The following is a 56335-nucleotide window of genomic DNA, read 5'->3' as shown; positions in this document are numbered from 1 at the left end:
TGCCGGTGCGCGAATTGACCACCACCTTGGCCGGTGCGCTGCCCGGGGTCAGTTCCAGGTTTTCAATGCGGGCCAGCAGACCGATGCGGGCACCGGGATCGGTGGGCGCACGCACGGCCACGGTCACGCCGTCCACCGCACGCGCGGCGCCTTCGCCGAAGGCATTGTTCAGCGCGCCAACCATGCGCGAGACGGTGGTGAAATCGTTGTTGTGCAGGTTCAGGGTGATCTCGCCGTTGGCACCGAACACATCGGGCAGCGCACGTTCAACGGTGGCACCGCCGGGAATGCGGCCCACGCTGGGCACGTTCACCGACACGCGCGAACCATCCTTGCCCTGCGCACCGAAGCCGCCCACGATCAGGTTGCCCTGGGCAATCGCATAGATCTGGCCGTCGGCACCGCGCAGCGGCGCCATCAGCAGCGAACCGCCGCGCAGCGACACGGCGTTGCCGATGGAAGACACGGTGATGTCGATCGGCTGGCCCGGCTTGGCGAACGGCGGCAGTTCGGCGTGGATCGCCACGGCGGCCACGTTCTTCAGCTGCGGATTGACGTTCGGCGGCACGTTCACGCCCAGCTCGCCAAGCAGGTTTTTCAGGCTCTGCACTGTAAAGGGTGCCTGGCTGGTACGGTCGCCGCTGCCATCCAGGCCGACCACCAGGCCATAGCCCACCAGCGCATTGCCGCGCACGCCGCCGACCTGGGCCAGGTCCTTGATGCGCTCGGCGCTGGCAGGCGCAGCCATTGCCAGCAGAAGGAAGAATGATCCGTAGAGCGACGCCATGCGTCGCTGCCACGTAGAAGAGAAGAGAGCTTTCATGGCCATACTCAGAACGGCGTCAGGCCGGAATTGAAGAAGCGGCTCAGCCAGCCCATCGCGTTGGACTGCGCGACCGGGCCGCGGCCGCCGTAGACGATGCGGGCCTCGGCCACGCGGCTGGAAGGGATGGTGTTGTCCTGGCTGATGTCGCCCGGGCGCACGATGCCCTGCACCTGCACCAGTTCATCACCCTGGTTCAGCCGCAGGTTTTTCTGCCCCTGCACCACCAGGTTGCCGTTGGGCAGCCGCTGGATCACCGTGACCGTGACGCTGCCCTGCAGGCGGTTGCTCTGCGCGCTGTTGCCCTTGCCGGTGAACTCGCGTTCGCCATTGGCGCTGGCGCTCAGAATGTCCTTGCCGCCCAGGGTGACCGGCGCGCCGAACAGCGAGGGTGAGCCGATGGTCAGGCCCGATTCCTTGCTGGTTGCAGTGTTGGCACTGGTCTGCGCGGTGGTGTTTTCCAGCAGGGTGATGGTCAGCAGATCACCGACATCGCGGGCGCGGCGGTCGGCATACAGGTTCAGCGTCGGGCCGGCGGCATAGATGGCGCCGGCGGTGGGCGCGGCCTGCATCGGCACGATCGGCTGCACCGGGGCCATGGCCGGGTAGGGGCGCACGTCGCCGGCAATCACGCAGCCGCCCAGCAGGGCGGTCACGGCGCAGCACAGCGCGGTGCGGGCGAGGGTAGAGAAGGGCGACATGGCGGTATCCCGGTGGTTGCGGTCAGACGTTCTGGTTCAGGTAGCCGAGCATGGCGTCGGTGGTGGAAATGGCCTTGGCGTTCATTTCGTAGGCGCGCTGGGTTTCGATCATCGACACCAGCTCTTCCACCACGTTCACGTTGCTGCCTTCCAGCGCACCCTGCACCACGGTGCCCAGACCGTTCAGGCCGGGGTTGCCGTTCTGTGCGGGGCCCGATGCCGTGGTTTCCAGGAACAGGTTTTCACCGCGGGCCTGCAGGCCGGCCGGGTTCACGAAATCGGTCAGGGTCAGTGCGCCCACCTCCACCGAAGCGGCGTCGTCGGCCATCTTTACGCTGATGGTGCCGTCGCTGCCGATGGTGACCGACTGCGCGCCTTCGGGAATCTGGATGCCCGGCTGCACCGGATAGCCGGTGTTGGTCACCAGCTCGCTGTCCTGGTTGATCTTGAACGAGCCATCACGGGTGTACGCGGAACTGCCGTCGGGCAGCTGCACTTCGAAGAAGCCGCGGCCGTTGACCATCACGTCCAGCGCGCGGCCGGTCTGCTGCTGGCTGCCCTGTTCGAAGTTCTTCGAGGTGGCCACCACGCGCACGCCGGTACCCAGCTGCAGGCCGGTCGGCAGCTGCGTCTGTGCCGAACTGGCGCCGCCGGGCTGGCGCACCTGTTGGTACAGCAGGTCTTCGAAGCTGGCGCGGTCCTGCTTGAAACCGGTGGTGTTGGTATTGGCGAGGTTGTTGGAAACCACCGACATGCGCGTCTGCTGCGCATCCAGTCCGGTTTTTGCGATCCACAATGCCTGGTTCATCTTCGGAATCCTGTCTGGCTGAAGCGGGCCGCGCGGTGCGGCCGTTGGTGAAGGCTGTGCAAGCGGTGTGCCAACGCCGGCCCGTGCCGGCGCCGGAATTCCGTCAGCCGCCCAGGCGCAGCAGGCTGTTGGCGCTGCGCGCGTTCTCGTCGCCGTGCTTGATTACCTGCACCTGCATTTCGTACTGGCGCTGCAGCTGGATCATCTGCACCAGCGCGCCGGCGGCGTCCACGTTGCTGCCTTCCAGCTGGCCGCTGTGCACGGTGGCGCCCTGCGCCTGGGCGAAGGGCTGCTGCGGGTCGGTGTTGCGGAACAGGCCGTCCAGGCCGCGCTCCAGGCGCTCGTCCGGCGCCTGCACGATCTTGATGCGGCCGATCATCGCCATGGTCTGCGGGCCTTCGCCCTGCGGAATGATCGAGATCGTGCCGTCGTTGCCCACTTCCATCGCCTGGTAGGGCGGAATGGCGATCGGGTTGTTGTTGTCATCCAGCACCGCACGGCCGCTGGAGGTCACCAGCTGGCCGTTGGGGGTGACCGACAGCGCGGCCCCCCGGGTGTAGGCTTCGCTGCCATCGGTGGCCTGCACGGCCAGCCAGGTGCCGGTCTGCAACGACAGGTCCAGCGGCTTGCCGGTGATGTGCTGCGCGCCGGCGCTGCGGTTGAAACCGGCGTCGACGTGCAGCGCATCCACCCGCGAGGCATAGCCCTGCCCACGGATCGGGAAGGCCTCGGTGTTGGCCAGCGCTTCCTTGAAGCCGGGGGTGTCGGAGTTGGCGAGGTTGTGGCTGAGCGTACCCTGCGCCTGCAGGGAGGCGCGGGCACCGGTCATCGCCACGTAAAGGGCTTTATCCATGCGGGGAGTTCCGTGACAGGGTCAGCAGCTCATCAACGGATGTTGATGACGGTCTGGGTGATCTGGTCCTGCGTGGTGATCATCTGCGCGTTGGCCTGGAAGTTGCGCTGGGCCACGATCATGTTCACCAGCTGCTCGGTCAGGTCCACGGTGGACGATTCCAGCGCGCCGGCCTGGATCTTGCCCAGGTTCGAGGTGTCCGGAGAGCCGGTGCGCGGGGTGCCCGAATCGAAGGTTTCCACCCACAGGTTGTTGCCCTTGGCTTCCAGGCCCTGCGGATTGTTGAAGGTGGTCAGCGCCACCTGGCCCAGCGCCTTGTCATCGCCGTTGGAGTAGCGGGCAAACACCACGCCGCTTTCCGAAACGGTGATTTCATTGAGCTTGCCGGCCGCGTAGCCATCCTGCTGGGTGTTGCGCAGGGCGAACTTCTCGCCGTACTGGGTCGAGCCGGTCACATCCAGGGTCATGTTCAGCACGCCCGCGCCGGTGGTCGGGGTGAACGTGCCCAGGCTGATCTTGCCGTCGGCCGGGTCGATCAGGGTGCCGGCGTTGTCGAATTCCAGGTCGGTGGGCGTGCCCGCGGCCTGGCCGTCAACGTAGTTGTGCACGCGCCACTGGTTCACGCCCGGCAGCTTTTCGAAGTACGAGACCTGGGTGTGGCTGACGCCCAGCGAGTCGTACACGGTGATGCCGCCGCTGGAGAAGTTGTAGCTGTTCGAATCGGTCGGGTCGAAGGTGCCCACGGTCGGTACGCTGGCGTTGGCCGGCAGGGTGAAGCCCACCTTCACTTCGCTGGTCTGCTTGGGCGGGCTGTCGGTGGTCAGCAGCTGCAGGTCGACCAGGCGGCCGGCGTCGAAGTTGGTGCCATCGGCGTTCGGCGCGAACACCTGCAGGCGTGCGCCCTGCGGGTTGATCACGTAGCCGGCCGAATCGGTCTGGAAGTTGCCGGCACGGGTGTAGACGCGCGCACCGTTCATGTTCATGGTGAAGAAGCCCTCACCGGAAACGGCCATGTCCAGGCTGCGCCCGGTCTGCTCGTTGTTGCCCTGCAGGAACTGCTGGGCCACGTTGGAAACGCGCACGCCCGAACCGATCGAGTTCTTCGACAGGCCATAGCTGGTGGCCGAGAACAGGTCGGCGAATTCGGCGCGCGATTCCTTGAAGCCGGTGGTGTTGACGTTGGCGACGTTGTTGGCGGTGACGCTCAGGTCGGAGTTGGCGGCATTGATGCCGGACAGTGAAATGTTGAAGCCCATGGGATGCTCCTGGTAGATGCGGGATGTGCGGCTCAGCTGACGCGGAGCACGTAGTCGATCGGGGCCGTGCCCAGGCCCTTCAGGTTCAGGTACAGGCCGTCCGAGCCGACGGTCACGCTTTCCACTGGCGCCTGCACATAGGTGGACAGCTTGGTTTCCGCGCCAGCGGTGTCGGTGTGGGTGGCGGCAATGGTGTAATCGCCGGCAGCCACGCGGTTGCCGTTGGCATCCTTGCCGTCCCACTCGAAGGCGGTTTCGCCGGCGGCGGTAGCTTCAACACTCAGCTGGGTGACCGTGTTGCCGTTGGCATCGGTCACCGTCACGTTCACGATGCCGGCGCCCGGTGCGGCAACCACGCCGCTGGCACCGCCTTCATCGCCCAGCACCATCTTGGTGGAAGGCACCAGCACTTCGTGGCCGACCAGTGCCGCGCCGCGCAGCACCTGGTCGCTGGCCATCGATTCCTGAAAGCCCTGCACCGTGGTGTTCAGATCGGTAATGCCCTGCACGGTGGACATCTGCGCCATCTGCGCGACCATCTGCGTGTTGTCCATCGGCTTCAGCGGGTCCTGGTGCTGCAGCTGTTCGGTCATCAGGCGCAGGAAATCGGCCTGATCCAGCGTGCTCTTGCGCGTGCTGGCGTTGCTGTTGGGGGCAGTCAGGCCCAGGGCGCTGTACACGTCCTGGCTGGTCTGGGTAGAGACGGTGGTCATCGGGTAATCCTCAAGGGTCCGCCTCAGCGGCCCATGGTCAGGGTGGCCAGGGCCAGTTCCTTGGCGGTGGTCAGCATCTCCACGCCGGCCTGGTAATTGCGCGAGGTCGAGATCAGGTTGACCATCTGCGCCACCGGATCGACGTCGGGCTGGTAGATGTAGCCATCGGCGTCTGCCAGCGGGTGGCCCGGCTCGTAGCGCTTGATCGGCGCCGCCTCGCTCTGGGTGATCTCCTTCACCTTCACCGAGGTGATGTTGGGATCGTTCTTGCTGGTGACGGCCTGGAAGATCGGCTCCAGCGGCTTGTACACGGCGTCGGCAGAACCGGCGATGGTGTCGGCATTGGAGAGGTTGGAGGCGATGGTGCTCATGCGCACCGACTGCGCCTGCAGCGCGGAGCCGGCGATATCGAAGATCGGCAGGTTGCTCATGGCTTATTGCCCCGTGATCGCGGTCAGCATGGAACGCACCTTGCTCTCGACGAAGCTGAGCGAGGCGCGGTACTCGAGCGCGGCTCGGCCATAGGCGGCACGCTCGGCATCGGGATCGACGGTGTTGCCGTCCAGGCTGGGCTGCACGCCCTCGCGCGCGATCTGGAACGGGTTCAGGCCACTACTGATTTCGTAGTGCTGCTCATGGGTGGTGGCCATCAGGCCGTTGGCATCCTGCCCCTGGGCATGGCGCAGGGCAGCATCGAAGTCCAGGTCCTGGGCCTTGTAGCCGGGCGTGTCGGCATTGCCGAGGTTGCTGGCGATCAGCTTCATCCGCTGTTCGCGCAACGGCATGGCCTGGGCGTGGACGCCCAGGTAGTCGGTAATCAGGTTGCGCACGGTGCACTCCCACGGGAACGTTGCCCGGGAAGCTGCAAGGGGTGTGCCAAATTCGAGAGGGTTGTGCCGGCCGCGGGCCGGCTCCCCGATGGATCTGCGGTTGCCGGCCAGCGGCCGGCACTACCGGATCAGTGGCCGTCAGGCCGCCATCGCCACCTTGCGCAGGCGGTCCAGCACGAAGTCAGCCAGCTCGTGCGGCGAGTACTTGGCGACGAAGGCGTTGGCGCCGACACGCTCGACCATGGCGTTGTTGAAGACACCCGACAGCGAGGTGTGCAGCAGCACGTAGAGGCCGGCCAGGCCCGGATGGCGCCGGATTTCCGTCGTCAGCGTGTACCCGTCCATGGCCGGCATCTCGATGTCGGAGATGACCATGGCATAGCGTTCGGCGGGGTTTTCGCCCGAGGCTTGGATCTGCAAGAGGTGGTCGAGAGCCTGCTTGCCATCGGAAAGCAGGGTGGCACCCACGCCCAACTGATCCAGCACGCTGCGGATCTGCTGGCGGGCCACGCGCGAGTCGTCCACCACCAGCACCTGCAGCTGGGGGCCATCGGCGGGCATTGCCATCGCCGGATCGAGTACGGCGTCACCGCGGACCTGGGCGATATCGGCCAGCACGCTTTCAACGTCGATCACCTGGATCAGCTCACCCTGGAAGCGGGTTACCGCAGTCAGGTAGCTCGACTCGGCGCCAAGCTCCGGCGGCGGGTGGATGTCTTCCACCGCGATGTTGACGATGCGTTCGACGCCGCTGACCAGGAACCCCTGGATCGAGCGGTTGAATTCGGTGACGACCAGGTAACCCGGCGAGGTATCGGCATCGGGCTCACGTTCGGGGTGGCCGATGGCCAGGCCCAGGTCCAGCACCGGCACCGAGCGGCCGCGCACGTCGGCCACGCCGGCGAACTGGCTGGGCAGGCCGGGTACCTGGAACAGCTCCGGGCGCCGCAGGACTTCCTGCACCTTGAAGACATTGACGCCAAAAAGCTGACGTCCGCCGAGACGGAACAGCAGCAGCGCCAGGCGGTTGTGGCCGGCCAGGCGGGTCCGCTGGTCGATCCGGTTGAGCAGGTCATGGGACATGGCTGCTGTATCGGCGCGTTGGGTGCCAAACTTGAGGGCGCTCTGCCACTGCGCGCTCCACACCGCAATTGTGTTGTCGCGCCATGTTCGACCGAGGCTCTTGTAGCCTCGAGCGATGCTCGGCTGGCTGTTGGGCGCAAAGCGGTCGAGCATGGCCTGACTCTACAAGTGCCCCTCTGGCACACCCCTTGCACGCACCTGGGCCAGCTCTTGCCGATTGAAGGAGGCGCCATGTGCCGGGTCACATCTCTATTCGCCATCGCGCTGGCCGTGGCCTCGCCGTGGGCGGCTGCCGCCGACTGGCAGCCGGTGGCAAGCATCCGCGCGGCGGCCTTGTCGACGCTGCCGGCGGGCAGCGAGGGCGAGGCCCAGGTGGCCGATGCGCTGCGCCTGCCGAAGTGCGGGGGGGCGTTACAGGTGCAGCCCACCGCCAACACCACGGTGGAAGTCAGCTGTCCGGACGCGGGCGGCTGGCGCCTGTTCGTGCCGGTAAAGGTGCGGCGCAACCAGACCGTACTGGTGCTCAACCGCGGAATCGGCACTGGAGAAACCCTCACTGCCGCCGATATCACCACTGCCCAGCGTGACGCTGCCCGGATTGCCGGCGCGGTGCTGTCCGATCCCAATGCAGCGATCGGCCGCGTCGCCCGCCGTCCGTTGCAGGCCGGAGCCCTGCTGTCGAACAACGATCTGGTGGTGCAGCGTCTCATCAAGCGAGGAGACAATGTGGCCCTGGTGTCGCGTCGCGGCTCGGTCGAGGTCCGCATTGCCGGCCGTGCGATGGGTGATGCCGGTGAGAACGAACGGGTCTCGGTCGAGAACCTGTCCTCGCGGCGGATCGTGCAAGGCACGGTCGATGCCGCAGGTGACGTAATCGTGGCGCGTTGAATTACCGCAAAATATCCCTAAAGATCACGGCCCTGCGGCCGTTATCCCTTGTGAACGGCAACTCCAGGACACCCCATGAGCCAGAAAATCGACGGCAACCTGCAGGTCCCCCAGGCACTGCGCAGCGTGACGACCCCGGCCAACAAGCCCGGTGTCAGCACCGATGCGGCGGCGCGCCCGGTCGAGGCGGCCGACAGCCTGCGCCTGACCGGTGAGGCCACCAATCTGCAGGCCATCGAGCGCGAGCTGACCACCGCCCCGGCGATCGACGCCCAGCGCGTGGCCGCCGTGCGCGAGTCGCTGCAGAACGGCACCTACAAGATCAATCCGGACGCGATCGCATCGCGCATGCTCGATCTGGACCAGCAGCTGCACGGATGACTGCGGCGATGAGCGAGCCGCTGCAGCGTCTCGCCCAGGCCCTGGACGTTGAACGCCAGGCCCTGGTCGAGCACGACGTGCACGCCCTGATCCGGGCTACCGGCGCCAAGCTGGAAGCGTTGCGTGCGCTGGAAGGCGCGCCACCGGTGGGCGAGGGCGAACAGCTGCAGGAACTGGCCGAGCGCAACCGGGCCAACGGCGTGCTGCTGTCGCGCCGCCGCCGCGAGGTGAACTGGGCGCTGCGCCAGCTCGGCCGCACCGAAGACGCCTCGGCCTACGATGCCAAGGGCCAGTCGCACACGGTCAGCATCGGCCGGCCCCTCGCCGTCGCCTGAGGCGACGGCGGTCGCATAACCCCTCACGGCGGGCTGAAGCCCGCTGCATGACCGCGTATATTGGGCGCCTGTTCGAACGTCCCGAGTCGCCGTGTCCGCTGCCAACGCCCTGGTTACCGCCCCCCTTCCGCCGCAGCCGGTGCTGCAGGCCCTGCTTGAGCGCCTGCGCGAAGGCCTGCTGCTGTTCACCGATGACGGGCGGGTGGCCCTGGCCAATCCGGCCGCACAGAACCTGCTGGCCAGTGGCGAGGGCGGCGGGTTGCCGCCGCCGCAGCGCCTGCGCGAACTGCTGCCGCCCGATGCGCTGGAACAGGCTCGCCAGCATGGTCACTGGAATGGCAGCCTGCCGCTGGGCGAGGGCGTGGTCATCGCCCATCTGTACCACCATGGTCCGGTCGGCCAGGGGCATTTCCTCGCCCTGTTCCGCCACATCGAAGGGCAGGAAGACTACGAACGCGAGCTGCAGCAGCGCCATGCCGAACTGCGCCAGGCCTACCTGCGCCTCAATGGCACCCAGGAAAAGCTGCTGCAGTCGGAGAAGATGGCGTCGATCGGCCAGCTGGCCGCCGGCGTCGCGCACGAGATCAACAACCCGATCGGTTACGTGCACTCCAACCTGGGCAGCCTGCAGGAATACCTGCGCAGCCTGTTCACCGTGATCGAAGCCTACGAGCGCGCCCTGCGCGCGCCGGACCCGAAAGCGCTGATTCCGGAAATCGATGATATCCGTGACCGTCTGGATATCGATTTCATCAGCCGCGACCTGCCGCAGCTGATGGCGGAATCGCGCGAAGGCATCGAGCGGGTCACCCGCATCGTGCGCGACCTGAAGGATTTCTCGTATTCCGGCCGCGACGAGTCGTGGAAGCTGGTCGACCTGCACGCGGGCCTGGAATCGACCATCAACATCATCTGGAACGAACTCAAGTACAAGGTCACCCTGGTGCGCGAGTTCGGCCAGTTGCCCCTGGTGGAGTGCCTGCCATCGGAGTTGAACCAGGTCTACATGAACCTGCTGCTCAACGCCGGCCATGCCATCGCCGAGCGCGGCACGATCACGGTGCGTACCGGCGTTGATGGCGATCACGTTTGGGTCGAGTTCGAAGATACCGGCGGTGGCATCTCGCCGGAACTGCGCCAGCGCATCTTCGATCCGTTCTTCACCACCAAGCCGGTGGGCAGTGGCACCGGCCTGGGCCTGTCGATCTCCTACAGCATCATCAACAAGCACCACGGCCGCATCGACCTGGACAGCACGCCCGGCGTGGGCTCGCGCTTCCGCGTGGTGCTGCCGGTCAAGCAGCCGCGCTGACCGCTTCTGGCAGTGCCGGCCGCTGGCCGGCAACCTCATTGAACCCGATTTCCAGAGCAGCCGGCCAGCGGCCGGCTCTACCAGAGGGGATGGTTACCGCAATGGGCGCTCCTCGCCGCCATCTCCGCTCTCCACCGGCGCCGGGCCGGCATTGCTGCGGCGCTGTTCCTCGTACGTGCGGAACGCCTGGTGGATGTGCTTGCGCAGCTCGTCGTCGTTCCACGGCTTGGTCAGGAAGCGATAGATCGCGCCGCGGTTGATCGCATCGGTCACCGTGTTCAGATCGGTGTAGCCCGACAGCACCAGGCGGATCGTATCCGGGTACAGCATCTTCACCCGGCCCAGGAACTCGGTGCCGCTCATGTCGCTCATTCGCTGGTCGGACAGGATCACCTGCACGTCGTTGATCGCCAGCAGGTCGAACGCATCGCGCACGTTGCCGGCGGCCAGGATGCGGTAGCCGTCGCGGCGGAACAGGCGCACCAGTGAGCGCAGCACGTTTTCCTCATCATCCAGCAGCAGCAGCGTCCGGTCCGGGCGCGTCTCGGCGAAGGCTTCCGGGCGCAGGTAGCGGCGGCGCAGGGTCATGCCGGCGGCATCGGCCGACATCGGTTCGCCGAACAGGTAGCCCTGGAACACGTCGCAGTCGTTGCGGCGCAGGAAGCCCAGCTGCGCCTGCGATTCCACGCCGTTGGCGATCACGGTCATGCCCAGCTGGTGGCCCATGGCGATGATCGCGCGGGCGATGGCCGCTTCACGATTGCCGGCCGGCGCGCTCTTGATGAAACTGCGGTCGATCTTCAGCTTGTCCACCGGGTAGCGCACCAGCGCGCTGAGGCTGGAGTCGCCGGTACCGAAGTTGTCCAGGCTCAGGCTGATGCCTTCATTGCGCAGGTTGGCCAGCGTTTCGTGGACGAAATTGACGTTGTTGGTCAGCGCACTCTCGTTGATCTCCAGCGTCAGCATGTGCGCCGGTACGCCCGCCGCCTGCAGCAGTGACATCACTTCGGCGAAGAAGTTCGGCCGCAGCAGCTGCAGGGTGGACACGTTCACTGCGATGGTGAAGTCATCGAAGCCCTGGTCGCGCCACAGCCGCGCCTGCTTCAAGGCGCCTTCCAGCACCCAGGTGCCGATCTGCACGATGATCCCCAGGCGTTCGGCGGTGCGCATGAAGCGCTCCGGCACCAGCATGCCCAGGGTCGGCGACTGCCAACGCAGCAGCGCTTCCATGCCCACCACGTGGCCGTCGCGCGCGCTTACCAGTGGCTGGTAGCGCAGCTTCAGCTCGCCATTGGGAATGGCATCGACGATCTGGCGCGCGATGATGCTCTCGCTGTGCGCGCTTGGCGGGGTGTCCACCGCATGGATGCGCACGGCATTGCCGCCTTCGCGGGCGGCCTGGTACAGCGCATCCTCGGCATGGTCGAGCAGGCGCGAGGTGCTGCTGGCATGTTCCGGGCACAGGCTCACGCCCAGCTTGCCGGTCATGAACAACGTGTACGGCAGCACCGACAACGGCAGCTCCATCTGTTGGCGGATCTCCTCGGCGAAATCCTCCGGCAACGGCAGATCGGCGGTGCGCGCCACCGCGATCAGGAACTCGTCGCTGCCATGTCGCCACAACTTGCCGCGCCCGCGCAGGTAGGACTGCAGGCGCTGTGCCACCAGCACCAGCGCCTGGTCGCCCACTTCGGCACTCATGTTTTCATTGACCGATGCGAAATGGTCGATGTCCACGTGCATCAGCATCAGTGCGATGCCGCCTGAGGCTGCCTCGGCAACCATTGCCTGCAGCTCGGGGTTGCCGGCGCCAAGGCGGTCGGGAGCGTCATCGATGCTGACCGGGGGCAGGTTGGGATTCCACATGGTTCAGTATTCCGGTGAATCGACGGCAGCCCTGCTGGCCGCCTGGTAGGGGAGGTGGACATCGACCAGGGTGCCTTCGCCATGCGCGGATTCAATCCGCACGTGGCCACCGACGCTCTGTGCGCGCTCGCGCATCACGATGAGGCCCAGGCCGCGCGGGCCGTCCGGATCGAAGCCTTCGCCGTCATCGCGGATCTGCAGGTGCAGGCCGCGCTGGCCGACATCGCGCAGCTGCAGCAGGACCTGGCTGGCGCGCGCATGGCGCAGCGCATTGGTCAGGCTTTCCTGTGCGATGCGGAAGCAGGCCTGTTCGATGCTGTTGTCGGGGCGATGCGGCAACGGCTCGATCTCGGCCAGCAGCTCCACCGGCGAGGAGCGGAACAGAACCCGCGCCTGCCAGCTGAGTGCTGCCTCCAGGCCCAGTGCATCCAGCTGCGGGGGGCGCAGCAGGGTGGAGATGTCGCGCAGTTTGGCCACGGTGGTGTCGGCCAGGCTGACGATCTGCGCCAGATCCTGCCCACGCCGCTGCGGATCGTCCTCTTCCAGCGCCGCGTGCGCCGACAGCTTGATCGCGGTGATGGCCTGGCCGATGTCATCGTGCAGATCGCGCGAAATCGCACGACGTTCGTCCTCCTGCAGCGAGAACAGCCGCCCGGCCATCGCCTGCAGTTCGCGGTTGCTGGTTTCCAGCGCGCTGCGGATGCGCTCGGAATCACTGAGGTCGCGCACGATCAGCAGCTTGCAGTCGCGGCCACCGTAGCGCACGTCGCCCACCGCCAGGCCGGCATGGAAGCTGCGGCCGTCGCCGCGCTGCATGGCCACCACGCTGCTGTGGCCTGGTCCCAGGTGCGGCTGGCCGGCACGCAGCTGGCTGCGCACCCGCGGCAGGTCTGCGGCAGCGACCAGCGCCGACAAGGGCTCGCCCAGCAGGGTATGGCTGCCGTAGCCGAACAGGCCGGCGGCCCAGGCGTTGGCGTACAACACATGTTCGTCGGAGAGGATCACCACGCCGTCGGGCAGTACCCGCACCAGCTCGCGGAACTGCTCCTCGCGCTCGCGCAGCAGTCGCCGCGACTGCTCGCGTTCGGTCACGTCCTGCAGCGTGCCCAGCACGCGGTTGCGGCCAGCCTCATCGAGACCACTGGCGGCACGCAGGTGCACCATCAGCGCGCGCCCGTCCATCGACAGCAGCGGCAGCAGCACGTCCACCTGTACCGGCTCGCCGGAGCACAGCTCGGCCAGCAGCTGCTCGGTCTGGGTGGCGGTGGCCGGGTCGGCCGGCACCAGCAGTTCGTCGAAGCGGTGCCAGCGGCGGGCTTCGGGCGGGCGGCGGCCGAGCAGGCGATAGACCTGGTTGGAATAGCGGCCCAGCCCGGTGGACGGGTCCAGCTCCCAGGCGCCGATGCGGGCCAGTTCGTGGGCTTCTTCCACCCGTGCCAGCGCCTGGTCGCGACGCAGCTGGGCCAGGTCCTCGGCAGTGCGATCGATGGCGATCAGCAGGCGCGCATTGTGACCGTCGTAACTGATCGCGTTGGAGCGCAGTTCCATCTGCCGCAGCGCGCCATCGCGCAGCTGCAGCTGCGCGCGCAGGATGCACAGCTCGTCGGGCGCCTCGCGGATCGCCTCCAGCTTGGCCTGCAGCGCCTGGCCCTGGCCGGGTGGCCACAAGGCGTCGATGGTCTGTTCCAGCAGCTCATCGCGCTCCCAGCCGAAAGCGGTGCAGGCGGCTGGGTTGGCGTCGAGGATCGCCAATGTGTCCAGGTCATAGACGAGGATCGGGCCGGGGTTGCCCTCGAACATCTGCCGCAGGCGCAGCTCCGAGGCCTGCTGGCGGGCGTGGGTATGCAGCACGTGCTCGGCCAGCGGGCGCAGCAGCAGGTACAGCAGGCCCGCGCTGGCCAGGGCGAAGAACGAGCCCTTCAGGCCCTGCCACAGGGCCGCCTGCTGCGGATCGGGCACCAGCGCCTGCACCACGCTGTCGGTGGAGATCATCCAGGCCAGCGCCATCACCAGGTAGCTCAACACCACCCGTCGCCGGTCACGGCTCAGCGCCTGCGCCATCCGCGGGTCGGGAACTGGGGCGTTGCCGGTCGGTTCTGCGGGCATGGACGGGGAGGGTGAAAGGGGCGCCGGTCATCTTACCCCGCAGCGTGCCGTCACCACTCAATTATCCGCCGCAGGCGCCGTTAACCACTGCGTGCCCCGCTGACGGGCGAGTCATCCGGAGCAAGATCGCGTGGACCAAGGGATCATCGCCAGCCTGCTGCAGCACCCGCTTGCGTCGGCGCTGGTCATCGTCGACCGTACCGGGCGCCCGCTGGCGGCCAATCCGGCCGCGCGCGAGCATGGCCTGCCGGCCACCGTGGCTGCCTATGCGCCAATGCTGGAAGATCTACGCCTGATGGCCGCCGATGGCGGCATCGTGCCCTGCACGCTGCCAGGCGGCCCGCGCGGCCACTACGACGGCCACCTGCGCGCCGTGCATGACGGTGCCGGCAACCTGCTGGCGTTCACCCTGAGCATTCCCGAGCCGGTGCCGGTCGATGGGGGTGGGCGCTGGGAACTGGCACTGGACAGCGCCGGTCATAGCCTGTGGGACTGGGACATCCCCAGTGACCGGGTGGCGCGCACGCCGGCGCTGGGCGACGAGACGGCCACCGAACTGCTGTCGCGCGTGCACAGCGAGGACATCGACCAGGTGCGTGCCGCGCTCGACGAGCACCTGCGCGGGCGCAGTGAGCAGTACAGTGCACAGTTCCGCTTCCGCCAGGCCGATGGCCAGTGGCGTTGGGTGCTGGATCGCGGCCGCGTGGTCGCGCGCACCGCTGATGGCCAGCCGCTGCGCATGGTCGGCACGCATACCGATATCGAGCAGCAGAAGCAGCTCGAATCGCTGCTGCAGGAACAGCAGCTGCACCTGAGCGAGGCCCAGCGCATCGCCAGCATGGGCAGCTGGTCGTTCGACCCCAACAGCGGGCACTTCTGGTGGTCGCCGGAACTGCGATCGCTGCTGGCGCTGGAGCACGGCGCCGTGCCCGGCCAGCGGCGCTGGCTGAAGCAGCTGCATCCGCGCTCGCGTGGCGCGTTGCGTGCGGCATGGCGGCGGCTGTGGCGCGATGGTCGTGCCGCCAATCTCGAGCTGGAGCTGACCCGTGGCCATGAGCCATCACAGCACCTGCGGCTGTGGATGCAGCCGCTGCTGGACATGGACGGGCAGCCCAAGCGCCTGCTCGGCCAGGTGCAGAACATCACCGAACAGCACCAGACCGACGCGTTGATTCGCTGGCGCACCGAACTGCTGAACCGGGTTTCCGCGCTGGGCCGCATCGGCGGCTGCGAGATCGAGGTGCAGACCCGGAGCATGCAATGGACCGAGGAATGCTATCGCATCCACGGCCTGCGCAAGGAGCCGATCACCCTCGATCAGGCGATGGCGCTGTATACCGAAGACTCGCGCGATGCGTTCGAGGCGGCACTGGCCCGCATCGCCAACGGCGGCCTGCCCGAGCAGCTGGACCTGTGCTTCTACCGCCAGTCCGGCCTGCGTGTCTGGGTGCAGGTGCTGATCGAGCTGGATCGTCGTGACGGACTGCCGCCGCGCTTCGTGGTGCTTTTCCGTGATATCACCCGCGAGCGCGAGGCCAACGAGCGCATTGAACTGCTGGCCCACTACGACCTGCTGACCGGCCTGCCCAATCGCGTGCTGCTCGGCGAACAGACCGCCGAGGCCATCGAGGAGGCGCGTGATCGCGGCACCTCGTTGGCGATGCTGTTCATCGACCTGGACGGCTTCAAGACCATCAACGACAGCTTCGGCCACGCCACGGGTGATGCGCTGCTGAAGGCTGCCGCGACCCGCCTGCACCAGAACCTGCGCAACAATGATCTGTTTGGCCGTTTCAGCGGCGACGAGTTCATCGTCGTACTGCGCGACCTGGCTGAGCCCGAGGATGCGGGACATGTCGCCCGCAAGCTGATCGCCTCGCTGGCCGAGCCGCTGCGCCGTGGCGAGACCACGCTGAAGGTCGGTGCCAGTGTCGGCATCGCGATGCTGGGTGATGCGCAGACCGATTTCGATTCACTGCTGCGCGCTGCCGACGCCGCGATGTACGCGGCCAAGGAAGCCGGACGCAACACCTACCAGTATTACAGCCAGGATGCCCTGGCCCGCATCCAGCGCAGGCTGGAGCTCGAGCACGCGCTGCACGGTGCGATCGAGCGCGAGGAGTTCAGCCTGGCCTATCAACCGCTGCTGCATGCCCACCAGGGCGAGCCGCCGGCAATCGAAGCACTGCTGCGCTGGCATCGCCCCGGCATCGGCTATTGCAGCCCGGCCGAGTTCATTCCCATCGCCGAGAAATGCGGCGAGATCGTACGCATCGGCGACTGGGTACTGAACGAAGCCTGCCGTCAGGCAACCGCCTGGGACCGGGCTGGACTGCACTTCGACCGCATCGCGGTCAACGTGTCGGCGGTGCAGCTGCGCGACCGTGGCTTCGCCGAACGTGTGATCGAGATCTGCCATGCCCACGGCTGGCCGCCGCAGCGGCTGGAGCTGGAGCTGACCGAATCGGCGCTGATCCGTGACACCGACATCCTGCGCCACTGCTTCGACGTGCTCGAACGGCACGGCGTGCCGCTGGCGGTGGACGACTTCGGTACCGGCTTCTCCAACCTCAACTACCTCAACCGCTTCCCGGTGGGTCGCCTGAAGATCGACCGTAGTTTCGTGCAGGGCATGCTGCACGATTCGGGCACGGCCGAAGTGACCCAGGCCATCGTGCACCTGGGCCACGCGCTGGGCATGAAGGTGGTGGCCGAGGGCGTGGAGACGCACCAGGAAGAAGACATGCTGCGCCGCCAGGGCTGCGACGAAATCCAGGGTTACCTGTACTCGCGCCCGCTCAGCCCGCGTGACCTGGCGCAGTGGCTGCGTCAGCAGCGTCCGTTACCGATGCGCACCGACGCCAGCAGCGAAGCAGTGCTGGTGCGCTGACCACCCGCCGCTGGTAGGTGCCGACCGTTGGTCGGCACGGTTGCCGCATGGCGTGGATCTACTCAAAGAGCCAGCATCTGGTAGTTGCCGACCTTGGTCGGCGTGCACGCTGGTTCGCCCGTTGATGTGTCCGCCGTCAGCGACGCTGCGCAAGCTCTGCGAGCACATCCAGCGCCTTGCGTTTTACCAGGCTGCCTAGCCGCCAGCCGTGCTCTGACACCGGCTCCTTCGAGCTGTAAATCTCTCCGTCGCCCAGCGGCCCCAACATCTCACGGGCTCGCCAGAACATTGGCTCCCCGTCCTCGGCCAGAACATCCAGTTCGGCAGCATCCAATGCAAGCAGGAAGTCGTGCAGGCGTCTGTCGCGGTCGATGTTGCTTGCTGGAAGAGTCAGTGTTGCTGGCGCGCATAGGTAACCTTCGTGGGGTTCAAGCGTGAGTTCGACTCCGGTTCGCTCGCCACAGATCAGCATCTGGCCGAATGGCGAGATCGCATAGACATGGAAATCATCTTTGCCCCATAGAGGGCTGCCCGCCAGAAGGGCGGCGAGCACCGATTTGTACCCCGCAGGGTTCACCAAAGCCAGTCGATCATCGTGATAGCGCGCAAGACCGTCGCGCTGCCACAGTGCCAGCAATGCGTCCGTGAACCTGCCTTTCCAGAGCGTCAGCATGGTGTCAGCAACAGGCGAGCCTGGAGTACTGGTTTGCAGTTGATCCAGAAGGCTCGTCGTGAAGAGGGCGGAAGTATCGGTATCCACGACTGCCGAGACGTTCTCCGGGTGGTCCCGGTCCTCCGGACCTTCCGGCAGCAGGTTGAGAAATGTCAGCATGCTCTCGGCCCGTGCAAGCTCCAGGTTCGATTCCTCGCCCGGAATGGCGCTTGCCTTGCTTCCGGAGACAAGCAACAAGGCGCCCGTTGGAAGCTCATGCCACGGGGCTTTAAGGATCAGATAACGTCGCGGCGCCTGTTCGGCATCATCGTCAAGGATGATGACTGGCGGGCCGTCTTGCACGCACCCCGCGGACACTTCAACTGCTGCATCGATCACACCCGCTTCAGGATCGTACGCATTGATCGGAGCGGAGTAGGGCTGCTGGAACGCTCCAAACGTCTTCAGCGCCTGCTGAAGCGCCCCAAGGGAATCGGGATCCACGGTCAATGGGACAAGGGGGTGCCGGAAGCTGCAAAGCAACTGAGAGGCAGAGAAGGGCGCTGGTCATCGGGCTGGCTTGATCTGAACCGCAATCGGCCCCTTCACGATGAAGGGCGCATGGTTCACGGTCCATGCAAACAGTCGGAAATGCTGGCATCGCGGGGCATCATCCACGCACGGCGTGGATCTACCTTGGAAACTCCGCCTTCAACTGCATGCGCAGCGCCTCGACAATGGCCGCATAGCGCCGCTTCTGCACCAGATAGCTGGCCAGGAACAGTGGCAGTACCAGCAGCATCGGCGCCACCATCGGGCGCATCGCCACCAGTGGCAACAGCAGCAGCGACAGCATCGCCACGAACCAGCTGCACAGGCCGATCACCCGCACCTCGTGCCGCCGTGCGTTGAGCACGATGCGTCCACGCATCACCGGGAAGTAGCGCAGGCCGAAGCTCGGCGCGAAGCTCTCGCGGAACGCCATGCTGCCATCGGGCAGCGCATGGAAGGCCAGCCGCAGCCACTTGTCCTGCGGCAGGTCACGCTCCAGGCTGCCCAGCGAGAGCCGGGCCTGCATGGCCGGCGGCGCCGCGATGCGTTCGTTGAACAGGGTGATGCCCCAGCTGAAATAGCCGGCCACCCAGGCCATCAGGAGGACGGTCTCCAACAGCACGAGTGCGATCAGGGTGATGGCCATAGGTCTTCCATGGACGGGACCGGGCAATCATGCCATGCGGGATGCCCCACCCACGCAGGGCGTGGATCTACTTCAGGGCTTCGCCATCCAACCCCAGGTCCCACGCCAGCCCCAACAGCTCGTCGTCCGCCGGCGATGGCGCCGGGCGCGCGTCCGCCAGCTGCTGCAGCTCGCAGATTTCCTCGCGGGCGACCTCTTCCAGCTTTTGCAGCTGCTCACGCACGCTCGCGTTGCGCGGGCGCTCGGTGTCGGTGAGGGCGGGCAGGGCGCGGATCAGGGTCATGGCGCGTACAGGATGCATCCAGCGGCGGGTTACAGGCAAAGGCCCCGGACGAACCGGGGCCTTGCGGGCTGCCGGCGAGGGCAGCGGACATCAGGATCAGAACAGCTCTACCGTGCCGGCACCCATGCTCTGCTGGGCAACCGGCTTGTGCGGCGGGCGTTCCCATTCGCTGCGCAGTTCGCGCAGGCGGTTGCCGGTGCGCTGCAGGGCCGTGGCGATCTCTTCGTCGAACACGCCGCCATTGCGGTGCAGCAGTTCCTGCAGGGCCACCGCTTCACGGTTGATCGCGGTCAGGCGGTCCAGGTGGGTGTGCACGCCGCCCAGCGCCTGGGTGGCGATGTCTTCGAACTGCAGGGCGCGCACGGCTTCGGCCACGCTGCCATCGATCGCACGTGCGCACTCGGAGACTTCGCGCATGCCGTCGCCGAGCGAGGCATTGATCTGCGCGACATTGTCGAGCATTGCCGCCGCTTCCTGGCGTGCTTCGCGGGAGCGGTCCATGTCACGCGAGGCCATGTGCGAGACCGTCTCGCGCACCTTGGCGATGGCGTCCTTGGAGCTGTGCGCCAGCTTGCGGATCTGCTCGTTGAAGGTGGTCGAGCGCTCGGACAGGTTGCGCACTTCGTCGGCGACCACCGCGAAGCCTCGGCCGGCTTCACCGGCACGCGCGGCTTCGATGGCGGCGTTCAGCGCCAGCAGGTTGGTCTGGTCGGCGATCGACTTGACGTCTTCCAGCAGCGCGAAGATGCCATCCAGGTGCTGTGCCATCTGGTCGATGTGCTGCACGGTGGTGCTGCTCTGGCCGCTCACCTGTTCCAGCGCTTCCACCAGCTGTTCCATGCGGTGGCTGGCGTGCTGGGCGAAACGGGCAACGTCGAGGCCGGCATTGCCTTCATCGCCGGCGCGGTCGACGATGCGCGACAGCGCCTGGCTCTGCTGGCGCGACTTGCGGTTCATCGCATCGAAGCTGCCGCCCAGGCTGGAAACCGCCTGGCGGATCAGGTCGCGGGCGCGTTCCACTTCACCACGCGAACCGTCGATTTCGTTGCCGACGAAGTTGCGCAGTTCGGTCAGCAGCTGGTCCTGCTCACGCAGGACACGGGCATGTTCCGGGGAACGATGCGCCTGGGCGCGGGTGGTCCACCACGCAAAGCCGAGCCAGCTCAGCGTCATCGTGGTCAGGATCGCCCAGCGCAGGGCGGCCGGCCATTCGAAACCGATGGCGAAGGGGAGCAGCAGGGTCAGAGCCAGGGGGGCGGCCAGACGGATGAAAATGCGTGAGTACATGGACGTTCTCGGGAGGTGCACGGAGGATGTATCGGCCGTACCCCCTTTCTCTTTAACGTCGATGTGCTTGGAAGTGCATTCTGAATGCGCCGGTTTTCCGGCGCTTGGCGGCTTCGGGGTCGGATCCCTTTCCGTGCCGGAAAGGGATCCGACCCCTGGGTAGGCAGCGGCGGGGTCGGATCCCTTTTTATGGAAAAGGGCTCTGACCCCACACCCTTACGCCAGCTGCCGGTCCACGGCCTCGATCATCGCCTTGCGGCCGAACAGGAAGTCCCAGTAGCTGCCGCCCAGCTGGCGCCACAGCACTGCCGAGCGCACCGCGGCCAACAGCAGGGCACGGATCTCGGCCACCACGCCGGCCTGGCCCAGGTAGTGCGGGTTGCCTTGCACCATCACCCGCGGCTTGAGGTGGCTGATGGTGTCCGCGTACAGGCTTCCCAGGCTGGCCAGCACATCCGGGTGGCCGCTGTCGCCCAGTTCGGTGGCCTGGCGCTGGGCACGCTCGATGCCCGAAGCAACCTTGTTCACGGTGGCGCCATCCTGAACGAAGCGGCGCTCCAGCTGCAGCACCGACAGCGCCAGTTTCGGCAGGATCGGATCCTGGCCCTGGTTGCGGAAGTAGTTGTGCAGCAGGCGCAGCCCGGCCTTCAGTGCATGGCGGTCACCGAACACCGCCTGCGGCGAGGACGCATCGACACGGAACACGCTGTCCACGGCGGTGCGCACGGCGGCGGCGTCGGAATGGCCGGTATCGGCGATGCGGCGTACCTGCTGCAGGGCCTGGGCAATGCCGGCCAGGGCCAGGACGCGGTCGTCGACAGTGAAACTCATGCAGCGATTACCTCAAAAGGGGAGGGGGTGGTGCGCAGGCGCTGTTCCAGCGGCGCATCGGTGGCGGCGATCACCGCGCCACCCAGGCACACATCACCGTCATACAGCACCAGCGATTGACCGGGGGTAACGGCACGCTGCGGGCGCGCGAAAGTGACCAGCACGCTGCCATCGTCCAGCACGTCGACCGTACACGGCTCATCGGGCTGGCGGTAGCGGGTCTGGGCGGTGCATTCGAAGCGTCGCGCGGGTGGCGAGCCCGAGATCCAATGCGCCGGCTCCGATCGCAGGCGATCGGACAGCATCCATGGGCTGTCGCGGTCCTGGTCGACGTACAGCACGTTGCTGGCCACATCCTTGCCGACCACGTACCACGGTGCGGCCGGGCGGCCGCGTACGCCGCCGATGTTCAGGCCCTCGCGCTGGCCCAGGGTGAAATAGAACACGCCCGGATGTTCGGCGATCACGCTGCCGTCGGCCGGGTCAAGGATCTGGCCGGGCCTGGCCGGCAGGTAGCGGCCGAGGAAGTCGCGGAAATCCCGCTCGCCGATGAAGCAGATGCCGGTGGAATCCTTCTTGGCGTGGGTCGGCAGGCCGACGTCGCGCGCAATCCGTCGCAGGTCGGTCTTCTCCAGGTCGCCGATCGGGAACAGGGTGGCCGCCAGCTGCTCCTGGCCCAGCTGGTGCAGGAAGTAGCTCTGGTCCTTGGAGCGGTCGGCACCGCGCAGCAGCAGCCACTGGTGGCCGCGCTGGGTCACCCGCGCGTAGTGGCCGGTGGCGATGCGCTCGGCGCCCAGCTCGCGGGCGGCATCCAGGAAATGCTTGAACTTCACCTCGCGGTTGCACAGCACGTCCGGGTTCGGCGTGCGGCCAGCGGCGTATTCGGCCAGGAAGTGCTCGAACACGCCCTGCCAGTACTCGCTGGAAAAGTCCCGGAAGTGGAACGGGATACCGAGCAGGCCGCATACGGCGACCGCATCGCGGCGGTCATCCTCGGCACGGCAGTCACCGCTGCCGTCGTCGGCCCAGTTCTGCATGAACAGGCCGGCCACGGCCTCGCCCTGCTGGACCAGGCGCCAGGCGGCGACCGAAGAGTCGACACCACCCGAGACGCCCACCATCACGCGCGGCGTGCTCATGCGACCTCGCGGACCAGCGAAAGCGGGTGGCGCTGGCCACCCAGGTAATCCGCCACCACCTGCCAGACCAGCGGGCTGCGCTGGCGCTCACCGGCGGCCTGCAGCTCGGCCGGGGTCAGCCACAGCGCGCGGTCGATGCCGGTGTCCAGCGGTTGGGCCGGGTCGTGCGAGACCGGGTGTGCTGCGTAGCAGAAGCGCAGGAAGGCGGTGCCGTCGCCGGCAGTCCACTGGTAGCAGCCGATGAAATGGGTCAGCTGCACGGTCCAGCCGGTTTCCTCCCGGGTCTCGCGCAGGGCTGCCTCGGCCAGGCTTTCGCCTGGCTCGAGGTGGCCGGCCGGCTGGTTCAGCACCTGGCGGCCTTCAATGGTCTCTTCGACCAGCAGCACGCGGCCGCCGTCAACCACTACCGTGGCGACGGTGGCGTGCGGTGCCCAGCGCGGGTCCGGCGTGGCGTTCAACTCAGAACTCGTCCTTCTTGGTCAGCTCCAGCTCCATCGCGTCGGCGGTGCGGATGGCCGCATCGATGGCGTCGCTGAGCTGGTCCGGGGTGGCATCGGCGTCGATCTTGACCACGAACATGGCGGTGGTGTCCTGCTTTACCCAGCCCCCCATCTTGGCGTCCTGCGAATCCTCCAGCAGGCGGTTGGCCACGGCCACCGGGAACTGCTTGGTCTTGGCGTTGTAGGCCGGCGACCAGATCTCACGGATGTTGTGGCTGCCGAAATCCTCCACCGCCGAGCGCACGTAGACCATCTGGGTGCGGTCACCCTCGACGTCGAACACCATGCGGTAGTCGCCATCCTCGTCGACTTCGTAGGTATAGCCCAGCTTGTCCAGATGGCGGGCCACGGACTTGTCGGCGCTGGTTGCGGCAGTGGCAGAGCCGGCAGCGGCCAGCGCGATCAGCAGGGCGGGAAGAAGGGTCCTTTTCATGAAGATCCTGTGAAACAGTGTTGGGAGAGGGTGCAATTGTGACGGTGGGCGTGCGTGCCGTCCAATCTGCGGCGGGCCGACGCAGGCCTGCCCGAGCCCCTATAATGGATGGATGCCCCATGAGTCCTCCCCCGATTCCCAGCACGAGCACGGCGTTGCCGTAGAGCCCGCGCGCCCGGAAGTGGCGCCGCCGCCGTTCTACCAGGTGATGCTGCTCAACGACGACTACACCCCGATGGATTTCGTGGTGGATGTGCTGCAGCAGTTCTTCAGCATGGACCTGGACAAGGCCACCCAGGTGATGCTGCACGTTCATACCCGCGGCCGCGGCGTCTGCGGTGTCTTCACCCGCGAAGTAGCCGAGACCAAGGTTGCCCAGGTCAACGAGTACTCGCGGATGAACCAGCATCCGCTGCTGTGCACGATGGAAAAGGCCTGACCGGCTGCCGATTCGCGTCCGGGCACAACGATCCCGGACCCAGTGTGCCCACCAAGGTGGGCACCTACCAAAGCAGAGGCCTGTATCGATCGTGGATGGAGCGCCCCCAGCAAGGTAGGCACCTGCCAAGCGCGGGTCTCAGCTCTCCGCCAGCGCCTCCAGCGCCATCCGCGCCACCGCCTCGTCCACTTCGGCCGGGTCGCCGTCATCCCTGAACCACACTGCCGACAGCGCCATGCTGGCCGCGATCCAGCGCAGCAGGCGCGTGCGCTCCAGGCCGGCCAGTGCGCTGACCTGTTCCAGCCGGGCAGCAAACCGCTCCGGCCGCGTGGCCACGTGGATGCCCGGGCCACAGAGATCCGGATTGCTGAACATCGTCGTGTAGTCGAACGCACGGTCGCCCAGCAGCCGCTTCGGGTCGATCGCCAGCCAGCCGCGCGCGCCGAAATCGAGCACGTTGTCGTGGTGCAGGTCGCCATGCAGGGGCCGGACCTCGCGCTCTTCCTGCAGCAACCCCTCCGCCAGTGATCTGCACTGTTCCAGCAGTGGCTGCAGCGCAGCCCTTGGCTGCAGCAGATCGGCGAACCATGTACGCAGCCAGACCAGTTCCGCTGGCGGCGCGCTCCGTGGCCGGTGCAGCCGTTGCAGGACCTGGCACAGGATCGTGGTGCAGGCCTCATCGTCGCCCTCGATCGAGCGTTGCCGCAGCGAGTCGCCGCCGGCACGCTCGATCAGGATCGCCGGCCCGGCGTGGGCCAGCAGGCGGGCAGCGCCGTCGCCGTCCCACCAGCGCAGCAGGCGATGGCTGTTCTGCTCCTCCGCTTCGCTGCTGATCTTCAGCATCGCCGGCGTGCCGGCAGCGGTCAGCACCGGCCAGAGCCGGGCATGGGCCGTTTCGATGGCCGGGCCATCACGCCGCAATCGCCAGCGGCTCAGGTAGGGTTCGCTCATGCCGGTTGAGGTCTTCTGGAGTGAACGAAGATCAAGCGTTCTGCAGTGCTAACGCCATCTGAACGCAGCAATCCGCTAGGGTGATGGAAATCGCGTAGTCAGGCCGCATATTGTTCCCATCTGCCGCCGGAGTAATCCATGTTCAGCAAAGACCTCGAACACACCATCGGCCAGTGCTACAAGCGCGCCCGTGAGGCCCGGCATGAGTTCATGACGGTCGAACACCTGCTGTTGGCACTGCTCGACAACCCGTCCGCCCAGGCCGTATTGAAGGCCTGTGGTGCCGACGCCGAACGCCTGCGCCAGGAGCTGGAGCAGGCCATCGAGGCCTCCGTGTCGCGCCTGGCCGAAGATGACGGCCGCGATACACAGCCGACCCTGGGCTTCCAGCGCGTGCTGCAGCGGGCCGTGTACCACGTGCAGTCCTCGGGCAAGAAGGAGGTCACCGGCGCCAACGTGCTGGTCGCCATCTTCGGCGAGAAGGACTCCCACGCCGTCTACTACCTCAACCAGCAGGATGTGACCCGGCTGGATGTGGTCAATTACCTGTCCCACGGCATCGCCAAGCTGGGCGAGGAAGGCGAGCAGCCGTCCTCCTCCTCCGACGGCGAGGGCCGCATGGAAGGCGGGGAGGGTGAGCCGAAGGGTGATGCCCTGACCGAGTTCGCCAGCAACCTCAACGAACAGGCCCGGTCCGGCCGCATCGATCCCCTGGTCGGTCGTGGCGACGAGATCGAGCGCACCATCCAGGTCCTGTGCCGTCGCCGCAAGAACAACCCGCTGTACGTGGGCGAGGCCGGCGTGGGCAAGACCGCCATCGCCGAGGGCCTGGCGCGCCGCATCGTCGAGGGCTCGGTGCCCGACGTGCTTGCCGACGCGGTGATCTATTCGCTCGACCTGGGCGCGCTGGTGGCCGGCACCAAGTACCGTGGCGACTTCGAGAAGCGCCTGAAGAGCGTGCTGACCGCACTGAAGAAGGTGCCCAACGCGGTGCTGTTCATCGACGAGATCCACACCATCATCGGTGCCGGTTCGGCCTCGGGCGGCACCATGGATGCGTCCAACCTGATCAAGCCGGCGCTGGCCTCCGGCGAGCTGCGCTGCATCGGTTCGACCACTTTCCAGGAATACCGCGGCATCTTCGAGAAGGACCGGGCACTGGCCCGCCGCTTCCAGAAGATCGACATCGTCGAGCCGACCGTTGGCGAGACCTACGAGATCCTGCAGGGCCTGAAGTCCAAGTACGAGCTGCACCACGGCGTGACCTACTCCGACGAGGCGCTGCAGGCGGCGGTTGACCTGTCGGTGAAGCACATCGGCGACCGCCTGCTGCCGGACAAGGCCATCGATGTGATCGACGAGGCCGGTGCCCGCCAGCGCCTGCTGCCGGAAGGGCAGCGCAAGGAGCTGATCGACGTCGAGGAAGTGGAGGCGATCGTCGCCAAGATGGCGCGCATCCCGACCAAGCAGGTCAGTGCCACCGACAAGGATGTGCTGCAGCACCTGGAGCGCAACCTGAAGATGGTGATCTTCGGCCAGGACCCGGCCATCGAGACGCTGTCCTCGGCAATCAAGCTGGCACGTTCGGGCCTGGGCAATCCGGAAAAGCCGATCGGCAACTTCCTGTTCGCCGGCCCGACGGGTGTCGGCAAGACCGAGGTGACCAAGCAGCTGGCGCTGCAGCTGGGCATCGAGCTGGTCCGCTTCGACATGTCCGAATACATGGAGCCGCATTCGATCAGCCGCCTGATCGGTGCCCCTCCAGGCTACGTCGGCTTCGATCAGGGCGGCCTGCTGACCGAGAAGATCGTCAAGACGCCGCACTGCGTGCTGCTGCTGGACGAAATCGAGAAGGCGCACCCGGACATCTTCAACATCCTGTTGCAGGTGATGGATCGCGGCGTGCTGACTGATACCAACGGTCGCGAGGCCAACTTCAAGAACGTGGTGCTGGTGATGACCACCAATGCAGGTGCGGCGCAGGCCTCGCGGCGCTCGATCGGCTTCACCAAGCAGGACCACGCCACCGACGCGATGGAGACCATCCGCCGCAGCTTCACCCCGGAATTCCGCAACCGCCTCGACGCGGTGGTGCAGTTCCAGGCGCTGGGCTTCGAGCACATCCTGCGCGTAGTCGACAAGTTCCTGATCGAGCTGGAGATGCTGCTGCAGGACAAGCACGTCAGCCTGTCGGCCACGCCGACCGCGCGCGACTGGCTGGCCCACCACGGCTTCGACCCGCTGATGGGTGCGCGTCCGATGGCCCGGGTGATCCAGGACAGGATCAAGCGTCCGCTGGCCGACGAGCTGCTGTTCGGCAAGCTGGTCAACGGCGGCAAGGTGAGCATCGATGTGCGCGACGACGAGCTGGTGGTCGAAACCCAGGCCGAACCGGAGCGCCTGCTGCCGGTCACGGTGGAATGAACTGACCCCCGGCCGGTTTCGGCGGACCTGAAATGACAAGGGCGGCTTCGGCCGCCCTTGTTGTACGCGACGTCAGCGGCTGCGCTGGCGGGCTTTCTTCTTGAAGGTGGCCTCGTCAACTGGTTCGATCTGCGACACGATGCAGCGGCTGGAATCGGTGTTCAGCTGGCTGCGGCCGGCAGCGCACAGCAGACCCTGCTGGCCGTCCGTAGCGAAGCTCAGTTTCCGCGAGTAGCCTGCCGCCGAGCAGTCGTCCTGGAAATGCACGACGTAGTGGTCCTGGCCATTGCGCAGCAGGATGTTGCGCGAGGCGCCGGCGCGCACCAGTTGCTGGTCGCTGCCCAGCTGGACGCAGTCACTGGAGGTGGAAAGAGTGTCGGCGGCGTGCACGGGCGCTGCGCTGGCGGACACGGCAAGGGCGACGAGCAGAGCGGTCAGCGGGAGCATGTTCATGGCGGGGCAGGGGGGTGGCGGTCCGGACTGGACCGGGTCCCACGATGCTGCTATGGATGCAGATGCGAATCTGCCGCAAGCAGGGCTGACCGACGTCACGGTGAGTTCGGTCACGATGACCTCCGGCAGGGCCGGATTGCAGGCATGACAAAAGGCCAGCAACCAGGGCTGGCCTTGTCGAAGTGGCGCAGCGCGCCGACCGCTTACTTCATGCGGTAGGTGATACGACCCTTGGTCAGGTCGTACGGGGTCATTTCAACCTTGACCCGGTCACCGGTGAGGATGCGGATGTAGTTCTTGCGCATGCGGCCGGAGATGTGGGCGATGATTTCGTGCCCATTTTCCAGACGAACGCGGAAAGTGGTGTTCGGCAGCGTCTCGCTGACGGTGCCCTCGAACTCGATGGAATCGTCTTTCGACATGTAGTCCTGTGCGGTTCAGAAAACGGCCACGCTGGGCCTAAGGCACGGTATTTTACGCGTGACCGGCCCAGCTTGCAAAGTTTGTGTTAACCGCCGGCCAAATGCCGGGCTGGCAAGCGTCCGACGGCCTGTGTCCACGAGCCTTCACGGCTGTCACGGCGCACGGCCTGGCGCACGTGCTGCAGGAATTCCGCGCGCGGCAGGTGTTCGGCGCCCATCCGCAGCAGGTGCGGATTTTCCACCTGGGCGTCGATCAGCTCCCAACCCCAGCCGTGAAGCGTGGACGCCAGTGCCGCCAGCGCGATCTTGGAACCACCGCTGGCGCCACTGAACATGCTCTCGCCGAAGAACATTGACCCGATGGCTACCCCGTAGATGCCGCCGACCAGCGACTGACGGTCCCAGACTTCGAAGGAATGGGCGAAGCCGAGGTCGTGCAACTGGCTGTAGGCCTCGACCATGGCCGGGCTGATCCAGGTGCCGTCCTGGCCGGGCCGAGGTGCCGCCGCACAGGCGCGCATCACCTGGCTGAAGGCGGTGTCCGCGCTGACCTCCCATGTACTGCTGCGCAGCTGGCGGCGGAAGCGGCTGGACAGGTGCACGCCGTCGGTGCGGAACACCATGCGCGGATCAGGCGACCACCACAGGATCGGCTCGCCCTCGCTGAACCACGGAAAGATGCCGCCTGCGTAGGCGTTGAGCAGACGCGCTGGATGCAGGTCACCACCCACCGCGAGCAGGCCGTCGGGCTGGCGCAGGGCGGTCTCGGCAGGAGGGAAGGGAGCGTCCGGCGCATCGGCCAGGCGCCAGGGCAGCTGGCGGGTCATGCCGGCATTGTAGTCGTCGCGGCCCCGCGCGAATGCCGTGGTAGATGCCAACGCTGGTTGGCTGGTCACCCGTCCGCGCGAAATGGGCTGTGCCCCAACAGCTCCTGCCGGTACCGCCGCACATCGCGCCGCTCCTGCCGGCACCACTCCTGCAGCGCCTCGGCGAAATCCGCGTCGGCCACCCAGTGCCGGCTGCGTACCAGCGTCGGCAGGAAGCCTCGCGCCAGTTTGTGCTCGCCCTGTGCGCCCGGCTCGAAACGGCTCAGCCCTTCGCGCAGGCAGTATTCGATGCCCTGGTAGTAGCAGGCTTCGAAATGCAGGCCGGGCAATGTGGCGCCACCCCAGTAGCGACCGTACAGCGTGTCACCACCGCGCAGGCAAAGTGCGCCGGCGATTGGCTGGCCTTCCTGCTCGGCCAGGAACAGCACCAGCCCACGTCCCAATGAAATGGCCAGATGGCGCAGGAAAGCCTCGGTCAGCGCCGGGGCATTGCCGTACTCAAGGAAGGTCTGCAGGTAGAAGCGATACATCGCCTGCAGGTCGGCGCGGCTGGCCTCGTCGCCATGCACCACGCGGAACGTGATGCCCTGGCGGGTGACCTTGGCCCGTTCCTGGCGGATGTTCTTGCGGTGCTTGTGGTTCATCGCGCCGAGGAACTGGTCGAATGTCGCCCAGTCACCCGGGTTCTGCCACTGGAACTGCACGTCCTCGCGCAGCAGCCAGTCATCGCCGAACAGCGCCTCGTCCGCTGCGGTGTGGAAATTGATATGGGCCGATGACACCTCCAGTGCTGGCAGTGCATCACGCAACACCGAAAGCAACGCGGTGCGATCTGAATCGTGACGGGCCAGCAGGCGCGGCCCGGTGACCGGCGAGTACGGCACCGCGCCCAGCCACTTCGGGTAGTAGTCGCGGCCATGGCGGGCATAGGCGTTGGCCCAGGCATGGTCGAACACGAATTCGCCGTGGGAGTTGGTCTTCAGGTAGCCCGGAATGGCGCCGATCAGGCGCTCGCCCTCCCACAGCGTGAAGTGCCGGGGCTGCCAGCCCCAGTCCTCGCGCAGGCAGCCGTGCTGTTCCAGGCCTGAGAGGAAGGCGTGGCTGACGAACGGGTTCTGGCCGTCGTGCAGGGCGTCCCAGTCCGTGGCGGGAATGGACTGCAGGGAGTCGAGGAAGCGGGGGGAGGGCATGGTTGGCAAGGATAGGCCAGGTGGATCACGAATGGTGTTGGCGGGGCTGGGTTGGTTTGTTTCGGTTGGAGGTGAGGAAAATTTGAATTCTCCATCCGTGTGCGCTGGGTTGCGGAATGCCTGAATTCGAAAGGACAGAGTGAGCTGCGCCGCTGGAGCGGTGCATTCACGCTTTGCATGGAGTAGCCAAAATGAACCAGAAGCTTCGCCTTGGATCCCTTTCTGTTCTGCTGTCTCTTGTGGGCGGCGGACTGTTGATCAGCCCCGCGCAGGCCGTTGACGCTCCTCGTGCGGTGGAGCAGGACACTGGGCTCGACATCCTCTTGACCCAGAAGGCGCGCGACATTCTGGAGCGCGTTCGTCTTGTGGATGGCCAGGCGCGCAGTCGCCGGGTTGAGGTATCAGCAGATATCGCCAACGGTGTAGTGACCGTGGCGCTGGAGCGGGTCTTCCTTCCTGCCGATTACGGGCCGTCGTTCGAGGATCAGCGAAGCGAGATCAGTTTTGGACTACTGCATTGGGCCGAGCGGGCGGCTCCGTTCAGTCGTGTCGTTTTTCTGTATGACGGGAAAGAGATCGAATACTACTTTCCTGAGATAAAGGCTGCGGACGATGCGGCGCGGGAAGCGGGGGAAGCGCTGCGGCGGACGCGTGGAACGCCTGGGTCCGGGATGGCGTTTGTCGCAGCCGGGCATGGGTATTTCTACAGCTACAAGGACAACCGGTGGGTGACCTCAAGGGATGAATGGAATGGCGTCTCGGAGGGGCTCTTGACTCCGTCGTACGCCGCGGACCTGAAGGCGATGATCGAGCAAAGGAGCCAAATGCCTGTCATCCGCCCGCGCGTTCAGATCACGGGAACGACTCATCCTCCGAGTGGTGAGGAGTGGTGGACCATAGCTGCGCGCTACGCGATTGCCGAGCAGTATCCGGCCGAGACAAAGATATGGAACACGTACGCAGGCAGTACGCTTTGGGATCGGGAGGAGCGTGAAGACATCAACAGTCGGCCGCTTCTCGCAAACCACCACGGAGCTGAGGTGGCGATTCATCTGCACAGCAATGGAGAACCCTCGGGGGCCGCGCGCGGTACTCGTGTGATCGTGCAACCTGGTAGGCCGATGGATGCTGCTCTTGCAGAGAGTGTCCTGTGCTCGATGAAGGAGCTGATCCACTCGCTACCTGAGTATGCGGCATTCACCGTGGCTCCCGCTCCGCACGCGCTGGACAAGGGGGAGAACCGAGAGGCGCACATGCCATCGATCATCGTAGAGACGGCGTTTCACACGAATCCGGATGATGCCAAGGCGCTGCAGGACCCCGTCTTCCGCTTGGCGTCGATGAAAGGGGTGGAGAAGGGCTATCGCCTGTGGGCATCAGGAAAGACCTGCGAGCCCCTGGCATTGCATCCGGTGCCGGATACCGACGTGCCGATCCAAGCGGCCCGGGACATTGAACTTGGATATGCCGGGAATCCCCAGTATCCGGTGTCGGTTGAGCTCTCGCTGGCGTCCTGTTCGGAGGAAGGTGCGTGCACTCCATCGGCGACGACGTTCGATGACCCTGCCAAACCGCTGACCATCAATCTCGCCTGCAATGGCCCAGACCCGGGTGTCGCGCGCTGGAGTGCTGTACTGCGCGACGCGGATGGCGTTGCCACGGCACCGGTCGAGTTCTCGCAGGCGTGCGTACGGGCGTGAGGGCAGGCTTCGGTCTGCCAGGCATGGCCTGGCACTACTGAAAGCACAAAGGCCGGCGCTCTCGCGCCGGCCTTTGGTCGGGGTCGAGCATGGCTCGACTCAGCTGGCCTTGCCCTGTGCGTCCAGGTAGCGCTCGGCGTCCAGTGCGGCCATGCAGCCGAAGCCGGCCGAGGTGATCGCCTGGCGGTAGTGCTGGTCGGCTACGTCGCCGGCGGCGAACACGCCTTCCACCGAGGTCTGGGTGGCGTTGCCGCCCAGGCCCGAGCGGATTTCCAGGTAGCCGTTGTTCATCGCCAGCTGGCCGTCGAACAGGGTCGTGTTCGGATGGTGGCCGATGGCCACGAAGAAACCGTGTGCGTCGATGTCGCGGGTGCTGCCGTCCAGGGTGGACTTCACGCGAACGCCGGTCACGCCGGCATCGTTGCCCAGCACTTCCTCCACCTGGTGGTGCCAGACGGTCTCGATCTTGCCTTCGGCGACCTTCCTGAACAGCTTGTCCTGCATGATCTTCTCCGCCTTCAGGGTGTCGCGGCGGTGGACCAGGTAGACCTTGCGGGCGATGTTGGACAGGTACAGCGCCTCTTCGACGGCGGTGTTGCCGCCGCCGACCACGACCACGTCCTGGTCGCGGTAGAAGAAGCCGTCACAGGTGGCGCAGGCGGAGACGCCGCGGCCCTTGAAGGTCTCTTCGGTCGGGATGCCCAGGTACTTGGCGGTGGCGCCAGTGGCGATGATCAGTGCGTCGCAGGTGTACTCGTGACTGTCGCCGATCAGCTTGAACGGGCGCTGCGACAGGTCGGCGGTGTGGATATGGTCGAAGATGACCTCGGTCTCGAAGCGCTCGGCGTGCGCCTGCATGCGCGCCATCAGGTCCGGGCCCATCAGGCCGTGGGCGTCACCCGGCCAGTTGTCCACCTCGGTGGTGGTCATCAGCTGGCCACCCTGCTGCAGGCCGGTGATGACGACCGGCTTCAGGTTGGCACGGGCGGCGTAGACGGCGGCGGTCCAACCGGCCGGGCCGGAACCGAGGATGACGAGGCGCTGGTGGCGGGAGGGCAGGCTGGTGCTCATGTAAACTCGCGAAAAGGTAGATGGGACAAGGCGCTGGCGATGTTTGCGCAGCATCCATGGCTGCTCATAGAGTGGCGGCTGGGGCAGGGCGATTCAAGCCGATGAACAGAACGCCGTCATCCAGCGGTGGTTCCGGGCCTCGGATTGCCTTGCCGGACGTCGCATAACTGAAAACTGACGCCGTCTCATTTATTATCAATCACTAACAGCGCATTCCAAAGGTATGGTCTAAGGTGGCGAAGCAGGTCCCTGAACGCTCCAAGTCGGACGACAGCAAGGCGTCACGTCGCACGGCCGCGGCGGCGACGACCGACAATCCACGCCGCCAGCGCCTCTGGCGCGATCTGGGCCTGATCGCCATCGCGCCGGCCCTGCTGTATCTGGCGGCCAGTCTGTTCACCTATTCAGCCACGGATCCGGGCTGGTCGCATACCGGCAGCGTGGTCGCGCCGGTGCATAACCTCGGCGGCCGCGCCGGGGCCTGGATTGCCGACGTGCTGCTGCAGCTGTTCGGCTACATCGCTTTCCTGTTGCCGGTGGTGCTCGGCGCACTGGCGTGGATCGCCATGTTCGGCCTCAAGCGCGAGAGCAAGGGCGAGAACGATCTGGACCCGGCGCTGCGCCTGGTCGGTCTGGTCGGTTTCCTGATCGCCGGCACCGGCTTCCTGCACGTGCGCCTGTTCAGTGGCGATGTCGCCAGTGCCGGCGGCATTCTCGGCAAGCTGGTGGGCAATTCGCTCACGGTGGGCTTCGGTGCGCTGGGCGCCAACCTGTTCGTGCTGGTATTGCTGCTGGCCTCGATCACCCTGGCCACCGGGCTGTCCTGGTTCACGGTGATGGAGAAGATCGGCCGTGGCGTAATGTCGCTGGCACCGCTGCTGGAGCGCAAGAAGGAAGAAGTCAGCGAGTGGAAGCAGACCCGGGTGATGCGCGAGGAGCGCCAGGAAGTGCGCAAGGCCGACGCCGAGGTGCGCGCCAAGCGCGAGCCGGTAAAGATCGAACCGCGCCCTGAGCCGGTGATCGAGAAGAGTGATCGCGCCAAGCGCGATACCCAGATTCCGATGTTCCGTGGCGTCAACGGCGATGGTTCCGACCTGCCGCCGCTGGCGCTGCTGGATGATCCCAAGCCACAGCCGAAGGGCTACGACGAAGAGACACTGGAGACCCTGTCGCGGCAGATCGAGTTCAAGCTGAAGGACTTCCGCATCGATGCGCAGGTGGTCGGCGCCAATCCCGGCCCGGTCATCACCCGCTTCGAGATCGAGCCGGCACCGGGCATCAAGGTCAGCCAGATCAGTTCGCTGGACAAGGACATCGCGCGCGGCTTGTCGGTGAAGTCGGTGCGCGTGGTCGACGTCATTCCGGGCAAGTCGGTGATCGGCCTGGAAATCCCCAACGTCACCCGCGAGATGATCTTCCTGTCCGAGCTGCTGCGCTCGAAGGAATATGACAAGTCGGCCAGTGTGCTGACCCTGGCGCTGGGCAAGGACATCGCCGGTCGCCCGACCGTGGCCGACCTGGCACGCATGCCCCATCTACTGGTGGCCGGTACCACCGGTTCGGGCAAGTCGGTGGCGGTCAACGCGATGGTGCTGAGCCTCTTGTTCAAGGCCTCGCCGAAAGACCTGCGGATGCTGATGATCGACCCGAAGATGCTCGAACTGAGCGTCTACCAGGGCATCCCGCACCTGCTGGCACCTGTGGTCACCGACATGAAGGAGGCCGCCAACGGCCTGCGCTGGTGCGTGGCCGAGATGGAGCGCCGCTACAAGCTGATGAGCGCAGTGGGCGTGCGCAACCTGGCCGGCTTCAACAAGAAGGTGAAGGAAGCCCAGGACGCAGGACAGCCGCTGATGGACCCGCTGTTCAAGCCGAACCCGGAGCTGGGCGAGGCGCCGCGCCCGCTGGAAACGCTGCCGTTCATCGTCATCTTCATCGACGAATTCGCCGACATGATGATGATCGTCGGCAAGAAGGTGGAAGAGCTGATCGCGCGCCTGGCACAGAAGGCGCGTGCGGCCGGCATCCACCTGATCCTGGCCACGCAGCGCCCGTCGGTGGACGTGATCACCGGCCTGATCAAGGCCAACATCCCGACCCGTATCGCCTTCCAGGTCAGCTCCAAGATCGACTCGCGCACCATCCTCGACCAGTCCGGCGCGGAAACACTGCTGGGCCACGGCGACATGCTGTACCTGCCGCCGGGCACCGCGCTGCCCGAGCGCGTGCATGGTGCGTTCGTGTCCGACGATGAAGTGCATCGCGTGGTCGAGCACCTCAAGGCGATGGGCCCTGCCGACTATGTCGACGGCGTGCTGGACGAAGTGCAGACGATGGGCGACGGCGTGGTCGTCGGCGCCACCGGCCTGCCCGAGAACAGTTCGTCCGGCGACGAGTCCGACCCGTTGTATGACGAAGCGCTGCGGGTGGTCACCGAGACCCGCCGTGCATCGATTTCCGGCGTGCAGCGCCGGCTGAAGATCGGCTACAACCGTGCAGCGCGACTGATCGAGGCCATGGAAGCGGCCGGCGTGGTCAGCCCGCCCGAGCACAACGGCGACCGCACGGTGCTGGCACCGCCGCCGCCGAAGTAGGACCCGACGTATCCCCCACGACGTCCAAGGAACCGACGCATGCTTCACCCCGTACCAAGCGCGCTGGCACTGGCGCTGGCAGCCTTCCTGGCTGCCGGCCCGGCACTGGCAGACACCGCCACCTCCGCGCCCGCCACGGCGCCGCCTTCCACCAGCGGCGATACCGAAGCCAGCAATAACTTCAGCATTGTCCGTTACCGCGCCGACTACCAGGTGCGGCCGGATGCCGGCAATGTGCAGACCGAAACCTACGAAGTGCTGCTCAAGACCAAGGCCTCGGTCGAGCAGTTCAGCCAGGTGCGGCTGAGCTACAGCGAGAAGATGGAAACCCTGGAGGTGCTTGGCGCCTACACCATCACCGCCGACGGCCAGCGCCGTGACGTGCCGGCCGACCGCATCTACACCCAGGAAAGCTACTCCAGCGCCTCGGCGGCGATGTATGCCGACCGCAAGGTGCGGGTGATCGTGTTTCCGAACCTGGCCCCGGGCACCCGCCTGTACTACCAGGTGCGCCGCACCCAGGCCACGCCGCACTTCCCGGGCTATTTCGGCCTGTGGGAGACCTTCAATGTGTTCACCGAGTACGAGGACGCCGAAGTCACCCTGAGTGCGCCGGCCAACCTGCCGATGTTCATCGACAGCCGCGGCGTGCAGGGCAGCGATCGGCCGACGGTGAAGAATGGCCAGGCGCAGTGGCGCTGGCGCTACCAGCGTCGCGAGGCGATGTCGGCGCAGAACTGGTCGGCGGCGGGCTGGGAGTTCGGTCCGAACATCATGGCCAGTACCTATCGTGACTGGTCGCAGATGGGTCGCGCCTACCAGCTCAAGGCGGGCCCGGCGGCTGAGGTGACCCCGGCGCTGCAGGCGTTGGCTGATGAGATCACCGCGGGTATCAGCGACCGCCGCGAGCAGGCTGATGCGCTGTATCGCTGGGTTGCGCAGAACATCCGCTACGTGGCGGTGTACCTGGGCAATGGCGGGCTGGAGCCGAACAGCGCGCAGAGCATCCTCGACAACCACTATGGTGACTGCAAGGACCATGTGACGATCCTGGAGGCGCTGCTGGCAGCCAAGGGCATCGCCAGCTCGCCGGTGCTGATCGGCGCCGGCGGCGGCCCGACGCTGCCGAAGATTCCGGTGCTGGGCCGCTTCAACCACGCCATCACCTACATTCCCGAGTTTGATCTGTACCTGGATTCGACCACCGCGTGGGCGCGCTTCGGTCAGCTGCCGGAAGGTGATCTGGGTGCGCCGGTGATGCGTACCCGCGACGCCACGCTGGCACGCACCCCGGCCAACACGCCGGAGCGTAACGCCACCTCGATGGAAGTACGTTTCACCTTCGACGCCAACGGCAACCTGCGTGGAGAGACCATTCCGAAGCTGGGCGAGAACGCCGAGATCGGCATGCGCGCCCAGTTCTCCCAGCTCAACGCGCAGAACCGTGCGCGCGCTGAAGAGCAGATCATGGCCGCCTCCGGTTTCGATGGGCGAGGGCAGCTGCAGATCCAGGGCGTGCCGGTCGATCTGACCCGGCCGTTTGGCTATCGCATGGCGTTCCAGGCCGAGGACTACGCCGACTTCAGCGTGGCCGGCGGCATGGCCGTGCCGGACCCGCCGGGTGGCGAGTCGGTGCGTGGCTTGTACGCCACCGCCTCGGCGCCGGCCAACGAGACACCGTTCTACTGCAATGCCAGCCTGCGCGAGGAAACCTATCGCCTGCAGTTCCCGGCCAATGCGCCGATCATCGCCATCCCGGCCAGCCAGCGTTTCGCCAATGCCGCCGGCGAGTACCGGGTGGACTGGAGTCGCGAGGGTCAGGAGGTGATCGTGCACCACCGCTTGCAGCAGAATGCAGTGCGTGGGCCAGAGGCGTTGTGCCAGCCGCAGGACTATCCGGCGTTCCGCGCGCTGTATCGCGAAGTGCGGCGTGGCTTCCGCGGCCAGGTGCTGTACGGCAAGCTGCCGGGATCCGGTGGCTGAATCGCCGATGGACGTTCAGGGCGGCATAATGTCGCCCTGATCGCCCATTCATCTTTCCCCGGGCACACTGGCAACCACCTTTCCTGGCGCCCGCGCCCACAGGATTCCCGCATGAACTTCCGCTTCCGCCGTTTCCTTGCCACCACCACCCTGGCCGTGGCCTGCGCCGCCGCCGGCAGCGCCTGGGCTGGCGCCCGCGATGACCTGAAGACCTTCACCAGCGGCCTGAAGGGCCTGGATGGCCAGTTCAGCCAGCAGGTGTTCGACAGCCGCGGCAAGGTGAAGGAATCGACCAGTGGTCGCGTGGCCCTGTCGGCGCCGCGCCTGTTCCGTTGGGAATACGTGCGCCCGCACGAACAGCTGATCGTGGCCGACGGCAAGAAGGTCTGGATGTACGAGCCGGACCTGGAGCAGGCCACCGTGCGCGAGCAGGGCAAGGAAGAGCAGAACAGCCCGCTGACCGCGCTGATCAACCCGGCGCTGCTGGAGCAGCAGTACGACGTCAGCGAAGAGGCCGCGCAGCGCGACGGCCTGCAGTGGCTGTCGCTGTCGCCGAAGCGCGAGACCGAAGCCAGTTTCCAGTACGCCGCGCTGGGCTTCAACGCCCAAGGCCTGGCCAAGATGGAAATCACCGATGCGGTTGGCCAGCGTACCGTGATCAGCTTCAGTGGCTGGAAGCGCAATCCGGGCTTCGCGGCCGGCACCTTCAGCTTCACCCCGCCGAAGGGCACCGACGTCATCGGTAATTGATGGCGGACGCCGGGCATGGCCTGGCCCTACCTGCTCGGGTGGGTGCCAACCGGCACCGCCTTGGTGGGTGTCAACCTTGGTTGACATGCTTTTGATCTGCCGGCCAGCGGCCGGCACTACCGAATCCTGTGGCCCGGCGCCAACTGCTCTGGTGGGTGCCAACCGGCACCGCCTTGGTGGGTGTCAACCTTGGTTGACACGCTGTTGATCTGCCGGCCAGCGGCCGGCACTACCAGACATCGCGTCCCGCCCGCCGGGCACGGCCCGGCGCTACCGTTGGGCGGCGCGGTACAATGACCGGGTGCCAAGACATCGCTCCACTTCATTCCCCGGACCCGATCTGCTGAGCGTCGATCGGGAACACATGCGCCCGCTGGCCGAGCGCATGCGCCCCCGCACCCTGGATGAAATGGTCGGGCAGAAGCGCCTGCTGGCGCCGGACAGTGCGCTGCGCCGCGCGGTCGAATCCGGTCGCGTGCATTCGATGATCCTGTGGGGGCCGCCGGGCTGCGGCAAGACCACGCTGGCGCTGCTGCTGGCCGAGTACGCTGATGCGGAATTCCGCGCCATCTCTGCCGTGCTGTCCGGCCTGCCGGAGGTGCGCCAGGTGCTGGCCGAGGCCGCGCAACGCTTCGCCGAAGGCCGCCGCACCGTGCTGTTCGTGGATGAGGTGCACCGCTTCAACAAGGCGCAGCAGGATGCGTTCCTGCCGCATATCGAGCGCGGCACCATCCTGTTCGTCGGTGCCACCACCGAGAATCCATCCTTCGAGCTGAATTCGGCGCTGCTGTCGCGTTGCCGCGTGCATGTGCTGGAAGGCGTTTCGCCGACCGACATCGTCGAGGCGCTGGAACGTGCGCTGGGCGACCGCGAACGCGGCCTGGGCGAGGAGGGCATCGAGGTCGCTCCCGAACTGCTGCTGGAAATCGCCACCGCCGCCGATGGCGACGTGCGCCGTGCGTTGACCCTGCTGGAAATCGCCGCCGAGCTGGCGGGCGGGGAGGGCGGTCGCATCACGCCGCAGACCCTGACCCAGGTGCTGGCCGATCGTACCCGCCGCTTCGACAAGGGCGGCGAGCAGTTCTACGACCAGATCTCGGCGCTGCACAAATCCGTGCGCAGCTCCAACCCGGACGCCGCGCTGTACTGGCTGACCCGCATGCTCGATGGCGGCTGCGATCCGTCTTACCTGGCGCGCCGGCTGACCCGCATGGCCATCGAGGATATCGGCCTGGCCGACCCGCGTGCGCAGAGCATGGCGCTGGAAGCGTGGGACATCTATGAGCGACTGGGCAGTCCGGAGGGCGAACTCGCGTTCGCCCAGCTGGTGCTGTACCTGGCCAGCACCGCCAAGTCGAACGCCGGCTATGCGGCCTTCAACCAGGCCAAGGCCGACGTGCGCGAGAGTGGTACCGAAGAAGTGCCGCTGCACCTGCGCAATGCGCCGACCAAGCTGATGAAGGAACTGGGCTACGGCGCCGAGTACCAGTATGACCACGATGCGGAGGGTGGCATCGCGCTCGACCAGACCGGTTTCCCGGATGCGATGGGCGAACGGGTGTACTACAACCCGGTGCCGCGCGGGTTGGAAATCAAGTTGAAGGAAAAGCTGGATCGTTTGCGCGCCGAGCGCGAGGCTGCGCGCGCCGCGAAGGGCCGCTGACCCGGTTCATGTGGCGTCGAGCCATGCTCGACTGCTTTTCGCAGCACTTCACGGCTCCCGACAGCCGAGCATGGCTTGGCTCTACATTGTCCTGCACGCGTTCATTTGGCACACTGCGCGGCTACTTTTTCAAGGATCGATGCCGTGCAGGAAATGATTCTGCCGTTGAAGCGCTACGCCCAGTTCGAGGGTCGCGCGAACCGCCGCGAGTACTGGATGTACCAGCTGTTCCTGTTCCTGGTCGCAACGGCAGTGATGCTGCTGGCCGGCGTGCTGGCGATCCTCCTGCGCAACAGTGCCGAAGCGCTGGCCGGCATCCTGATCGGCATGGTGGTGCTGCTGTGTGTGATGTGGCTGGCCACGATCGTGCCGCTGATCGCAGTGACCGTACGCCGCCTGCATGACTGCAACCAGTCGGGCTGGCTGTTCCTGCTGGCGCTGGTACCGGGTGGCGGGATCGTGATCATGATCTTCTCGCTGCTGCCGGGCACGCCGCAGGAGAACGTGTATGGTCCGGTGCCTACGGGGCCGTGATGATGCATGAGTCGAGCATGGCTCGACGCTACAGAGGCAAAGAAATGAAGCCGGCATTTTGCCGGCTTCATCTTTACTTGATGGTGCAATCGCCGAAGGACAGGTAATCGGTGCCCGAGCTGAACTGCAGCGTGCAGCTGGCGGTGAAGGTCGCGCCTTCTTCCAGTGCGCCCAGCTTGGCCGCCTGCTGTTCGTCGTCGCTGGTCAGCCGGGCCAGGACATTGCCCTGGTCATCGCCGGCCTCGATCAGCGGCTCGCCCGCCAGGTTGCTGGAAACGCTCAGTGCTACGGCAGTGAATGTCACCGTCTGGTTGAGTTGGTCCATGCCCAGTGACGAATTGCCGGCCTCTTCAAAGGCCTGGTAGAGCGTTGGCAGGTCCTGTGCGGCATGGGCGGCCAGCGGTGCGAGCAGGCCAAGGGAAAGGACGATCAGGGTGGTGCGCTTCAAGGCGTTCTCGCAGTCACGGGATCCATTCCCGTGGGTGGTGGTCAGTAGATCCACGCCATGCGTGGATAGGTTTGGCAAGGACAGGGCGCGGCCGATGGCTCGATCACCCATCCATCCGCAGCCCTGCGAGGGTAGGGCGCTCCTGCGCCCCGCTGCCGGGCAAAATAGTGGATTCAGTGTTTCCGGTGCAACCGGGAAAATGAACGTATCGCGCGCGTGATACACAGTGTGACGTTTGATCGATGTGATAATCATTCGCGTTTAAGGTAGACTGCGGTCCCCTATGAACCGGCGGCCATTGGTCGCTCCTGCCGCCGCTGATGATGCATTTCGTCCCGCCTTCGCGCCGTGGTCCGCTGGCCCGCGGCCTGGCCGCCTTGATGATGGGTCTGCTCCTGGCCACCCCGTACGCCCATGCGCAGCAGCGCAATCCGCTGCAGAAGATCGGCCATACCGTACTCGACGAGCCGGCGGCCAGCTATCGCTTCGAGCATTTCGTGGTGGACAGTCCCGACCAGCAACGCCGCTGGCGGGTGAACCTGGCGATTCCGGCCAAGGCCGGCAAGACGCCATCCCCGGTGCTCTACGCGCTGGACGGCAATGCCGTCGCCATGGTGCTGGACCAGCCGCTGCTGGCCGAACTGGCCGCGCGCAAGGCGCCGCCGGTGCTGGTGCTGATCGGCTACGACAATGACCTGCGCATCGATTCCAAGGCGCGCACCCGCGACTACACCGCGTGGATCGACCGCGCCGACGATGAGAGCGGTACGACCCAGGCGGTCGGCGGTGGTGCTGCGGCCTTCCTGGATGTGATCGAACGCCGCATCAAGCCGGAAGTCGAGCGTCGCGCACGCATCGATACGCAGCAGCAAGCGCTGTGGGGCCACTCGCTGGGTGGGTTGTTCGTGCTCAATGCGCTGTACACCCGTCCCGCCGCCTTCCAGTCCTATCTGGCGGCCAGTCCCTCGCTGTGGTGGAGCCAGGGCGCGGCGCTGGGTGATCCGGAACAGCAGTTCGTGCAGAACGTGCATGGCCAGCCGGCAAAGCTCTGGTTGATGCTGGGCGGTGCCGAGCGTGTTGGCGATCGTGGCAAGCGTGACATGAGCAACCCACGGGTGGTCGCGCACCTGCGCCGCATCGGTGGCGCCACGCCGGATGCGGCGATGCAGTTGTCAGAACGGTTGGCCAAGGTGCCGGGCATGAGCGTGCAGTACCGCGAGTTCCCGGGGCTGGGACACGGCCCGATGCTGCCGGCCTCGTTCCATGCCGCGCTGCATGAACTGTACGGCGTGACCGACCGCAGCGCCGGTGACGGTGCCCCCACGGGTGGTGACAACGCCGCCGAGTGAATCCCTTCGCACGCGATGCCGTGCGACCCCACTACCCAGGCGAGGCTGCCGGCGTGCAGCGGCCCAGGCAACCGATGAATCCCGCGTCACGTGGCGCGGCCTACGTGTGCAAGGAGCCTTCCATGTCGTTCCGTCCGTCATTCCGTCTCACCTCTCTCGCCGCCGGCCTGTTGCTGGCGGTGACCGCCACCGCGCAGCCGGTGTTCGACCAGCCGGCCAACGCCACCTTCAAGGGTGAAGTCGTCTCACGCGGTGAGAACGTGGTTCCCGGCAGCACTGCCGACGTGGTCGGCCGTGGGTTCGTGCCGGGCCAGAAGGTCAGCCTGCTGCGCGGTGACAGCGTGCTCAACGCGCAGCCGCTGGTGGTCGACGCGGATGGCAACTTCAAGGCCCAGTTGAGCATTCCGGCCGACGCGGTGCCGGGCACCCATCCGGTGGTGGTGCGCGCCAGCCAACCGGCTGCGGCCACCGTGCTGAAGCTGCGCGTTTCGCCGCAGCTGCCGCTGTCCGGCCAGGCGCAGTTCGCCACCCAGTCCAACAAGCTGGTGCCGGGCCTGTACCAGTCCGCCTACAGCGCCGCCAGCAACGCAGTGTTCGTGACCTCGGCGGTGGGTCGCCCGCCGGTGACCCAGTCGCAGCTGCTGAAGCTGGACCCGAAGTCGCTGAAGGTGACCAAGGCGATCACCCCGGCGCAAGTGCCGGGCAGCACCAATGGCGCGGTGTACGCGGTCTACGGCGTGGGCGTGGATGACGCCAACGGCAATGTCTGGGTCACCAACACCCGCCAGAACTCCATCGCGGTCTATCGCCAGAAGGACCTGTCGCTGGTCCATCAGTTCCCGGTCGATGCCGTGCCGCACGCGCGCGACGTGGTGGTCGACGGCACGCGCGGCAAGGTGTTCGCTTCTGCCACCGGCGAGGACCACCTGTCGGTGTTCGATGCGAAGACCTTCAAGGAACTGCCGCAGGTGACGCTGGAATCCGGCGTGGACGACGGCAAGTTCACCCCGATGAGCCTGGTGCTGGATGAGAAGGGCGGCAAGCTGTTCACCGTCAGCATCGGCACCCCGGAAGCGGCGGTGATCGATGTGGCCAGCGGCAAGGTCGAGAAGGTCATCGATCTGGGCAATTCGATCAGTGCCTCGGGCGTGGCCTACGACGCGGCACGCAACCGCCTGTACGTGGCCTCGCAGGGCACCGACAACCTGCTGATCGTCGACGTGGCCGCCGGCAAGGTGCTGCACGATGTGCCGGTCGGCGCCGGCGCGCTGAACGTCGCCTTCGATGATGCCTCCGGCCTCGCCTACGTCAGCAACCGTGGCGCTGGCACGGTCACCGTGGTGAACGGTGACGGCAAGGTGGTCGCCAATCTTGATGGCGGCACGCTGCCGAACCACGTCCGCGCCGATGGCAAGGGCAACGTGTTCGCGGTGAACAAGTCGCGCGGCGCTGAAGACCCGAAGGGTGACCGCATCACCCGCATCACCCCGAAGCAGTAAGTCACAGGGCAGGGTGGCGTGCGCGTCGCCCTGCCAGCAAGGAGAATGTGCATGAACATCGCGTCCCGTCTGCGCCTGTGTGCGCTTCCGTTCGCTGTTTCGCTGGCGTTGGCTGCCTGTGGCGGCTCGTCGGCTCCCTCTGATGCCAATACGCCTGCCGAGTCGCCCGCAGCAACGGCGGCCGCTGCGGAAACCGTGCTGCCGGTAGGCTGGCAGCGCGTGGCAGGAGCCGAAATGCCGGCCGTGCACGGCCAGAAGGCGGTGCTGCCGGCCAAGGTGCATTCCGATGATGGCGCCGATATCGAAGTGGCCGACACCAGCCGGATCATCGCCGGTGGCGACGACGTCATCGCGGTGATCGAAGCACTGGGGCTGGGCAAGCAGGTATTTGCCGCGCCGACCAACACCACCACCCAGGCCGGCCTGGCCGCGCCGCACCAGTTCCTGTTCAACCGAACCACTGGCGTGGAGGGCGTGCTGAGCCTGCAGGGCTCGCTGTTCCTCGGCAACAGCCTGCGCCGCCATACCGAACTGGCCAAGAAGCTGCGCGAAGTGGGCGAGCCGGCGGTGGTCATCGATGACCTGCAGCCGGCGCCGGACAAGGTGCGCAAGGTCGCCGCTGCACTAGGGCTGGCCGAGGCAGGGCAAGCACTGGCCACGCAGGTGCAGCGTCAGCTCGACGAGGCTGCAGCGATTGGCAAGGGCCTGGGCCATGCGCCACGACTGATCCACGTGTCGGCCACCGGCGCTGGCGGCTCACCGACTGTTGCCGGTGCCGACAGCGCCTCGGCGCAGCTGATCGCGCTGGCTGGCGGCGTCAACATCGGCACCGAGGCGGGGGTGAAGAACTACTCGCAGCTGAGCAATGAAGGCGTGGTCGCCGCAGCGCCGGAGGTGATCCTGGTGACCGAGCATGACCTGCAGCTGTTCGGCGGTGCCGAGGGCCTGTGGAAGGCGTACCCGACGCTGAAGCAGACCCCGGCCGGGCAGGCCAATCGGGTTTGGGTGATGCCGGACGTGCAGCTGAAGTACACCAGTGTCGGTTCCGGTGCGGGCGCGCTGGCGCTGGCCAAGGCCCTGGCGGCGTTGCCGAAGGCATGAGTCCAGCGGATCGGCGCCGCCGTCGCGGGCGGACGATGTTGCTGGTGGCGTTGCTGGCACTGCTGGGTGCGGTGCTGGCCTCGTTCGCCGTGGGCCCGCTGCGGCTGCCGCCGCTGGAGGTGATGCAGGCGTTGGCGGTGAAGCTGGGGCTGCTCGATCCGCAGGCGGTCAGCGGCCGCGACCTGGCCGTGGTCTGGCAGCTGCGCATTCCGCGTGCCCTGTTGGGCGCGATGGTCGGCGCGTCATTGGCGATGGCCGGCGCCAGCCTGCAGGGCCTGTTCGGCAATCCGCTGGCCGACCCCGGCATCGTCGGTGTCAGCCAGGGTGCTGCGCTGGGTGCAGTCGCAGCCATTGTTCTCGGCGCTGCGGGCGCAGCCGGTTGGCTGGTGCCTGTAGCGGCATTCGCCGGCGGTGCGCTGGCGATCGGCCTGACCTACGCGCTGGCGCGACCCGGCAAAGGCAGTGGCAATGCCACGCTGCTGCTGGTCGGCATCGCGATGGCCGCGTTCTGCTCGGCGCTGATCGGTTTCCTCACCTACATCGCCAGCGAAAGCGAACTGCAGTCGCTGGTGTTCTGGCAGATGGGCTCGCTGGCGCGTGCCAACTGGGCCGATGTGGCGGCGGTGGTGCCCCTGTTTGCCATCGGCGTGTTCGCGTTGCAGCGGTTGGCCACGCCGCTGGACATGCTGGCGCTGGGCGAACGCCAGGCGCAGCACCTCGGGCTGGACGTGACCCGCACGCGGCGTCGCCTGGTGGCGTTCAGTGCGCTGCTGGTGGGCGCGGCGGTGGCCTTTGCCGGTTCGATCAGTTTCGTTGGCCTGGTGGTGCCGCACGTGGCGCGCCTGCTGGTCGGCCCCGGGCATCGCTGGCTGCTGCCGTTGTCCGGCCTGCTGGGCGCGCTGCTGATCGTGGTGGCCGACACCGCGGCCCGCACGCTCGATCCGCCGGCGGAGATTCCGCTGGGCTTGTTCTCGGCCGCGCTGGGCGCGCCGTTCTTCCTCTGGCTGGTGCTGCAGCAGCGCCGCAAGGCGGCGCCATGAGCGTACTGCTGAAGCTGCACGAGGTGGTGGTGCGCCGCCAGCAGCGCGAGATCCTGCATGGCATCTCGCTCGCGTTCGAGCCGGGTACGGTGACCGCGCTGGTTGGCCCGAACGGCGCAGGCAAGTCCACCTTGCTGGCGGTAGCGGCCGGCGACCTGCGCGCCGATGCGGGCGAGGTGAGCCTGTTGGGCAAACCGCTGGCCAGCTACAAGGCCGGGCCGCTGGCGCGCGAGCGCGCGGTAATGCCGCAGGAGCACGGCGTTCGTTTCGCCTTCAGCGTAGAGGAGGTGGTGGCGATGGGCCGGTTGCCACACCCGCCGGACCCGGTCACGGACGAAGCCCGGGTGGAAGCGGCCATCGATGCCGCCGAACTGCAGGCGCTGCGCCTGCGCGAGGTGCAGCAGCTGTCCGGTGGCGAGTCCGCCCGCACCACGTTCGCGCGTGTGCTGGCGCAGGATACGCCGCTGCTGCTGCTCGATGAGCCGACCGCCGCGCTGGACCTGCGCCACCAGGAGCGCACATTGCGTAGCGTGCGTGCCAGTGCCGAAGCTGGTGCGTGCGTGATCGTGGTGCTGCACGATCTGAACCTGGCGGCTGGCTACGCCGATCGCATCGTGCTGCTGGAACAGGGCAGGGTGGCGGCCGATGGCACGCCGCTGCAGGTGCTGACCGAAGACAACCTGCAGCGGGTCTACCAGCAGGATGTGGTGGTGCTGGAGCACCCAAGGCGCGGGGTGCCGCTGGTGGTGGTGACCTGAGCGAGGGCCCGCCAGGTTGCTCCGGGTATCATGATTGCTTCGTCTTCTTCAATGGACTGATGCCATGTTCCGCACCGTTACCTGCAGCGTGCTGCTCGCGGCAATGATTGCTTCCGCTTGCGCTGCCAATGCGGCTTCGACCTCTCAGGTTTCGCTGACCGACGCGGCCGAGAACGCCTCGCTGATCGAGACCCGACATTCCAATAGCGACGGTGCCGCTGTGACGTCGATGAAGACGCAGTACTTCGCCAACGAGGAAATGTCGGTGAGCTGGGACGACCAGCAGGTGCTGGTGCTGTGCAGGGAGACGGCGTACCTGAAGATTCCTGCGACCAAGCTCAAGGCCGGTGCGTTGACCTCCGAACAGCGGCAGATGATCGTCTATCAGGCGCTGATGTCAGGCCTGGGGGCTGTCGCGGGCGTCATCGGGCCGGCCGGCGAGGTGGTGGCCGTGGCCGATGACGGCAGCGAGACCCGCAGCGTTGGCGAAAGCAGCTGGGCGTATGGTGTTGAGCGATACGAGGTGATCACCCAGCGGCTGCCGGACGGTGCACTTCGGGTCCGGACCCACAAGACGGAAACCGTGAATACCACGCCTCCGGCGGGCCCGGACGACATGTTCAGTACCGAGGACGATCAGGCGGCACGCCTGTCCGAGCTGGCGCCGGTGGGGAGCTGGACCGAAGTGCTGATCCAAGGTGGCGCACGGCTGCCGCACATGGACCCGGCGACGTCGCTGAAGGGGTGGATCTCGATGGGCGACGACCAGGCGGCGACCGTGGGTGAGGCGCGCAAGCTGCACGACTGCAAGTAGGACATGGCAGGGGCAGAGCCCTTTGCTTTGGGCAAAGGGATCCGACCCCGATGTCGGTCGGCCTCATCGTTCTATTATTGTGTGCAATATTCACTTGCGCGCCAGATTGGCAGGTCTAGAATGCGCCCCATGAACCGGATGCCGCTCCTGAAGTTTTTCACCCTGACCCGCGCAAGCGCGGAACGGGCGTGTCTGCCTGGAGCCCCACGAGGCCGTTGAAGCGGTCATCGCTGGACCTTCGACAGAGCGCCCTCCGGGGCGCTCTTTTTGTTTTTGTTTCTCATTAGTCGACTAACAGTCGACTCTACCCAGTCGACGCTACCCAGTCGACGCTACCTACTCGACTCTACCCAGTACTGCGAAGGAGAACGTGCCATGCACCAGATCGCCGAGACCGAACGCTAGCCGCGCACCCTGTCGCCAACCGGGGTGTGCGGCCCCTGAAGTTGGCTTTGCAGGAACCTCTTTATGAACACCCACGTCCTTTCCCGCCGTCGCAACCTCGGCATCATTGCCCACATCGACGCCGGCAAGACCACGCTGACCGAACGCCTGCTGTGGAAAAGCGGCGAGATCCACCGCGTCGGCGAAGTGCACGACGGCAATGCGACCACCGATTTCTCGGCGATCGAGCGCGAACGCGGCATCACCATCGGCGCTGCCGCCGTGCAGGCGCAGTGGGCGCCACGTGACCTGCCGTCGCATCGGCTGACCCTGATCGACACCCCCGGCCATATCGACTTCGCCATCGAAGTCGAACGTTCACTGCGCGTGCTCGACGGTGCCGTGGCCGTGTTCTCGGCCGTGGACGGCGTGCAGCCGCAGTCCGAGACGGTATGGCGCCAGGCGCGTCGCCATCGCGTGCCGCTGATCGCCTTCGTCAACAAGATGGACCGCGTCGGTGCTTCGTTCGAGCGCGTGCTGGAGCAGCTGCAGGACAAACTGCAGGCGCGACCGTGGGCGTTGGGCGTGCCGTTGGGCAGCGAAAGCGGCTTCAATGGCTGGGTCGACCTGGTCGATGAGCGCGTGCTGCAGTGGCAGGATGGCGCCGCAACCACGGTGGCCCCGTGGGACGACGCGGCACGCGCGCAGTGGCAGGCTCAGCGCGATGCGCTGGTCGAGGCCGTGGCCGATCACGATGAACAACTGGCCGATGCCTGGCTGGAAGGTCGCGTGATCGATGCCGAACAGCTGCGCGCGGCGATCCGCCGGGCGACGCTGGCGGGTGCGGGCGTGCCCGTGCTGGCCGGTGCTGCGTTCAAGGACAAGGGTATCGAGACGCTGCTCGATGCCGTGGTCGATTACCTGCCGTCGCCGCTGGATCGCCCTGCCGTGACCGCCGAAAGCGAGAGCGGCGAGGTGGTGCTGCCGCCGGATCCGGACGGTCCGCTGGCGGGCCTGCTGTTCAAGATCACCCACCAGCAACACGGCGCGCTGAGCTTCGTGCGGCTGTACTCGGGGACCTTGAAGGTGGGCGACGCGGTGGCCAGCTCGCAGCACCCACAGGGACGGCGTGTCAGCCGGCTGGTGCGGGTGCAGGCCGACCAGACCCACGACATCGAGCAGGCCGTGGCCGGTGACATTGTCGCGGTGCTGGGCTGGAAGGATGCGGTCAGTGGCGAAACGCTGAGCGGCCGTGCGCAGCCGCTGCGCCTGGAGAACATCCAGGCCCAGGCGCCGGTGCTGGCGTGGCGCCTGGAGCCGGCGCGTGCGGCCGACCTGATCAGGATGGCGCAGGGCCTGGCCAGCTTGGCCCAGGAAGATCCGTCGTTCCGCGTCGAAACCGATCGCGACACGGCGGAAACCCTGGTCTGGGGCATGGGCGAGCTGCACCTGGAGGTGATGGTCGAGCGCCTGCGCAGCGAATGGAAGGTCGACGTGGGCGTAGGTGCGCCACGCGTGGCCTACCAGGAGACGCCGCTGCGTGCGATGACCGGCGTCGTCGGGCGGCTGGTCAAGCAGACCGGTGGCCAGGGCCAGTTCGCGCACGTGGTGCTGGATGTGTCGCCGCGCGAGGATGACAAGGTGGTGTTCAACGACCGCATCGTCGGTGGCGTGGTGCCGCGCAGCTTCATCGCTGCGGTGGAGAAGGGCGTACGTGCCGCGCTGTCGGAAGGGCCGCAGGGTCATCCGGTGGTCGGCATCGAGGTCAGTCTTGTCGATGGCCAGACCCATGCCAAGGACTCTTCGGAGATGGCGTTCCATCGCGCGGGTGCCGAGGCGATCAAGGCCGCGCTGGCTGAAGGTGGCACGCAGTTGCTGGAACCGGTGATGGCGGTGACGGTGCATTCGCCATCGGCGTCGGTGGGCGATGTGGTCGGCGACCTCAACCGGCGCCACGGTCGCATCGCCCGCATCGAGGACCAGGACGGTCGCGCTGAGGTCAGTGGTTTTGCGCCATTGGCGCAGCTGGTGGGTTACACCACGTCGTTGCGTTCGCTCAGCCAGGGGCGGGCGAGTAGCGAGGCGCACCTGCACGGCTACGAGCCGGTACGCGCTGCATGAGGAAAGGTGGGGGGAGCCCGTTCGCGGGCGCCCCTTTTTTGTGTTCGGGGCGCGCATCCACGCATGGCGTGATCTACAGGGCGATCGGGTCGCGAGCTCTGCAGTAGATCCACGCCATGCGTGGATGGGGCCCTCGGGATGCGATTTTTTTGCATTGCATCGCAACAAAACTGCAGAAAAAGCTGGATTAAAGTGATGCCTCACGATAAATTGCGCACCCCCCGTTGCTCGCCGCCGCCCGCACCCTTCTCATGCGTGATGACAAAGACCCCGGAACCCTGGAGCTGACCCTGCCGCGAAAGCGCGGCCGTCCGCCCAAGTTCGGGTACGCCATGAGTGACGCGCAACGGGCCGCGCGCTACCGCGCGCGCCGGGCAGGGCAGGCCAACCACGCGGATGTGCGCTCCTGTTCGGACATGGTGCTGCTGGACAAGATCCGCGCAGCGGTCAGCGCGCGTGACACCGAACTGGCCGGTTTCCTGGTCCATGTGCTCTGGCAGCGGTACCCCCTGCAGCTGAAATAGGCCGACGATGGGGTGGCCGTTGTCATCGAGCTTGTTGATAATGCGGGATTCAGGTTGTTCCCGCTGGCGCGCCCGGGATGGCAGGCGCGCATGATCGAACGGTTCCCAAGATGACCACCACCAGCGACACCACCACCGAAGCGGCGCCGAGCAACGCCCCCCTGTTCTACACCCGTCCGGTGCCGCTGCAGGCCGATGTGCACGCCGACCTGCGCATCCTGCCGGGCAGGCTCGAGTTTGCCGCGGGCAACAACGCCATTCCGCTGGTGCTCGGCGAGTTCTCGCTGGCGCTGCACCACTTCCCGATCCTCTTCGCTGGCCCGACCGCAGTGCCGATGGCTGCCGTTGGCGTATCCGACCAGAACCTGTTCATCAAGGATGGCCTGTGGGAAGACGAGGCCTATATCCCGGCCTACCTGCGTCGCCACCCCTTCATCTTCATCGACACCGGCTCGGACAATGATTTCCTGCTGGGCATCGACGAAGAGAGCTCGCGCGTGGTCAAGGGCGGTGACGAAGGCCAGCCGCTGTTCGTCGATGGCAAGGCCACCGACATGGTGCAGCAGGCGCTGGAGTTCTGTGGCCAGTTCACCCGTGAGCACGAACAGACCCAGGCCTTCTCCAAGGCCCTGATCGACAACGGCCTGCTGGTCGAGCGCAACGCCACCGTGCGTACCCCGGATGGCCGTGAATTCAACCTCAATGGTTTCCAGGTCGTCGACGTCGAGAAGTTCGTCGCGCTGCCGGAAGCCACTGTGATCGAGTGGCATCGCAGTGGTTGGCTGGCGCTGATCCACCAGCATCTGATGTCGCTGGGTCGCTTCAACGACCTGACCCGTCGCCAGGTCGAGCGTCTGGCGGCCTGATCAGGCCCCGGGCATGGCTTCCGCAGCGCGGGAGCCATGCCATTGCTGAAGGACGCGCAACAGGCGTCGCGCATCGGCCCAGTCGGGTGTGGCGTCGCGACCCAGCTCCCACAGGTCGCCCGCCGTGTCCGCCTCTGCGGCAGCCCCGTATATCTGCAGGGCCCCCTGAAGCCGATGCGCGTGATGGCATAGGTCAGTGGCACTGGCGTCATCGATGGCCTGTTCGATCCGCAGCAGCTCGTGGCCGATGTCCGTGATGTAGTCGGGGTCGCCTGCGGCTGTGCCCGTTGCGATGGCCTGTCCGGTCGCCGGCAGCTCCAGCGCCCGCAGCAGTGACTCAAGCTGTAGTGGCTTGGTCAGGGTGGCGTCGAACCCTGCTTTCCGGCAGCGCGCCACATGCCGACGATCACGGCGTGCCGACAGCGCGATCAGTCGCAGCGGGGCGCGCGCCTGCCTGCGCAACTGCATGGCCAGCGCATAGCCATCCATGTCCCCGAGCCCGATGTCGAGCAGGATCACGCTGCGCGGTCTCACGGCCTGCTCGGCAAGCGCGCTGGCGGCGTCGCCAGACGCGTGTACATCGGCACCCAGGCGGCGCAGCTGCTCGCTGATGACCCGGCGATTGAGGGCGTGGTCCTCCACCAGCAGCAGCTCAACCCCGCCCAGCGGCGTTCCCGCGCCGGCGCTGGCGGTTGACGTGACCTTGGCCTTGGCGGGGCGTACCGGCAGGCGCAGGGTGAAGCGACTGCCGCGCCCGGGGACGCTGTGTACTGACAGGTTGCCGCCCATTGCGCGGGCAAGCGCATGCGCGATCATCAGTCCCAATCCGCTGCCTCCGCGCTCCTTGCCGTCTCCGCCCTGCTGGAATGGCTGGAACAGCACGGTGAGTTGCTCTGCAGTGATGCCGATTCCGCTGTCGATCACATCCAGCATGAGCTCACGAGGGTGGTTGCCTGGCGTCAGTTGAAGGCGCAGCTCGATGCCGCCGACGTCGGTGAACTTGAGTGCGTTTCCCAGCAGGTTGTCGATGATCTGGCGCAGTCCTTCCGGATCGATGGCGACAATGGGGCAGGGCTCGGGGAGGCAGTCGAAGCGAAGCGCCAGCCCGCGCTGCCGAGCCTGGGGACGAATTGCATCCAGCGATTGGCGGCAGAGTCGTGCAATGTCGCAAGGTTCTACGTGCGGCTTGAAGGTGCCGCTGGCCAGGCGTGAGAACTCCAGCGAGCGGTTGAGCAGGTTGCGCAGCGAGGAGCCCGCGGCATGTGCAGCCGCCAGCGCTTCTCGCTGCCCCATGGGCGCCGACGGCTGGCTGAGCAGGTCGATCGAGGCAAGGACTGCCTGGGCCGAATTGCGCACCTCGTGGCTCAACATGCCAATCGCGCGGGCGCGGGCACGGCCTTCAGCACGCAGGCGCCTGTGCCAGGCATGCCACAGGAACGGGGCGACTGCCAATGCGGCAGCCAGGGCCGGCAGCCACTGCGGGGGCAGCTGACGCATCCAGTCCAGGACGTGCTCCAGCGAGGCGGGGGCCGCCTGTTGGGCCCATAGCTGCAACAGGCCGGCATGTTCCTCCAGCGTAATGTCGTGCAATGCCCGCTCGATGCGCTCCAGCAGCTGGCGATCTTCGTGGCGCGCAAGCAGGTGCAGGTCGGTGGAGAAATCGCTGTCGAAAGGCTGCAGGTGCAAGTGCCCGGCGAAATGCCGACGGATCAGGGGCCGCAGGGTCGTTTCCAGGCCGATTGCCAGATCGGCGGTGCCGTTTTCAACAGCTGCCAGCGTGGCGTGCCGATCGGCCAGGTGTAGCAGGCGGACGTGCGGATGGCGCGCGGCCAGCCATCCCGCATACGGCCCCCCTTCGAGCACGGCCAGGACCTGGTGGTCCAGTTCCGTGATATCGCGTGGCAGGCGTTCGCCGCTGCGGCCGGCGAGCATCGTCTTGCCACCGCGGAACGTGCTGGATGCCACCAGGCCGGGGCAGGGTGGCTGCAGGTGGTTGCCAATCACCAGTACCAGATCCGCTTCGCGTCTGCAGACGGCAGCCACCGATGCGCCGGTGCTGGGATGCTGGTGCTCCTGGAACTGCAGCTGCGAACGCCGTGCAACCAGATTGGCGTAGCCATGGGCCAGGCTTGGCAACGTCGTGCCGCCAGCGAGTGCAGCGGGTACCGGGTGCAGCGACGGCGTGGTCGCCACCCGGACTTCGCGCCCCGGCCCCCATTCAAGTGATGACGCATCCTCGGCCGACGCGGCGGGAAGCAGGATGAGCGCCAACAGCAGGAGGGTGGATGTACGCATTCGATCGCGCATCTTCACGGTGATTCCAGCTGCTGCCGCATGGCGTAGATCTCGGCATCGTTGCGCAGCCTGAGCTTGCGCAGGGCCGCAACCTTCTGTGTGCTGACGGTCTTGATGCTGCGATGGCGGCGGAGCGCGATTTCCGAAACGGTCAGGCCCGCCAGCAGGAGCTCCAGTACTTCGCGCTCGTTGCGGCTGAGCTCTTCGCAGTCTCCCGGCAGCGTGCAGTCGGGTGGCAGTCGCGGAAGGCCCTGCGATACCCGCACGATCGCGTCCGCGAGCATCGGCAGTGGTTCGGCCTTGCTGACCACGCCGCTGACACCCGTGGCGATGAGCTGGTTGATGTGGATCGAGGGTGAAAGGGTCGCAAAAGCGAGCAGGGTGACGCGAGGAAAGTGCTCGCGCAGCAGCGGGGTCAGCTCGGACGCGCTGCGATCGTCGCGGGCCAGGGTCAGATCGATGATCGCGACATCCACCCGCATCTGCTGGAGGCTGTCGATGAGTTCGTCGCTGCGGGCGTGGCTGGCGACGATACGGAAGCGGGCGTCGCGGGAGAGGTGCAGGGCAGTGCCGCGACGGACGACTTCGTGGTCGTCCAGTAGTGCCAGTCGCAGCGGGCGCGGGGCAGGAGGTCCATTCATGCGCAGGGAGGTGATCGGCGCCCATGGGGCGTGATGACCATTCTGGCGCTGCTGTCGCGGCGAACATCGAAAATGCTTGATTTTTGCGATTATTCCTAAGAATCGATGCGCTTTATCCATCGATTCGGGGCTATCCATTGGCGGGATGGATTGCCAGGGCGGAAACAAGCCGTTTCCGCAAGCGTGATGGCGCTTGGCGTGGATGTCATCGGGAAGCTTCCGGTGCGGCATGCCACCGATCCGCACCGGCCGGGATCGACTTCAGGGCGTTCGCCCCTCGTCGCGCAGGCTGCGTGCCATCTCGCTGGTTCCGGCCCAGCCAAGGTCGGCGTACAGCGGCTTCCCTTGCGCGGTGGCATGCAGGACCGCGTAGGTGGCGCCACGCTCGGCGAAGGCGTGGTCTGCCAGGACCATCAGCTTCCGGGCGATGCCCCGGCGGCGGTACTCCGGTTCCACATACACGTTGAGGACGTAGCCGCGGCAGCCCTGTTCCGGATGGGCAGGGTGGGGTGGCCAGTCGATCAGCATCAGGCCAATGCCGGCGATGGTTCTGCCCTGGTCTGCAAGAACATGGCCGAAGTACTCGCCCGAGGCCAGGCGCGGCGCCAGCCAGGCACGGAAAGGAGCCGCCATCGCCCGCAGGACCTCCTCGGTCCGCCCACTCTCGCGGAACATGGCTTCGCGGTGGGCACAGATCACATCCAGGTCGCTCGCACGGATCTGCCGCACTTCAAGCCCGTTCCATGTCGCTTCTGCGTGGCTGCCCATCGTGCTGATCCCCGGCTCAGGTCTGTCCGGGAATTCTGGCATCCTCTGCCGGGTGATGCATGACGCAGGGCGCAATCGGGTCGTTGTTGCCACGCACTACCGGATGGATTGCGGCACGCGCCGCAGCCGGCGGATGTCGTAGCCCATTTCGGCGATGCGCTGCACGGCTTTCTGGTAGTCGCCGTCGGACACCTGCGGCGTACGCGCCATGTACCAGACATAGTCGCGCTTGCTGCGCGCCACGATGGTCTGGCGGTAGTCGTCATCCCGCCAGGCGATCACGTACTCGGCCTGGATCGGCCAGATGAACTGCATGCCCCAGATCGCGCCATTGCCTTCCTTCTCGACACGGCCGACGGGGTGCATCGACTTCTGCGGCGCATCGAAGCTGCCCTTGCGATAGGTGAAGGTGGTCTGGATGCGCCCGTCGGGCTTCAAGGCATAACTTTCCACCGCATCGTAGGCATCGCGTTCGGGCCAGGACGGAATATGGGCGATCACGTACCAGTCGCCGATGAAGCGTGGCACATCCACCGACGGCGCACGCGGAAGCGGCCGGGTGTCGCTGGAGGAGCAGCCTGAGCCGAACAGGCCGACTGCGATCAGCGGAAGCAGCGAGAACATGCTCATGGGGCACCTCAGCGGGGTCGGAACAGATAGTGGGCGACCAGCCACTGCTGGCCGTCGTCGTAGCCGAACAGTTCGGCACATGCCATCCAGAACATCCGCCAGCGCTGCCACCAGACCTTCGCTGCAGCCTGGCCGTAGGTGGCGATCAGCACCGGCATCACCTGCTCGCGGGCGGCATCCTGGTTGGCCAGCCAGTGGTCGGCCGTGCGCTGATAGTGGGTGCCGTCCAGCAACCAGCGTTGATCCAGGCTCAGGTCGCGCTGGAAATGCAGCAGCGTGTCGGCGGCCGGCATCAGGCCGCCGGTGAAGAAGTGGCGGCCCATCCAGTTGTCGCCACCCTCGGTCTCGAACGGATACATCAGTGTGCGATGGGCGAAGATGTGCACGAACAACGCGCCATCCGGTTTCAGCCACCGTGCGATGCCTGCCAGCAGGCGCTCGTAGTTGCGTACGTGCTCGAACATCTCCACCGAGACACACCGGTCGAACCGGGCTGTCGGCAGATCAAGTTGGTTGACGTCACAGGTCAGCACCTTGACGTTGTCCAGGCCGCGCGCCTGGCACTGCGCCATGATGTGCTGGCGTTGGCTGTGCGAGTTGGAGACGGCAGTGATATGCGCCTGCGGGTAGCGTTCGGCCATCCACAGGGTCAATGAGCCCCAGCCGCAGCCCAGCTCAAGAATCTGCTGGCCATCGGCCAGTCCGGCGCGCTGGCCGTACAGTTCCAGCATGGCGTCCTCCGCCTGGTCCAACGTTTCGCGCCCGGTGGGGTAGTAGCAGCTGCTGTACTTCAGTCGCTTGCCCAGGCAGGCCTGGAAGAAGGCTGCCGGCACTTCATAGTGTTGGCGGTTGGCTGCGTCGGTATGCAACGCGAGCGGGCTGTCGGCCAGCTCGACGATGCGCCGGCTGAAGCGTGCCGATTGGCCTT

The 56335-nt window shown here is 66.4% G+C and carries 53 protein-coding genes (2 of these 53 cut by a window edge); 22 read left to right on the top strand and 31 right to left on the bottom strand.

Features of this window, described 5'->3' with window-relative positions; translation table 11 throughout:
- From H4O10_RS01845 to H4O10_RS01805, 9 genes are all read right to left on the bottom strand, one after another.
- Window positions 1-829, bottom strand: partial view of a flagellar basal body P-ring protein FlgI gene (locus H4O10_RS01845; RefSeq protein ID WP_087786533.1) — the 5' portion only. The gene continues 314 nt to the left of window position 1, outside the view; the window shows 829 of its 1143 coding nt (coding positions 1-829); the start codon lies at window positions 827-829; the stop codon falls past the left edge of the window.
- 2 nt (window positions 830-831) lie between these two features.
- Window positions 832-1524 (bottom strand): flagellar basal body L-ring protein FlgH, encoded by a 693-nt coding sequence (gene flgH, locus H4O10_RS01840; protein WP_049461061.1) that lies wholly within the window; start codon window positions 1522-1524, stop codon window positions 832-834.
- Window positions 1525-1546: 22 nt separating this feature from the next.
- A complete protein-coding gene (gene flgG, locus H4O10_RS01835) occupies window positions 1547-2332 on the bottom strand; it encodes a flagellar basal-body rod protein FlgG (protein WP_049461063.1) in 786 nt (261 codons plus the stop codon).
- Window positions 2333-2435: 103 nt separating this feature from the next.
- Window positions 2436-3185 carry a flagellar basal body rod protein FlgF gene (locus H4O10_RS01830; protein WP_049461065.1) on the bottom strand — a complete coding sequence of 250 codons (750 nt, stop codon included), beginning with the start codon at window positions 3183-3185 and terminating at the stop codon, window positions 2436-2438.
- A 32-nt stretch (window positions 3186-3217) separates the two neighbouring features.
- A complete protein-coding gene (gene flgE / locus H4O10_RS01825) occupies window positions 3218-4441 on the bottom strand; it encodes a flagellar hook protein FlgE (RefSeq protein WP_049461067.1) in 1224 nt (407 codons plus the stop codon).
- Between the two features lie 32 nt (window positions 4442-4473).
- Window positions 4474-5154 carry a flagellar hook capping FlgD N-terminal domain-containing protein gene (locus tag H4O10_RS01820; protein ID WP_049461069.1) on the bottom strand — a complete coding sequence of 227 codons (681 nt, stop codon included), beginning with the start codon at window positions 5152-5154 and terminating at the stop codon, window positions 4474-4476.
- A gap of 23 nt (window positions 5155-5177) precedes the next feature.
- Window positions 5178-5585 (bottom strand): flagellar basal body rod protein FlgC, encoded by a 408-nt coding sequence (gene flgC, locus H4O10_RS01815; RefSeq protein ID WP_049461071.1) that lies wholly within the window; start codon window positions 5583-5585, stop codon window positions 5178-5180.
- A gap of 3 nt (window positions 5586-5588) precedes the next feature.
- Window positions 5589-5984, bottom strand: coding sequence for a flagellar basal body rod protein FlgB (flgB, locus tag H4O10_RS01810; protein ID WP_005409576.1), 396 nt, complete (start codon window positions 5982-5984; stop codon window positions 5589-5591).
- A gap of 138 nt (window positions 5985-6122) precedes the next feature.
- On the bottom strand, window positions 6123-7067 hold the full coding sequence (locus H4O10_RS01805) for a chemotaxis protein (RefSeq protein WP_005416462.1): 945 nt from the start codon (window positions 7065-7067) through the stop codon (window positions 6123-6125).
- A gap of 231 nt (window positions 7068-7298) precedes the next feature.
- On the opposite strand from H4O10_RS01805, the gene flgA reads away from it, so the two are divergent.
- The 4 genes from flgA to H4O10_RS01785 all read left to right on the top strand — a co-directional run bounded on the left by flgA (window position 7299) and on the right by H4O10_RS01785 (window position 9983).
- Complete coding sequence (gene flgA, locus H4O10_RS01800; RefSeq protein WP_005416463.1) at window positions 7299-7955, top strand: flagellar basal body P-ring formation chaperone FlgA; 657 nt, start codon at window positions 7299-7301, stop codon at window positions 7953-7955.
- 75 nt (window positions 7956-8030) lie between these two features.
- Window positions 8031-8336 carry a flagellar biosynthesis anti-sigma factor FlgM gene (flgM, locus tag H4O10_RS01795; RefSeq protein ID WP_005409579.1) on the top strand — a complete coding sequence of 102 codons (306 nt, stop codon included), beginning with the start codon at window positions 8031-8033 and terminating at the stop codon, window positions 8334-8336.
- Window positions 8333-8671: a FlgN family protein gene (locus H4O10_RS01790; RefSeq protein ID WP_014037132.1), complete on the top strand. Its 339-nt coding sequence runs from the start codon at window positions 8333-8335 to the stop codon at window positions 8669-8671. The genes flgM and H4O10_RS01790 overlap by 4 nt, the downstream gene beginning before the upstream one ends.
- 91 nt (window positions 8672-8762) lie before the next feature.
- Entirely contained in the window at window positions 8763-9983 is a 1221-nt protein-coding gene (locus tag H4O10_RS01785; RefSeq protein ID WP_049461073.1) for an ATP-binding protein, read from the top strand.
- Between the two features lie 93 nt (window positions 9984-10076).
- Here the strand turns inward: H4O10_RS01785 and H4O10_RS01780 are convergent, their stop codons facing one another.
- Together H4O10_RS01780 and H4O10_RS01775 are read right to left on the bottom strand one after the other, a co-directional pair.
- Complete coding sequence (locus H4O10_RS01780) at window positions 10077-11849, bottom strand: EAL domain-containing protein (protein ID WP_049461075.1); 1773 nt, start codon at window positions 11847-11849, stop codon at window positions 10077-10079.
- Window positions 11850-11852: 3 nt separating this feature from the next.
- Window positions 11853-13955: a PAS domain S-box protein gene (locus tag H4O10_RS01775; RefSeq protein ID WP_032954159.1), complete on the bottom strand. Its 2103-nt coding sequence runs from the start codon at window positions 13953-13955 to the stop codon at window positions 11853-11855.
- A gap of 130 nt (window positions 13956-14085) precedes the next feature.
- Here H4O10_RS01775 and H4O10_RS01770 point away from each other — a divergent pair, with 130 nt between their 5' ends.
- Window positions 14086-16845 carry an EAL domain-containing protein gene (locus H4O10_RS01770; protein WP_049461077.1) on the top strand — a complete coding sequence of 920 codons (2760 nt, stop codon included), beginning with the start codon at window positions 14086-14088 and terminating at the stop codon, window positions 16843-16845.
- A gap of 136 nt (window positions 16846-16981) precedes the next feature.
- Here H4O10_RS01770 and H4O10_RS01765 read toward each other — a convergent pair whose 3' ends face one another.
- From H4O10_RS01765 to H4O10_RS01730, 8 genes are all read right to left on the bottom strand, one after another.
- Window positions 16982-18001, bottom strand: coding sequence for a GAD-like domain-containing protein (locus H4O10_RS01765; protein WP_049471549.1), 1020 nt, complete (start codon window positions 17999-18001; stop codon window positions 16982-16984).
- Between the two features lie 187 nt (window positions 18002-18188).
- Window positions 18189-18695, bottom strand: a complete 507-nt coding sequence (locus H4O10_RS01760) for a hypothetical protein (RefSeq protein WP_049461081.1) — start codon at window positions 18693-18695, stop codon at window positions 18189-18191.
- Window positions 18696-18762: 67 nt separating this feature from the next.
- Window positions 18763-18978 (bottom strand): hypothetical protein, encoded by a 216-nt coding sequence (locus H4O10_RS01755; protein ID WP_049461083.1) that lies wholly within the window; start codon window positions 18976-18978, stop codon window positions 18763-18765.
- 96 nt (window positions 18979-19074) lie between these two features.
- Window positions 19075-20265, bottom strand: coding sequence for a methyl-accepting chemotaxis protein (locus tag H4O10_RS01750; protein WP_005416472.1), 1191 nt, complete (start codon window positions 20263-20265; stop codon window positions 19075-19077).
- Window positions 20266-20481: 216 nt separating this feature from the next.
- Window positions 20482-21096 carry a high frequency lysogenization protein HflD gene (gene hflD, locus H4O10_RS01745; RefSeq protein ID WP_005416473.1) on the bottom strand — a complete coding sequence of 205 codons (615 nt, stop codon included), beginning with the start codon at window positions 21094-21096 and terminating at the stop codon, window positions 20482-20484.
- Window positions 21093-22235 carry a tRNA 2-thiouridine(34) synthase MnmA gene (mnmA, locus tag H4O10_RS01740; RefSeq protein ID WP_049460788.1) on the bottom strand — a complete coding sequence of 381 codons (1143 nt, stop codon included), beginning with the start codon at window positions 22233-22235 and terminating at the stop codon, window positions 21093-21095. Before mnmA ends, hflD begins: the two co-directional genes overlap by 4 nt.
- Window positions 22232-22693, bottom strand: a complete 462-nt coding sequence (locus tag H4O10_RS01735) for an NUDIX hydrolase (RefSeq protein WP_049460786.1) — start codon at window positions 22691-22693, stop codon at window positions 22232-22234. The genes mnmA and H4O10_RS01735 overlap by 4 nt, the downstream gene beginning before the upstream one ends.
- Window position 22694: 1 nt before the next feature.
- On the bottom strand, window positions 22695-23168 hold the full coding sequence (locus H4O10_RS01730; RefSeq protein WP_005416476.1) for a hypothetical protein: 474 nt from the start codon (window positions 23166-23168) through the stop codon (window positions 22695-22697).
- 112 nt (window positions 23169-23280) lie between these two features.
- Here H4O10_RS01730 and clpS point away from each other — a divergent pair, with 112 nt between their 5' ends.
- Entirely contained in the window at window positions 23281-23607 is a 327-nt protein-coding gene (clpS, locus tag H4O10_RS01725) for an ATP-dependent Clp protease adapter ClpS (RefSeq protein ID WP_005416477.1), read from the top strand.
- 138 nt (window positions 23608-23745) lie between these two features.
- On the opposite strand, the gene H4O10_RS01720 is transcribed toward clpS, so the two are convergent.
- On the bottom strand, window positions 23746-24558 hold the full coding sequence (locus H4O10_RS01720; protein ID WP_049460784.1) for an APH(6) family putative aminoglycoside O-phosphotransferase: 813 nt from the start codon (window positions 24556-24558) through the stop codon (window positions 23746-23748).
- A gap of 138 nt (window positions 24559-24696) precedes the next feature.
- Between H4O10_RS01720 and clpA the strand changes: the two genes are divergently transcribed.
- Window positions 24697-26982 (top strand): ATP-dependent Clp protease ATP-binding subunit ClpA, encoded by a 2286-nt coding sequence (clpA, locus tag H4O10_RS01715; RefSeq protein WP_049460782.1) that lies wholly within the window; start codon window positions 24697-24699, stop codon window positions 26980-26982.
- Window positions 26983-27054: 72 nt separating this feature from the next.
- Here clpA and H4O10_RS01710 read toward each other — a convergent pair whose 3' ends face one another.
- The 4 genes from H4O10_RS01710 to H4O10_RS01695 all read right to left on the bottom strand — a co-directional run bounded on the left by H4O10_RS01710 (window position 27055) and on the right by H4O10_RS01695 (window position 29874).
- Window positions 27055-27435 carry a hypothetical protein gene (locus tag H4O10_RS01710; RefSeq protein ID WP_049460780.1) on the bottom strand — a complete coding sequence of 127 codons (381 nt, stop codon included), beginning with the start codon at window positions 27433-27435 and terminating at the stop codon, window positions 27055-27057.
- Window positions 27436-27638: 203 nt separating this feature from the next.
- Window positions 27639-27857 carry a translation initiation factor IF-1 gene (gene infA / locus H4O10_RS01705; RefSeq protein ID WP_005409596.1) on the bottom strand — a complete coding sequence of 73 codons (219 nt, stop codon included), beginning with the start codon at window positions 27855-27857 and terminating at the stop codon, window positions 27639-27641.
- Window positions 27858-27943: 86 nt separating this feature from the next.
- Entirely contained in the window at window positions 27944-28684 is a 741-nt protein-coding gene (gene aat / locus H4O10_RS01700) for a leucyl/phenylalanyl-tRNA--protein transferase (RefSeq protein WP_049460792.1), read from the bottom strand.
- A gap of 65 nt (window positions 28685-28749) precedes the next feature.
- Complete coding sequence (locus tag H4O10_RS01695) at window positions 28750-29874, bottom strand: GNAT family N-acetyltransferase (protein WP_049460779.1); 1125 nt, start codon at window positions 29872-29874, stop codon at window positions 28750-28752.
- 191 nt (window positions 29875-30065) lie between these two features.
- Here H4O10_RS01695 and H4O10_RS01690 point away from each other — a divergent pair, with 191 nt between their 5' ends.
- On the top strand, window positions 30066-31574 hold the full coding sequence (locus H4O10_RS01690; protein WP_053092856.1) for an N-acetylmuramoyl-L-alanine amidase: 1509 nt from the start codon (window positions 30066-30068) through the stop codon (window positions 31572-31574).
- Window positions 31575-31673: 99 nt separating this feature from the next.
- Here the strand turns inward: H4O10_RS01690 and trxB are convergent, their stop codons facing one another.
- Window positions 31674-32645, bottom strand: a complete 972-nt coding sequence (gene trxB / locus H4O10_RS01685) for a thioredoxin-disulfide reductase (RefSeq protein ID WP_005416486.1) — start codon at window positions 32643-32645, stop codon at window positions 31674-31676.
- A 233-nt stretch (window positions 32646-32878) separates the two neighbouring features.
- Here trxB and H4O10_RS01680 point away from each other — a divergent pair, with 233 nt between their 5' ends.
- The 5 genes from H4O10_RS01680 (at window position 32879) to H4O10_RS01660 (ending at window position 40169) form a co-directional block, all read left to right on the top strand.
- Window positions 32879-35239, top strand: coding sequence for a DNA translocase FtsK (locus H4O10_RS01680; RefSeq protein ID WP_076738922.1), 2361 nt, complete (start codon window positions 32879-32881; stop codon window positions 35237-35239).
- Between the two features lie 39 nt (window positions 35240-35278).
- Window positions 35279-37222: a DUF3857 domain-containing protein gene (locus H4O10_RS01675; RefSeq protein ID WP_099562509.1), complete on the top strand. Its 1944-nt coding sequence runs from the start codon at window positions 35279-35281 to the stop codon at window positions 37220-37222.
- A 111-nt stretch (window positions 37223-37333) separates the two neighbouring features.
- Window positions 37334-37972, top strand: a complete 639-nt coding sequence (gene lolA, locus H4O10_RS01670) for an outer membrane lipoprotein chaperone LolA (protein ID WP_005413289.1) — start codon at window positions 37334-37336, stop codon at window positions 37970-37972.
- A 364-nt stretch (window positions 37973-38336) separates the two neighbouring features.
- Window positions 38337-39635 carry a replication-associated recombination protein A gene (locus H4O10_RS01665; protein WP_224481979.1) on the top strand — a complete coding sequence of 433 codons (1299 nt, stop codon included), beginning with the start codon at window positions 38337-38339 and terminating at the stop codon, window positions 39633-39635.
- A 144-nt stretch (window positions 39636-39779) separates the two neighbouring features.
- Window positions 39780-40169 carry a DUF805 domain-containing protein gene (locus H4O10_RS01660; protein WP_005413291.1) on the top strand — a complete coding sequence of 130 codons (390 nt, stop codon included), beginning with the start codon at window positions 39780-39782 and terminating at the stop codon, window positions 40167-40169.
- Between the two features lie 73 nt (window positions 40170-40242).
- On the opposite strand, the gene H4O10_RS01655 is transcribed toward H4O10_RS01660, so the two are convergent.
- The gene (locus tag H4O10_RS01655; RefSeq protein WP_043033556.1) at window positions 40243-40617 is read right to left on the bottom strand and encodes a hypothetical protein; all 375 of its coding nucleotides are present in this window, start codon (window positions 40615-40617) and stop codon (window positions 40243-40245) included.
- A gap of 320 nt (window positions 40618-40937) precedes the next feature.
- Between H4O10_RS01655 and H4O10_RS01650 the strand changes: the two genes are divergently transcribed.
- From H4O10_RS01650 to H4O10_RS01610, 9 genes are all read left to right on the top strand, one after another.
- Window positions 40938-41966, top strand: coding sequence for an alpha/beta hydrolase-fold protein (locus H4O10_RS01650; RefSeq protein ID WP_059034410.1), 1029 nt, complete (start codon window positions 40938-40940; stop codon window positions 41964-41966).
- 122 nt (window positions 41967-42088) lie between these two features.
- Entirely contained in the window at window positions 42089-43465 is a 1377-nt protein-coding gene (locus tag H4O10_RS01645) for an ATP-binding protein (RefSeq protein ID WP_076738925.1), read from the top strand.
- A gap of 51 nt (window positions 43466-43516) precedes the next feature.
- Window positions 43517-44566, top strand: coding sequence for an ABC transporter substrate-binding protein (locus H4O10_RS01640; RefSeq protein WP_060380375.1), 1050 nt, complete (start codon window positions 43517-43519; stop codon window positions 44564-44566).
- Window positions 44563-45606: an iron ABC transporter permease gene (locus H4O10_RS01635; protein WP_076738926.1), complete on the top strand. Its 1044-nt coding sequence runs from the start codon at window positions 44563-44565 to the stop codon at window positions 45604-45606. The genes H4O10_RS01640 and H4O10_RS01635 overlap by 4 nt, the downstream gene beginning before the upstream one ends.
- Window positions 45603-46364 carry a heme ABC transporter ATP-binding protein gene (locus tag H4O10_RS01630; protein WP_076738927.1) on the top strand — a complete coding sequence of 254 codons (762 nt, stop codon included), beginning with the start codon at window positions 45603-45605 and terminating at the stop codon, window positions 46362-46364. The genes H4O10_RS01635 and H4O10_RS01630 overlap by 4 nt, the downstream gene beginning before the upstream one ends.
- A 64-nt stretch (window positions 46365-46428) precedes the next feature.
- Window positions 46429-47178 carry a hypothetical protein gene (locus H4O10_RS01625; protein ID WP_076738928.1) on the top strand — a complete coding sequence of 250 codons (750 nt, stop codon included), beginning with the start codon at window positions 46429-46431 and terminating at the stop codon, window positions 47176-47178.
- Window positions 47179-47646: 468 nt separating this feature from the next.
- Window positions 47647-49683: an elongation factor G gene (gene fusA, locus H4O10_RS01620; RefSeq protein ID WP_060380914.1), complete on the top strand. Its 2037-nt coding sequence runs from the start codon at window positions 47647-47649 to the stop codon at window positions 49681-49683.
- Window positions 49684-49934: 251 nt separating this feature from the next.
- Window positions 49935-50207: a hypothetical protein gene (locus H4O10_RS01615; protein WP_005409616.1), complete on the top strand. Its 273-nt coding sequence runs from the start codon at window positions 49935-49937 to the stop codon at window positions 50205-50207.
- 110 nt (window positions 50208-50317) lie between these two features.
- Complete coding sequence (locus H4O10_RS01610; protein ID WP_005409617.1) at window positions 50318-51073, top strand: SapC family protein; 756 nt, start codon at window positions 50318-50320, stop codon at window positions 51071-51073.
- Here H4O10_RS01610 and H4O10_RS01605 read toward each other — a convergent pair whose 3' ends face one another.
- From H4O10_RS01605 to H4O10_RS01585, 5 genes are all read right to left on the bottom strand, one after another.
- Window positions 51074-53380: an ATP-binding protein gene (locus H4O10_RS01605; RefSeq protein WP_076738929.1), complete on the bottom strand. Its 2307-nt coding sequence runs from the start codon at window positions 53378-53380 to the stop codon at window positions 51074-51076.
- 2 nt (window positions 53381-53382) lie between these two features.
- A complete protein-coding gene (locus tag H4O10_RS01600) occupies window positions 53383-54240 on the bottom strand; it encodes a response regulator transcription factor (protein WP_224119204.1) in 858 nt (285 codons plus the stop codon).
- A 30-nt stretch (window positions 54241-54270) separates the two neighbouring features.
- The gene (locus H4O10_RS01595) at window positions 54271-54777 is read right to left on the bottom strand and encodes a GNAT family N-acetyltransferase (RefSeq protein WP_043033545.1); all 507 of its coding nucleotides are present in this window, start codon (window positions 54775-54777) and stop codon (window positions 54271-54273) included.
- A 96-nt stretch (window positions 54778-54873) separates the two neighbouring features.
- Window positions 54874-55407: a lipocalin family protein gene (locus tag H4O10_RS01590; RefSeq protein ID WP_076738930.1), complete on the bottom strand. Its 534-nt coding sequence runs from the start codon at window positions 55405-55407 to the stop codon at window positions 54874-54876.
- Between the two features lie 8 nt (window positions 55408-55415).
- Window positions 55416-56335: the 3' portion of a cyclopropane-fatty-acyl-phospholipid synthase family protein gene (locus H4O10_RS01585; RefSeq protein ID WP_049397267.1), read on the bottom strand. Its footprint extends 154 nt past the window's final position; 920 of the gene's 1074 nt are visible here — the last part of the coding sequence; its start codon lies beyond the right edge, outside the window — the gene reads right to left on this strand; the stop codon is at window positions 55416-55418.

The sequence above is a fragment of the Stenotrophomonas sp. I18B00994 genome (genome assembly GCF_014145825.1).
GTDB classification, from domain to species: domain Bacteria; phylum Pseudomonadota; class Gammaproteobacteria; order Xanthomonadales; family Xanthomonadaceae; genus Stenotrophomonas; species Stenotrophomonas maltophilia.
Note: the sequence above shows the minus strand (reverse complement) of the source record. Positions and strands in the feature narration are given on the sequence as shown.

Bases quoted from the DNA above. Each gene is read 5' to 3' on its own strand.
- H4O10_RS01790 (WP_014037132.1), top strand. From the start codon at position 8,333: ATGACTGCGGCGATGAGCGAGCCGCTGCAGCGTCTCGCCCAGGCCCTG.
- H4O10_RS01710 (WP_049460780.1), bottom strand. From the start codon at position 27,435: ATGAACATGCTCCCGCTGACCGCTCTGCTCGTCGCCCTTGCCGTGTCC.
- fusA (WP_060380914.1), top strand. From the start codon at position 47,647: ATGAACACCCACGTCCTTTCCCGCCGTCGCAACCTCGGCATCATTGCC.
- trxB (WP_005416486.1), bottom strand. From the start codon at position 32,645: ATGAGCACCAGCCTGCCCTCCCGCCACCAGCGCCTCGTCATCCTCGGT.
- H4O10_RS01640 (WP_060380375.1), top strand. From the start codon at position 43,517: ATGAACATCGCGTCCCGTCTGCGCCTGTGTGCGCTTCCGTTCGCTGTT.
- H4O10_RS01755 (WP_049461083.1), bottom strand. From the start codon at position 18,978: ATGACCCTGATCCGCGCCCTGCCCGCCCTCACCGACACCGAGCGCCCG.
- H4O10_RS01645 (WP_076738925.1), top strand. From the start codon at position 42,089: ATGTCGTTCCGTCCGTCATTCCGTCTCACCTCTCTCGCCGCCGGCCTG.
- hflD (WP_005416473.1), bottom strand. From the start codon at position 21,096: ATGAGTTTCACTGTCGACGACCGCGTCCTGGCCCTGGCCGGCATTGCC.
- H4O10_RS01830 (WP_049461065.1), bottom strand. From the start codon at position 3,185: ATGGATAAAGCCCTTTACGTGGCGATGACCGGTGCCCGCGCCTCCCTG.
- flgA (WP_005416463.1), top strand. From the start codon at position 7,299: ATGTGCCGGGTCACATCTCTATTCGCCATCGCGCTGGCCGTGGCCTCG.
- flgC (WP_049461071.1), bottom strand. From the start codon at position 5,585: ATGAGCAACCTGCCGATCTTCGATATCGCCGGCTCCGCGCTGCAGGCG.
- mnmA (WP_049460788.1), bottom strand. From the start codon at position 22,235: ATGAGCACGCCGCGCGTGATGGTGGGCGTCTCGGGTGGTGTCGACTCT.
- aat (WP_049460792.1), bottom strand. From the start codon at position 28,684: ATGACCCGCCAGCTGCCCTGGCGCCTGGCCGATGCGCCGGACGCTCCC.
- H4O10_RS01730 (WP_005416476.1), bottom strand. From the start codon at position 23,168: ATGAAAAGGACCCTTCTTCCCGCCCTGCTGATCGCGCTGGCCGCTGCC.
- H4O10_RS01600 (WP_224119204.1), bottom strand. From the start codon at position 54,240: ATGCCGCACCGGAAGCTTCCCGATGACATCCACGCCAAGCGCCATCAC.
- lolA (WP_005413289.1), top strand. From the start codon at position 37,334: ATGAACTTCCGCTTCCGCCGTTTCCTTGCCACCACCACCCTGGCCGTG.
- flgE (WP_049461067.1), bottom strand. From the start codon at position 4,441: ATGGGCTTCAACATTTCACTGTCCGGCATCAATGCCGCCAACTCCGAC.
- H4O10_RS01690 (WP_053092856.1), top strand. From the start codon at position 30,066: ATGAACCAGAAGCTTCGCCTTGGATCCCTTTCTGTTCTGCTGTCTCTT.
- H4O10_RS01595 (WP_043033545.1), bottom strand. From the start codon at position 54,777: ATGGGCAGCCACGCAGAAGCGACATGGAACGGGCTTGAAGTGCGGCAG.
- flgH (WP_049461061.1), bottom strand. From the start codon at position 1,524: ATGTCGCCCTTCTCTACCCTCGCCCGCACCGCGCTGTGCTGCGCCGTG.
- H4O10_RS01750 (WP_005416472.1), bottom strand. From the start codon at position 20,265: ATGTACTCACGCATTTTCATCCGTCTGGCCGCCCCCCTGGCTCTGACC.
- flgG (WP_049461063.1), bottom strand. From the start codon at position 2,332: ATGAACCAGGCATTGTGGATCGCAAAAACCGGACTGGATGCGCAGCAG.
- H4O10_RS01650 (WP_059034410.1), top strand. From the start codon at position 40,938: ATGATGCATTTCGTCCCGCCTTCGCGCCGTGGTCCGCTGGCCCGCGGC.
- H4O10_RS01695 (WP_049460779.1), bottom strand. From the start codon at position 29,874: ATGCCCTCCCCCCGCTTCCTCGACTCCCTGCAGTCCATTCCCGCCACG.
- H4O10_RS01720 (WP_049460784.1), bottom strand. From the start codon at position 24,558: ATGAGCGAACCCTACCTGAGCCGCTGGCGATTGCGGCGTGATGGCCCG.
- clpS (WP_005416477.1), top strand. From the start codon at position 23,281: ATGCCCCATGAGTCCTCCCCCGATTCCCAGCACGAGCACGGCGTTGCC.
- H4O10_RS01590 (WP_076738930.1), bottom strand. From the start codon at position 55,407: ATGAGCATGTTCTCGCTGCTTCCGCTGATCGCAGTCGGCCTGTTCGGC.
- H4O10_RS01675 (WP_099562509.1), top strand. From the start codon at position 35,279: ATGCTTCACCCCGTACCAAGCGCGCTGGCACTGGCGCTGGCAGCCTTC.
- H4O10_RS01780 (WP_049461075.1), bottom strand. From the start codon at position 11,849: ATGTGGAATCCCAACCTGCCCCCGGTCAGCATCGATGACGCTCCCGAC.
- H4O10_RS01760 (WP_049461081.1), bottom strand. From the start codon at position 18,695: ATGGCCATCACCCTGATCGCACTCGTGCTGTTGGAGACCGTCCTCCTG.
- H4O10_RS01775 (WP_032954159.1), bottom strand. From the start codon at position 13,955: ATGCCCGCAGAACCGACCGGCAACGCCCCAGTTCCCGACCCGCGGATG.
- H4O10_RS01625 (WP_076738928.1), top strand. From the start codon at position 46,429: ATGTTCCGCACCGTTACCTGCAGCGTGCTGCTCGCGGCAATGATTGCT.
- H4O10_RS01615 (WP_005409616.1), top strand. From the start codon at position 49,935: ATGCGTGATGACAAAGACCCCGGAACCCTGGAGCTGACCCTGCCGCGA.
- H4O10_RS01630 (WP_076738927.1), top strand. From the start codon at position 45,603: ATGAGCGTACTGCTGAAGCTGCACGAGGTGGTGGTGCGCCGCCAGCAG.
- H4O10_RS01665 (WP_224481979.1), top strand. From the start codon at position 38,337: ATGCGCCCGCTGGCCGAGCGCATGCGCCCCCGCACCCTGGATGAAATG.
- H4O10_RS01635 (WP_076738926.1), top strand. From the start codon at position 44,563: ATGAGTCCAGCGGATCGGCGCCGCCGTCGCGGGCGGACGATGTTGCTG.
- infA (WP_005409596.1), bottom strand. From the start codon at position 27,857: ATGTCGAAAGACGATTCCATCGAGTTCGAGGGCACCGTCAGCGAGACG.
- H4O10_RS01820 (WP_049461069.1), bottom strand. From the start codon at position 5,154: ATGACCACCGTCTCTACCCAGACCAGCCAGGACGTGTACAGCGCCCTG.
- H4O10_RS01610 (WP_005409617.1), top strand. From the start codon at position 50,318: ATGACCACCACCAGCGACACCACCACCGAAGCGGCGCCGAGCAACGCC.
- clpA (WP_049460782.1), top strand. From the start codon at position 24,697: ATGTTCAGCAAAGACCTCGAACACACCATCGGCCAGTGCTACAAGCGC.
- flgM (WP_005409579.1), top strand. From the start codon at position 8,031: ATGAGCCAGAAAATCGACGGCAACCTGCAGGTCCCCCAGGCACTGCGC.
- H4O10_RS01805 (WP_005416462.1), bottom strand. From the start codon at position 7,067: ATGTCCCATGACCTGCTCAACCGGATCGACCAGCGGACCCGCCTGGCC.
- H4O10_RS01605 (WP_076738929.1), bottom strand. From the start codon at position 53,380: ATGCGCGATCGAATGCGTACATCCACCCTCCTGCTGTTGGCGCTCATC.